This window comes from Microbacterium radiodurans (genome assembly GCF_008710705.1).
Taxonomy (GTDB): domain Bacteria; phylum Actinomycetota; class Actinomycetes; order Actinomycetales; family Microbacteriaceae; genus Microbacterium; species Microbacterium radiodurans.
Genome location: NZ_VYRZ01000001.1, coordinates 966,501 through 1,021,372 on the forward strand (window position 1 = coordinate 966,501; position 54,872 = coordinate 1,021,372).

At 71.9% G+C, this 54,872-nt stretch carries 57 protein-coding genes and 1 tRNA gene (2 of these 58 cut by a window edge); 39 read left to right on the top strand and 19 right to left on the bottom strand.

Going from position 1 to position 54,872, the window contains the following annotated elements; genetic code table 11:
- Together F6B42_RS04445 and F6B42_RS04450 are read left to right on the top strand one after the other, a co-directional pair.
- Positions 1-2,476: the 3' portion of a cytochrome P450 gene (locus F6B42_RS04445; protein WP_150418349.1), read on the top strand. Its footprint begins 533 nt before the window's first position; the window shows 2,476 of its 3,009 coding nt (coding positions 534-3,009); its start codon lies off the left edge, out of view; it ends in the stop codon at positions 2,474-2,476.
- Positions 2,477-2,727: 251 nt separating this feature from the next.
- Positions 2,728-3,918, top strand: coding sequence for an HNH endonuclease signature motif containing protein (locus F6B42_RS04450; protein ID WP_223878337.1), 1,191 nt, complete (start codon positions 2,728-2,730; stop codon positions 3,916-3,918).
- 62 nt (positions 3,919-3,980) lie between these two features.
- On the opposite strand, the gene F6B42_RS04455 is transcribed toward F6B42_RS04450, so the two are convergent.
- The gene (locus F6B42_RS04455) at positions 3,981-4,697 is read right to left on the bottom strand and encodes an IclR family transcriptional regulator (RefSeq protein WP_150418350.1); all 717 of its coding nucleotides are present in this window, start codon (positions 4,695-4,697) and stop codon (positions 3,981-3,983) included.
- A gap of 142 nt (positions 4,698-4,839) precedes the next feature.
- Here F6B42_RS04455 and F6B42_RS04460 point away from each other — a divergent pair, with 142 nt between their 5' ends.
- Positions 4,840-6,753 (top strand): FAD-dependent monooxygenase, encoded by a 1,914-nt coding sequence (locus F6B42_RS04460; RefSeq protein ID WP_150418351.1) that lies wholly within the window; start codon positions 4,840-4,842, stop codon positions 6,751-6,753.
- Here the strand turns inward: F6B42_RS04460 and F6B42_RS04465 are convergent.
- Positions 6,725-8,407, bottom strand: a complete 1,683-nt coding sequence (locus tag F6B42_RS04465; protein ID WP_150418352.1) for a thiamine pyrophosphate-binding protein — start codon at positions 8,405-8,407, stop codon at positions 6,725-6,727. The genes F6B42_RS04460 and F6B42_RS04465 overlap by 29 nt on opposite strands.
- Before the next feature lie 170 nt (positions 8,408-8,577).
- Positions 8,578-8,943 carry a DUF7882 family protein gene (locus tag F6B42_RS04470; RefSeq protein ID WP_223878338.1) on the bottom strand — a complete coding sequence of 122 codons (366 nt, stop codon included), beginning with the start codon at positions 8,941-8,943 and terminating at the stop codon, positions 8,578-8,580.
- A gap of 180 nt (positions 8,944-9,123) precedes the next feature.
- On the opposite strand from F6B42_RS04470, the gene F6B42_RS04475 reads away from it, so the two are divergent.
- Positions 9,124-9,636 carry a MarR family winged helix-turn-helix transcriptional regulator gene (locus F6B42_RS04475; protein ID WP_150418353.1) on the top strand — a complete coding sequence of 171 codons (513 nt, stop codon included), beginning with the start codon at positions 9,124-9,126 and terminating at the stop codon, positions 9,634-9,636.
- Between the two features lie 9 nt (positions 9,637-9,645).
- On the opposite strand, the gene F6B42_RS15050 is transcribed toward F6B42_RS04475, so the two are convergent.
- Entirely contained in the window at positions 9,646-9,780 is a 135-nt protein-coding gene (locus F6B42_RS15050) for a hypothetical protein (RefSeq protein ID WP_263405850.1), read from the bottom strand.
- Between the two features lie 118 nt (positions 9,781-9,898).
- Between F6B42_RS15050 and F6B42_RS04480 the strand changes: the two genes are divergently transcribed.
- From F6B42_RS04480 to F6B42_RS04500, 5 genes are all read left to right on the top strand, one after another.
- A complete protein-coding gene (locus F6B42_RS04480) occupies positions 9,899-10,117 on the top strand; it encodes a multidrug transporter (RefSeq protein ID WP_150418354.1) in 219 nt (72 codons plus the stop codon).
- Positions 10,114-11,289 carry a zinc-dependent alcohol dehydrogenase gene (locus F6B42_RS04485; RefSeq protein WP_150418355.1) on the top strand — a complete coding sequence of 392 codons (1,176 nt, stop codon included), beginning with the start codon at positions 10,114-10,116 and terminating at the stop codon, positions 11,287-11,289. Before F6B42_RS04480 ends, F6B42_RS04485 begins: the two co-directional genes overlap by 4 nt.
- A gap of 12 nt (positions 11,290-11,301) precedes the next feature.
- Positions 11,302-11,742 (top strand): SRPBCC family protein, encoded by a 441-nt coding sequence (locus F6B42_RS04490; RefSeq protein ID WP_150418356.1) that lies wholly within the window; start codon positions 11,302-11,304, stop codon positions 11,740-11,742.
- A complete protein-coding gene (locus tag F6B42_RS04495) occupies positions 11,739-13,193 on the top strand; it encodes a phytoene desaturase family protein (protein ID WP_150418357.1) in 1,455 nt (484 codons plus the stop codon). The genes F6B42_RS04490 and F6B42_RS04495 overlap by 4 nt, the downstream gene beginning before the upstream one ends.
- A 90-nt stretch (positions 13,194-13,283) precedes the next feature.
- Positions 13,284-13,730, top strand: a complete 447-nt coding sequence (locus F6B42_RS04500) for a MarR family winged helix-turn-helix transcriptional regulator (RefSeq protein ID WP_150418358.1) — start codon at positions 13,284-13,286, stop codon at positions 13,728-13,730.
- Between the two features lie 25 nt (positions 13,731-13,755).
- Here the strand turns inward: F6B42_RS04500 and F6B42_RS04505 are convergent, their stop codons facing one another.
- The gene (locus tag F6B42_RS04505) at positions 13,756-14,055 is read right to left on the bottom strand and encodes a DUF7882 family protein (protein WP_150418359.1); all 300 of its coding nucleotides are present in this window, start codon (positions 14,053-14,055) and stop codon (positions 13,756-13,758) included.
- Positions 14,056-14,219: 164 nt separating this feature from the next.
- Here F6B42_RS04505 and F6B42_RS04510 point away from each other — a divergent pair, with 164 nt between their 5' ends.
- The 3 genes from F6B42_RS04510 to F6B42_RS04520 all read left to right on the top strand — a co-directional run bounded on the left by F6B42_RS04510 (position 14,220) and on the right by F6B42_RS04520 (position 15,913).
- The gene (locus tag F6B42_RS04510) at positions 14,220-14,531 is read left to right on the top strand and encodes a hypothetical protein (RefSeq protein ID WP_191089258.1); all 312 of its coding nucleotides are present in this window, start codon (positions 14,220-14,222) and stop codon (positions 14,529-14,531) included.
- A 39-nt stretch (positions 14,532-14,570) separates the two neighbouring features.
- A complete protein-coding gene (locus F6B42_RS04515) occupies positions 14,571-15,548 on the top strand; it encodes a Gfo/Idh/MocA family protein (protein WP_150418360.1) in 978 nt (325 codons plus the stop codon).
- A gap of 71 nt (positions 15,549-15,619) precedes the next feature.
- A complete protein-coding gene (locus F6B42_RS04520; RefSeq protein ID WP_150418361.1) occupies positions 15,620-15,913 on the top strand; it encodes a hypothetical protein in 294 nt (97 codons plus the stop codon).
- Positions 15,914-15,953: 40 nt separating this feature from the next.
- On the opposite strand, the gene F6B42_RS04525 is transcribed toward F6B42_RS04520, so the two are convergent.
- Positions 15,954-16,415: a CinA family protein gene (locus F6B42_RS04525; RefSeq protein WP_223878339.1), complete on the bottom strand. Its 462-nt coding sequence runs from the start codon at positions 16,413-16,415 to the stop codon at positions 15,954-15,956.
- A gap of 198 nt (positions 16,416-16,613) precedes the next feature.
- Here F6B42_RS04525 and F6B42_RS04530 point away from each other — a divergent pair, with 198 nt between their 5' ends.
- On the top strand, positions 16,614-17,204 hold the full coding sequence (locus F6B42_RS04530) for a DoxX family protein (protein WP_150418363.1): 591 nt from the start codon (positions 16,614-16,616) through the stop codon (positions 17,202-17,204).
- Between the two features lie 48 nt (positions 17,205-17,252).
- Here the strand turns inward: F6B42_RS04530 and F6B42_RS04535 are convergent, their stop codons facing one another.
- Positions 17,253-17,906 (bottom strand): response regulator transcription factor, encoded by a 654-nt coding sequence (locus F6B42_RS04535; protein ID WP_150418364.1) that lies wholly within the window; start codon positions 17,904-17,906, stop codon positions 17,253-17,255.
- Positions 17,907-17,962: 56 nt separating this feature from the next.
- Between F6B42_RS04535 and F6B42_RS04540 the strand changes: the two genes are divergently transcribed.
- Together F6B42_RS04540 and F6B42_RS04545 are read left to right on the top strand one after the other, a co-directional pair.
- Positions 17,963-18,526 (top strand): TetR/AcrR family transcriptional regulator, encoded by a 564-nt coding sequence (locus tag F6B42_RS04540; RefSeq protein WP_150418365.1) that lies wholly within the window; start codon positions 17,963-17,965, stop codon positions 18,524-18,526.
- 55 nt (positions 18,527-18,581) lie between these two features.
- Positions 18,582-21,068: an MMPL family transporter gene (locus F6B42_RS04545; RefSeq protein WP_150418366.1), complete on the top strand. Its 2,487-nt coding sequence runs from the start codon at positions 18,582-18,584 to the stop codon at positions 21,066-21,068.
- 114 nt (positions 21,069-21,182) lie between these two features.
- Here the strand turns inward: F6B42_RS04545 and F6B42_RS04550 are convergent, their stop codons facing one another.
- Positions 21,183-22,508, bottom strand: a complete 1,326-nt coding sequence (locus F6B42_RS04550) for an NtaA/DmoA family FMN-dependent monooxygenase (protein WP_150418367.1) — start codon at positions 22,506-22,508, stop codon at positions 21,183-21,185.
- On the bottom strand, positions 22,505-23,866 hold the full coding sequence (locus F6B42_RS04555; protein ID WP_150418368.1) for an O-acetylhomoserine aminocarboxypropyltransferase/cysteine synthase family protein: 1,362 nt from the start codon (positions 23,864-23,866) through the stop codon (positions 22,505-22,507). Before F6B42_RS04555 ends, F6B42_RS04550 begins: the two co-directional genes overlap by 4 nt.
- A 161-nt stretch (positions 23,867-24,027) precedes the next feature.
- Between F6B42_RS04555 and F6B42_RS04560 the strand changes: the two genes are divergently transcribed.
- Entirely contained in the window at positions 24,028-24,885 is an 858-nt protein-coding gene (locus F6B42_RS04560) for a sulfurtransferase (protein WP_150418369.1), read from the top strand.
- Between the two features lie 26 nt (positions 24,886-24,911).
- Here F6B42_RS04560 and F6B42_RS04565 read toward each other — a convergent pair whose 3' ends face one another.
- Both F6B42_RS04565 and F6B42_RS04570 read right to left on the bottom strand, forming a co-directional pair.
- A complete protein-coding gene (locus tag F6B42_RS04565; protein WP_150418370.1) occupies positions 24,912-25,478 on the bottom strand; it encodes a flavin reductase family protein in 567 nt (188 codons plus the stop codon).
- Positions 25,479-25,560: 82 nt separating this feature from the next.
- Positions 25,561-26,880 (bottom strand): O-acetylhomoserine aminocarboxypropyltransferase/cysteine synthase family protein, encoded by a 1,320-nt coding sequence (locus F6B42_RS04570; RefSeq protein ID WP_150418675.1) that lies wholly within the window; start codon positions 26,878-26,880, stop codon positions 25,561-25,563.
- Positions 26,881-26,996: 116 nt separating this feature from the next.
- Between F6B42_RS04570 and F6B42_RS04575 the strand changes: the two genes are divergently transcribed.
- From F6B42_RS04575 to F6B42_RS04585, 3 genes are all read left to right on the top strand, one after another.
- Positions 26,997-27,806 (top strand): NADPH-dependent oxidoreductase, encoded by an 810-nt coding sequence (locus tag F6B42_RS04575; protein WP_150418371.1) that lies wholly within the window; start codon positions 26,997-26,999, stop codon positions 27,804-27,806.
- Between the two features lie 142 nt (positions 27,807-27,948).
- Positions 27,949-28,962, top strand: coding sequence for a pyridoxal-phosphate dependent enzyme (locus F6B42_RS04580; protein ID WP_150418372.1), 1,014 nt, complete (start codon positions 27,949-27,951; stop codon positions 28,960-28,962).
- Complete coding sequence (locus F6B42_RS04585) at positions 28,959-30,113, top strand: cystathionine gamma-synthase (protein ID WP_150418373.1); 1,155 nt, start codon at positions 28,959-28,961, stop codon at positions 30,111-30,113. The genes F6B42_RS04580 and F6B42_RS04585 overlap by 4 nt, the downstream gene beginning before the upstream one ends.
- 118 nt (positions 30,114-30,231) lie before the next feature.
- On the opposite strand, the gene F6B42_RS04590 is transcribed toward F6B42_RS04585, so the two are convergent.
- On the bottom strand, positions 30,232-30,723 hold the full coding sequence (locus F6B42_RS04590) for a DUF1992 domain-containing protein (RefSeq protein ID WP_396652451.1): 492 nt from the start codon (positions 30,721-30,723) through the stop codon (positions 30,232-30,234).
- Positions 30,724-30,823: 100 nt separating this feature from the next.
- On the opposite strand from F6B42_RS04590, the gene F6B42_RS04595 reads away from it, so the two are divergent.
- From F6B42_RS04595 to F6B42_RS04625, 7 genes are all read left to right on the top strand, one after another.
- Positions 30,824-31,912 carry an FUSC family protein gene (locus tag F6B42_RS04595; protein WP_191089259.1) on the top strand — a complete coding sequence of 363 codons (1,089 nt, stop codon included), beginning with the start codon at positions 30,824-30,826 and terminating at the stop codon, positions 31,910-31,912.
- A 64-nt stretch (positions 31,913-31,976) separates the two neighbouring features.
- A complete protein-coding gene (locus tag F6B42_RS04600) occupies positions 31,977-32,576 on the top strand; it encodes a PadR family transcriptional regulator (protein WP_150418376.1) in 600 nt (199 codons plus the stop codon).
- Positions 32,577-32,851: 275 nt separating this feature from the next.
- Positions 32,852-33,523: a hypothetical protein gene (locus tag F6B42_RS04605; protein WP_150418377.1), complete on the top strand. Its 672-nt coding sequence runs from the start codon at positions 32,852-32,854 to the stop codon at positions 33,521-33,523.
- A 199-nt stretch (positions 33,524-33,722) separates the two neighbouring features.
- On the top strand, positions 33,723-34,739 hold the full coding sequence (locus tag F6B42_RS04610) for a LacI family DNA-binding transcriptional regulator (RefSeq protein WP_223878340.1): 1,017 nt from the start codon (positions 33,723-33,725) through the stop codon (positions 34,737-34,739).
- Positions 34,740-34,811: 72 nt separating this feature from the next.
- Positions 34,812-36,422, top strand: coding sequence for a xylulokinase (locus F6B42_RS04615; protein WP_396652445.1), 1,611 nt, complete (start codon positions 34,812-34,814; stop codon positions 36,420-36,422).
- Positions 36,423-36,473: 51 nt separating this feature from the next.
- The gene (gene araA / locus F6B42_RS04620; RefSeq protein WP_150418379.1) at positions 36,474-37,976 is read left to right on the top strand and encodes an L-arabinose isomerase; all 1,503 of its coding nucleotides are present in this window, start codon (positions 36,474-36,476) and stop codon (positions 37,974-37,976) included.
- Between the two features lie 32 nt (positions 37,977-38,008).
- Complete coding sequence (locus tag F6B42_RS04625; protein ID WP_223878341.1) at positions 38,009-38,944, top strand: aldose 1-epimerase family protein; 936 nt, start codon at positions 38,009-38,011, stop codon at positions 38,942-38,944.
- Between the two features lie 30 nt (positions 38,945-38,974).
- Here the strand turns inward: F6B42_RS04625 and F6B42_RS04630 are convergent, their stop codons facing one another.
- Both F6B42_RS04630 and F6B42_RS04635 read right to left on the bottom strand, forming a co-directional pair.
- Positions 38,975-39,523 carry a hypothetical protein gene (locus F6B42_RS04630; RefSeq protein WP_150418381.1) on the bottom strand — a complete coding sequence of 183 codons (549 nt, stop codon included), beginning with the start codon at positions 39,521-39,523 and terminating at the stop codon, positions 38,975-38,977.
- Positions 39,523-39,933: a DUF4383 domain-containing protein gene (locus F6B42_RS04635; protein ID WP_150418382.1), complete on the bottom strand. Its 411-nt coding sequence runs from the start codon at positions 39,931-39,933 to the stop codon at positions 39,523-39,525. The genes F6B42_RS04630 and F6B42_RS04635 overlap by 1 nt, the downstream gene beginning before the upstream one ends.
- 227 nt (positions 39,934-40,160) lie before the next feature.
- Here F6B42_RS04635 and F6B42_RS04640 point away from each other — a divergent pair, with 227 nt between their 5' ends.
- The 4 genes from F6B42_RS04640 to F6B42_RS04655 all read left to right on the top strand — a co-directional run bounded on the left by F6B42_RS04640 (position 40,161) and on the right by F6B42_RS04655 (position 42,735).
- On the top strand, positions 40,161-40,592 hold the full coding sequence (locus tag F6B42_RS04640) for a DUF1905 domain-containing protein (protein ID WP_223878342.1): 432 nt from the start codon (positions 40,161-40,163) through the stop codon (positions 40,590-40,592).
- A 65-nt stretch (positions 40,593-40,657) separates the two neighbouring features.
- Positions 40,658-41,257, top strand: coding sequence for an asparagine synthase (locus F6B42_RS04645; protein ID WP_150418383.1), 600 nt, complete (start codon positions 40,658-40,660; stop codon positions 41,255-41,257).
- Positions 41,258-41,338: 81 nt separating this feature from the next.
- Positions 41,339-41,411 (top strand) — tRNA-Arg (locus F6B42_RS04650).
- Positions 41,412-41,490: 79 nt separating this feature from the next.
- The gene (locus F6B42_RS04655; protein WP_150418384.1) at positions 41,491-42,735 is read left to right on the top strand and encodes an FAD-binding protein; all 1,245 of its coding nucleotides are present in this window, start codon (positions 41,491-41,493) and stop codon (positions 42,733-42,735) included.
- Between the two features lie 42 nt (positions 42,736-42,777).
- Here F6B42_RS04655 and F6B42_RS04660 read toward each other — a convergent pair whose 3' ends face one another.
- Positions 42,778-43,851, bottom strand: coding sequence for an FUSC family protein (locus F6B42_RS04660; RefSeq protein WP_150418385.1), 1,074 nt, complete (start codon positions 43,849-43,851; stop codon positions 42,778-42,780).
- Positions 43,852-43,956: 105 nt separating this feature from the next.
- Between F6B42_RS04660 and F6B42_RS04665 the strand changes: the two genes are divergently transcribed.
- Both F6B42_RS04665 and F6B42_RS04670 read left to right on the top strand, forming a co-directional pair.
- Entirely contained in the window at positions 43,957-45,348 is a 1,392-nt protein-coding gene (locus tag F6B42_RS04665) for an L-serine ammonia-lyase (protein ID WP_150418386.1), read from the top strand.
- Positions 45,349-45,463: 115 nt separating this feature from the next.
- The gene (locus F6B42_RS04670; protein ID WP_150418387.1) at positions 45,464-45,889 is read left to right on the top strand and encodes an Hsp20/alpha crystallin family protein; all 426 of its coding nucleotides are present in this window, start codon (positions 45,464-45,466) and stop codon (positions 45,887-45,889) included.
- Positions 45,890-45,916: 27 nt separating this feature from the next.
- Here the strand turns inward: F6B42_RS04670 and F6B42_RS04675 are convergent, their stop codons facing one another.
- On the bottom strand, positions 45,917-46,348 hold the full coding sequence (locus F6B42_RS04675) for a MarR family winged helix-turn-helix transcriptional regulator (protein WP_150418388.1): 432 nt from the start codon (positions 46,346-46,348) through the stop codon (positions 45,917-45,919).
- 35 nt (positions 46,349-46,383) lie between these two features.
- Here F6B42_RS04675 and F6B42_RS04680 point away from each other — a divergent pair, with 35 nt between their 5' ends.
- Both F6B42_RS04680 and F6B42_RS04685 read left to right on the top strand, forming a co-directional pair.
- On the top strand, positions 46,384-48,186 hold the full coding sequence (locus F6B42_RS04680) for a DUF2207 domain-containing protein (protein ID WP_150418389.1): 1,803 nt from the start codon (positions 46,384-46,386) through the stop codon (positions 48,184-48,186).
- Positions 48,187-48,523: 337 nt separating this feature from the next.
- Positions 48,524-48,865, top strand: coding sequence for a hypothetical protein (locus F6B42_RS04685; protein WP_396652446.1), 342 nt, complete (start codon positions 48,524-48,526; stop codon positions 48,863-48,865).
- Between the two features lie 28 nt (positions 48,866-48,893).
- Here the strand turns inward: F6B42_RS04685 and F6B42_RS04690 are convergent, their stop codons facing one another.
- Together F6B42_RS04690 and F6B42_RS04695 are read right to left on the bottom strand one after the other, a co-directional pair.
- Entirely contained in the window at positions 48,894-49,958 is a 1,065-nt protein-coding gene (locus F6B42_RS04690; protein ID WP_150418391.1) for a sodium:calcium antiporter, read from the bottom strand.
- A 62-nt stretch (positions 49,959-50,020) separates the two neighbouring features.
- Positions 50,021-50,455 carry a VOC family protein gene (locus F6B42_RS04695; protein WP_150418392.1) on the bottom strand — a complete coding sequence of 145 codons (435 nt, stop codon included), beginning with the start codon at positions 50,453-50,455 and terminating at the stop codon, positions 50,021-50,023.
- Between the two features lie 102 nt (positions 50,456-50,557).
- Between F6B42_RS04695 and F6B42_RS04700 the strand changes: the two genes are divergently transcribed.
- Complete coding sequence (locus F6B42_RS04700) at positions 50,558-50,740, top strand: hypothetical protein (RefSeq protein WP_150418393.1); 183 nt, start codon at positions 50,558-50,560, stop codon at positions 50,738-50,740.
- A gap of 81 nt (positions 50,741-50,821) precedes the next feature.
- Here the strand turns inward: F6B42_RS04700 and F6B42_RS04705 are convergent, their stop codons facing one another.
- The gene (locus F6B42_RS04705; protein ID WP_191089260.1) at positions 50,822-51,820 is read right to left on the bottom strand and encodes an aggregation-promoting factor C-terminal-like domain-containing protein; all 999 of its coding nucleotides are present in this window, start codon (positions 51,818-51,820) and stop codon (positions 50,822-50,824) included.
- A 227-nt stretch (positions 51,821-52,047) separates the two neighbouring features.
- Here F6B42_RS04705 and F6B42_RS04710 point away from each other — a divergent pair, with 227 nt between their 5' ends.
- The 4 genes from F6B42_RS04710 to F6B42_RS04725 form a co-directional block, all read left to right on the top strand.
- On the top strand, positions 52,048-52,521 hold the full coding sequence (locus tag F6B42_RS04710) for an S-ribosylhomocysteine lyase (RefSeq protein ID WP_150418394.1): 474 nt from the start codon (positions 52,048-52,050) through the stop codon (positions 52,519-52,521).
- 21 nt (positions 52,522-52,542) lie between these two features.
- Positions 52,543-53,187 (top strand): hypothetical protein, encoded by a 645-nt coding sequence (locus F6B42_RS04715; protein ID WP_150418395.1) that lies wholly within the window; start codon positions 52,543-52,545, stop codon positions 53,185-53,187.
- A gap of 80 nt (positions 53,188-53,267) precedes the next feature.
- A complete protein-coding gene (locus F6B42_RS04720; protein WP_150418396.1) occupies positions 53,268-54,734 on the top strand; it encodes a PepSY-associated TM helix domain-containing protein in 1,467 nt (488 codons plus the stop codon).
- A 93-nt stretch (positions 54,735-54,827) separates the two neighbouring features.
- Positions 54,828-54,872, top strand: partial view of a glucose PTS transporter subunit IIA gene (locus F6B42_RS04725; RefSeq protein WP_150418397.1) — the beginning only. Its footprint extends 2,049 nt past the window's final position; 45 of the gene's 2,094 nt are visible here — the first part of the coding sequence; its start codon is at positions 54,828-54,830; the stop codon falls past the right edge of the window.

The following is a 54,872-nucleotide window of genomic DNA, read 5'->3' on the forward strand; positions in this document are numbered from 1 at the left end:
TGCGGACGACCCGGAGGTCTGGGAGCGCGGTGCCCGCTCGTTCGACGAGGTCGACACGGCGCTCGACGAGATGCTGGCGTGGCACCGCCGGCATCCGGACCATTCGCTGATCTCGTCGCTCCTGGCCATCCCCGGCGAGATGATGCCGATCGAGAAGATCCGGGCGAACGTGAAGATGACCATCGGCGGCGGGCTCAACGAGCCCCGCGATGCGCTCGGGGTCGCGGCGTGGGCACTCCTCGACCACCCGGAGCAGCGGCGGGCCGTCGAGGCCGACCCGAGTCTGTGGGGCACCGTCTTCGACGAGACCATCCGCTGGATCGCGCCGATCGGTCTGTACTCCCGGCAGACCACGCGCGACGTCGTCCTGACCGGCGTGCGGCTGCCGGCGCACGCGAAGCTCGGCATCTGCATCCTGTCGGCGAACCGGGACGAGCGCGTGTGGCCCGAGGCCGACCGCTTCGACATCCGCCGCGAGGTCAAGCCGCACCTCGCCTTCAGCAAGGGCGTCCACGTGTGCCTCGGAGCCTGGGTGGCGCGCGCCGAGGTCGCGGACGTCGGACTCCCGCGCCTGTTCGAGCGGATGCGCGGCCTCGACCTGGTGCCCGATCGGCCGGCGGTGATCGGCGGGTGGGTCTTCCGCGGGATGCTGGCGCTTCCGGCGCGCTGGGATGCGGATGCCGGCTCGGGGTCCGGTGCCGATGCCGCCACCCGGGTGCCGGGTGGTGCCGGATCCGCGGACGACGGCACCCCCGCGCCCCGGATCGCGATCGTCGGGTCGGGGCCGGCCGGCTGCTTCAGCGCCCAGGCGCTCCGCCGCAGCTTTCCCGCCGCCGAGATCGACGTCGTCGACGCGCTCCCGACGCCCTTCGGGCTGCTGCGCTACGGCGTCGCCGCCGATCATCAGGGCACGAAATCGGTCGCGCGCCAGTTCGAGCGACTCTTCACCGCCGACGGGGTGCGCTTCCACGGCGGCGTGCGGCTGGGCGGCGAGGTGTCGCTCGAGACCCTGCGAGCGAGCTTCGACGTCGTCGTGCTGGCCACCGGCCTGCGTGCCGACGCGTCGCTCGGCATCCCGATCGACGCTGCGGCGCGAGTGCACGGCGCCGGTGTCATGACGCGGGTGCTCAACGGTCATCCCGACGAGACGGAGGTCCCCGAGCTCGGGCGCGAGGTCGTCATCGTCGGGCACGGCAACGTCGCCCTCGATGTCGCGCGGCTGATCGTGCGAGCCGCCGAGGACTTCCATGGCAGCGACATCGACGATGAGGTCCGCGACCGCGTCGCCGGCCGGGTGCGCAGGGTCCACCTGGTGGGGCGCAGCGCGCCCGAGGGTGCGAAGTTCGACCCGGTGATGGTGCGCGAGCTGGCGGACATCGCGGGGGTCGAGCACGTCGTGCACGGCGCCGACGACCTCGCGGCCGCGGGCAAGGATGCACGGGCCGACGCGGTGCGGTTGCTGCGCGAGAGCTCCGTCCGCGGGGACGGCGAGCCGCGGGTGCGTGTGGACTGGTGGTTCGGTTGCGCCCCGGTCCGCGTCGAGGCCGAAGCGCTGGTCGTGCGCGATTCCGCGGGCGATGAGCATCGGATCGCCGCGGACGACGTCGTGAGCGCAATCGGATTCGCCTCGGACGAGACGGTGCCGGTGGCCGCGGGGGAGTACCCCGACGGGCGCGTCGAGCCCGGGCTCTATGTCGCGGGATGGCTGCGGCGCGGGCCACGCGGAACCATCCCCGATCAGCGGACCGATGCGCGGACGCTCGCCCGGGCGGTCGAGGAGGACATCCGAGCGGGAGTCATCGGCCTCGGCAGCTCCGGATGGTCGCCGGACACCGCCGTCGATTTCACCGGCTGGAGACGGATCGATCTGCGCGAGCGGCTGGGTGCTGCGCCCGGACGCGAGCGGGCGAAGCTGCGTTCGCGGGAGGAGATGCTGGCCGCGGCACGCGACGAGGGTCTGGTACCCGCGCCGACCGCGAGCGCCGACGAGGCGCTGACCGCGGACGTCCCGGTGACGATCCTCTTCGGCACCGAATCGGGCGGCGCGGAGCTCGTCGCGGGGGAGTTGGCCGCCGCTCTCGGCGAGGACGCCGACGTCGTCGTGCACGACCTGGCCGACATCCGTCCGCGCGACCTCGCCCCGGGGCGTCTCCACCTCGTCGTGTGCTCGACCTACGGGGACGGCGAGGTCCCGACGGCGGCGCGAGACTTCCACCGCGCTCTCGTCGACGGCGAGGCGGAGCTGACCGGCATCCGCTACGCGGTCTTCGGCATGGGCGATCGCAGCTACACGCGCACCTACTCGCGCGGGAGCGAACTCGTCGACGAAGCCCTCGCGCGCTGCGGTGCGCTCCGCGTGGGCGAGTACGGCCGCCACGATGCCGGCGGCGAGACGCCGGCGACGGAACTGGCGTGCGATTGGCTCCGCGGAGTGCTGGAGGTGGCGGGGCGACCGCTGGCGAGCCCCGTGGCGTGACGCCCGCGGCGATTCCTGCACAGTTTCGTCACCGAGTGAGTTGCCCCCAAGTCGAAGCTGTGTTCTAGACTCGCATCGGTGCCGCATGGCATCATATCGTTCATGGGGACGAGTCGATCAGCGAGCGACGAGGAGTCGTGGGTGCGCATCCGCGCCGAGCTCGACGGCGTGCTCGATGTGGTTCGGGCTCAGGATGCTGCCGATATCGCCCGGTTGCGCAAACTGGCGTCCTCGGCCGTGAGGCTCTGTCGATGTCGCGCCGAAACGGGCTGCTGGGCCGGGAAACCGACATGCAGCTGCGAGCGGTGGCGGCGGAGTTCGCCGCAATCGCGCGGTGCGGGGATCGGCGGGTGCAGAACGAGATCGGCCGTGCGCTGGAGATCGTCGAGGGGAACCCGCTCGTTCTGGCCGCGTGGGAGGACGGCCGGCTCACGGCCAAGCACGTCGACGACGTGGTGAAGCTGGGCCGGAACCTCCCGGACGAGAACCACGAGGAGTGGCAGGAAGCCGCGATCGCTGTCGCCGAACGGGACGTGCCCGCGCGGGTTCACGGCGCGTTGGAGTCGTTGGCGCAGCACTTCACCGCCCGCACCTTCGCAGAACGGCACAGAGCGGCCGTCGCGGACCGGGGCGTGTTCCTGCGTGACCTGGGTGACGGGATGTCGGAGCTGACCTTGCGGGGTGCGACGACGCTGCTGGTGGCGATCGATGACCGGCTCAACCAGATGGCCGTGTCGACGATCGATATCGCCAAGGAGGTCGCGGCGGAAGCCCGTGCGGCCGGTGAGGAGCACGAGGCCGACACGCGCACCCGCCAGCAAGTGCGAGCGGACGTGCTCTGCGACCTCGGCTTGACCGGCGGGCCCGCGATCGACCCGACGCACGATGTCGACGGGAAGACCTCGCTCGGCGCGATCCGCGCCCGGGTGCAGCTGGTTGTGACGGCCGACACCCTCGCCGGGAAGGACGACCGTGCCGCCGAGCTGGTCGGCGCCGGCCTGATCGACGCGGACACCGCCCGGACCCTGGCCGGGGATGCCGCCCTGTGGGACCGGGTCTCCCTCGACGCGACCACGAAGACGGTGACGCGTGTCGATCAGTACCGACCACCCGCGGCGTTGCGGAGGATGCTGCAGGCGCGGGATCGACACTGCCGGTGGCCGGGATGCCGCCGGCCCGCCATCCGCTGCGAACTGGACCACACCATCGACCACGCCCTCGGCGGGCCGACGTGCGAATCGAACTTGTGCAACCTGTGTCAGCGACATCATTCGATGAAGCAGTTCACCGACTGGCTCGTCCTCCAACTCGGCGCCGGCATCATCCAATGGACCTCACCCACCGGGAGGGTCTACCGGGAAGACCTCCCGGTCCCCTCGGTCTGCTTCACTCCCGAGTTCGTCGCCGAACGGCCCCCACCCGAACCGGCGCCCCCGTTCTGACACCGCCCCGTCTGAGCGAGCACAGCGAGACGGAACCGCAATCCCGGGAGCGCCGAGCGGTGTCAGCCGTGCAGGGCCGCGCGGATCACGGAGGCGGAGCGCTGCAGCCGTTCGGCGACGGCATCCGGATCGTCGGCGCGTGCGACGTGCACGACCGCGATCGCCGCCGGCCGATGGGGCGAACCGAGCCGAAGCGGCACCGCGATCGCCTGCACGGTGGGGATCACCTCGTCGTGGCTCGTCGCATACCCGCGCTCGGCCGCCACGGCGACGTCCGCGCGCAGGGAGTCGGGCGCATCCACCGGCCACTCGTGGGGGTCGAGCGTCGACAGAATCGCCTTGCTCGGCGCCCCGACCGACACCGAATGACGAGCACCCGGCCGCTGCGCGACCGAAGCGACGGCGTGCCGCGGCTCGACGCTCGCGAGCGTGATGCACTCGTCGCCGTCGAGGACGGCGAGGAAGCACGTCATTCCCAGGTCGTTCGCGACGGCGGTCAACTCCGGCAGCGCCTCGGCCTGCAGATCGTGCGCGACCCCCGCGGCGAGAGCGGCCAACCGCGCCCCGAGCGCCACCCGTCCGGCCGCGTCGCGCGCGACCACGCGATGCGACTCGAGCGTCCGCACCAGTCGATACGCGATCGAGCGATGGACGCCCAGCTCGCGCGCGATCTCGTCGATCGATCGCGCCTCGCGCGCGTCGGCCAGGATCTCGAGCACCCGGATGCCGCGGCTGAGCGTCTGCGAGGGCGCTGCATCCCGGTCACTACGGTCCGTCACGGGCACCCCTCTCGCGCGCACCCTTGTCGGCGCATCGACGGTCGTATACGATCTGTTCCATAGTAGAACGTCGCGTTCGAATATAGAACACGCCGCCTCCGCCGAGCAACCCGACACAGCTGTCGGGAAAGGACCGACGACGATGCAGTTCCACCACCACGGCTACGTGTCTCACGACCCGCGCGTCCTCCCGGCCGCGCAGACGGGTCTCGATCGACCCGCCGACCTGCCCGACGAGACCGACGTGCTCATCGTCGGCTCCGGGCCCGCCGGGATGCTGCTCGCGGCCCAGCTGTCGCAGTTCCCGGGCGTCACGACCCGGCTCATCGAACGGCGCGAGGGGCGCCTCGTCCTCGGTCAGGCCGATGGGATCCAGCCGCGCAGCGTCGAGACCTTCCAGGCCTTCGGCTTCGCCGAGCGCATCGTCGCGGAGGCCTACAACATCGCCTACATGAACTTCTGGGCTCCCGATCCGGCCGACCCGTCGCGCATCATCCGAACGGCGCGCACCGAGGACTACGCGCTGCAGATCAGCGAGTTCCCGCACCTCATCGTCAATCAGGCGCGCGTCCTCGACTACTTCGCCGAGGCTGCCGCAGCCGGCCCCGCCCGGATCGCTCCGGACTACGGCGTCGAGTTCCTCGGTCTCGAGGTGACGGGCGAAGGCGATCACCCGGTCGCCGTGCGGCTTCGCCACGTCTCCGGCGATCGCGCGGGGGAGGAGCGCACCATCCGTGCGAAATACGTCGCCGGCTGCGACGGCGCGCGCAGCCGCGTGCGCGATGCGATCGGCCGCGTCCACGTCGGGGGCATCTCGGCGCACGCCTGGGGCGTCATGGACGTCCTCGTCAACACCGACTTCCCCGACTGGCGCACGAAGTGCGCGATCAACTCCTCGGCGGGGAACATCCTCCACATCCCGCGCGAGGGCGGGTACCTCAGCCGGATGTACATCGACCTCGGCGAGGTCGCCGCGGACGACGACCACCGCGTGCGGCAGACGCCGATCGAGGAGATCATCGCGCGGGCGAACGCGATCCTGCATCCGTACTCCATCGACGTGCGCGAAGTGGCGTGGCACAGCGTCTACGAGGTGGGTCACCGCGTGACCGACGGATTCGACGATGTGACGCCGGGCTCGGACGCGTCGCCGCGCGTGTTCCTCACCGGCGACGCCTGCCACACTCACAGCGCCAAGGCGGGGCAGGGGATGAACGTCTCGATGCAGGACGGGTTCAACCTCGGTTGGAAGCTCGGTCACGTCCTCACCGGGCTCGCTGAGCCCGACCTCCTGCGCACCTATTCGAGCGAGCGTCGGCCGGTCGCGCAGCAGCTCATCGACTTCGACAAGGAATGGTCGGCGCTCATGGCGCGCAAACCCGAGGAGATCACCGACCCGCAGGATCTCGCGACCTACTACCTGGCCACGGCCGAGTTCCCCTCGGGGTTCATGACCCAGTACGGGGCATCCGCCGTCGTCGCGCCGGACCGTCACCAGGACCTCGCGACGGGTTACCCGATCGGCAAGCGCTTCGCGTCCGTCGAGGTGGCGCGCGTGTCGGACGGGAACGTCGTCCACCTCGGCCACCATGCGCGTGCCGACGGTCGCTGGCGCATCTACGCCTTCGCCGACTCGGCGGAGGCCGGGCAGCCGTCGGCGCTGTCGCAATGGGCTGATTGGATGGCTGGACCGCAGTCGCCGGTCACCGTCCACACGCCCGCCGACGCCGACCCCGACGCCGTGTTCGACGTCAAGGCGATCTATCAGCAGCGCTACGACGAGATCGAGTTCCCCGCGGTGCCCGAGGTCTTCCGCCCCCGCTCGGGGCCGCTCGGCCTCACCGACTGGGAGAAGGTCTTCGGCGCAGCGCCCAGCGCGTGGCACGACAGCGACATCTTCGACGAGCGCGGCCTCTCGCGCGACGGCGTCGTCGTCGTCGTACGTCCCGACCAGTACGTCGCCGGCGTCTTCCCGCTGGCGGCGACCGACGAGCTCGCCGCGTTCTTCGCGGGCGCCCTGCGGACGGTCAGCTCCGCCGGGCGGCCGGCGTATTGATCCGCAGGATCTCCTCCTGATACGGCGCACGCACGTCCGCTGAGATGCGCAGGTCGAGCAGAAGGAACGGCCGTTCCGCGACCGGCTGATCTCGCCACCGGGCCAGCACGTCGAGGTCGTCGAGCGTTCGCACGACGACGGCCTCGGCGCCCACGGCCCGGGCGAGCCCCGCGAAATCGACCTCGGGGATCAGCATCGGCTCGGGGGCGAGACCCTGCACGCCGTACAGATGGATCTCGGCGCCGTAGGCGCGGTCGTTCCAGATGACGGCGAGACCCCGCCCGCGGGCGACCCGCACGGCCGATTCGAGGTCGGCGAGGGCCATCAGCCCGCCGCCGTCGCCCGAGGTGAGCACGACCGTGGACTCGGGTCGGGCGAGCGCGGCGCCCGGCACCGAGGGGAAGCCGAGGCCGATCGACTGGTAGGCCGTTCCGATCATGATCATGCGCTCGGGCGATGCGACCGGCCAGTACATGTTCGCCCAGCCGATGAAGTGCCCGCCGTCGGAGACGACCACCCGGTCGTCGGGGAGAAGCTCGGCGATGCGGATCGCGGCGCTTCGCGGGTCGAGTCGCCCGTCCGGTGCCCGATCGTCACCGGAGGCGCGCCGGTGCGCCGCCGCGACATCGACGCTCTCACGCCAGCCGCGGGGTGAGGCGTCCTGAGTGATGGCCGGCGCGACCACCTCGGCGAGGATCGCCTCGGCGGCCACGGCCGCATCCGCCCGCAGGAAGCGCCCGACGTGCGGGTGGGTCGCCGCGGGCGCGGTGTCGACCTGCACGATCGTCGACCCCGGTGCGAAGAGCTCGCCGAAGCGCATCGTGAACTGGTTCAACGATGCGCCGAAGACCACGGCCACGTCGGCCTGTCGGACGAGCTCCATGGCCCCGTCGGCACCGAACCCGCCCGCCACTCCGAGGTCGTACTCGGTGCGCGGGAACAGCCCGCGCCCGAGCGCCGTGGTGACCGTGAGTGCTCCGGTCGCATCGGCCAGGCGCCCGAGGGCGTCGCCCGCTCCGGCGAGCCACGCGCCGCGCCCGGCCAGCAGAAGCGGACGCTGCGCCGCCGCGAGCGCCGCGGCGATCTCGCTGACGGTCGCGGCGGCGAACGCCGAGGCGGGGTGCAGGGGTCCCGCCGCCGCTGTCGCGATCGGCGAAGGGATCGGCCCGGCGTCCCGCGATCCGACGTCGTACGGGATCGCGAGGACGACCGGAACCGAGAACGACAGCGCGTGCTCGATGGCGATGGCCGTGGTGGCCGCCGCGTCGGCCCGGCCGACCGTGTAGGTGCGTGCACCGACAGCGGAGGCGAGGGCGATCTGATCGACATCCCACGGACGCGGTCCCGACGTCGGTTCGTCGCCGACCACGAGCACGAGCGGCACGCGCGCCTGAGCGGCCTCGGCGAGCGCGGTCAGGGTGTTGGTGAATCCGGCGCCGTAGGTAGCCGTCGCCGCGGCGATTCCGCCGCCCGCTCGATAGTGGGCGTCGGCGGCCACGACGCCGCCTGCCTCGTGCCGCATGGCGGTGAAGGTGACATCGCCCCCGCGCTCGATCGCGTCGAGAAGGTGGGCGTTGCCGTTGCCCATCACGCCGAAGACGTGACGGATGTGGGGGGAGAGGGACGCGGCGACGTGCGCGGAGACGGAAGCCATGACGGTGCTTTCGAGATGGAACGGATGCGGGCCGTATGTGTCTCGCGCGCTGCGCTCTCGCGCCCTGCCGCTTCGTACTCATTTTTCGAGCACCGACGACAACGCCGCCGTCGGACGCTCCGATTATAGGAGCGGCCGGCGGCGGCGTGGAAGTCGTGCGGGGTGCGCGGTCAGGCGGGCACCTTCAGGCGCGGCGTGCTCGCGGTGACCGGCCGGATCTCGCGCTGCGGCGCGGCGGGGATGTCCTGGTCGAGGTCCACGATGAGCCCGGCGGACGACGTGGCCGCGTTGGCCATGTCGCGGACGGTTTGGGGGTTCAGGACCTCCATGTCGGCCGTGTCGAACACGAAGCGAAGGGGGATCGCGGGCTGCAGCCAGATGGAGGAGCGTCCGGCGGGCTCCGACCCTCCGGTCCACGACATCATGAAGCTCTCGTTCCGACGGAGCTTCGTCGCGACGACCACCTTCAGGTGGGCGAGCAGGCGGTCCGGAACGTCGACGGACGTGGTGGCGTTCCCGTAGTAGAGCTGACCCATGCTGTCCTCCAGATCTTGACGTTGAGCGGAGAGCCCGAGTGCTGCCCTCGATTAAGTATCTAGCCAGACAAGACACTTTCTGTCAATTCGTTGAGGTATGTATCTCACATGGTGTGAAAGTTCTCATCTGTCATTGAGAGCTAGCGATTGCCCTATGCTTTCCGGAGCGAGGAGGTCCCCATGCCGCAGAACGTGGTCAGACACGAAGGGCTGCACCTGTACGCCGATCAACCGCGTGACGAGGTCGGTCAGCGTCTGAGTGACGCCATCCTCCGGCTTCGACGCGCCGAGCAGGTGCAGGCCGGTCTCGCCGTGCGCGCATCGGAGCTCTCGGCGATCGACCTCACCGCGCTCCGCTACCTGGTTCAGGGGCATCGCGACGGGCGTGATCTCGGGCCCAAAGACCTCATCATCATGCTCGCCACGTCGAGCGCGACAGTGACCAACGTCGTGGAGCGGCTGGCGACTCGCGGATACATCGAGCGCGTGCAGCATCCGTCGGATCGGCGCGCCCACTACCTCGTGCCGACCGAGGAGGCGATCGCCCGCGTCGACGACGCGTTCGCGCAGCACCACTCCGCGATCGTCTCGGTGATCGACGAACTCGACGAGGAGCGGGCGGTGATCGCCGCCGATGTCATCGCGCGTATCGCCGACGCTCTCGACGCCGTCGCCGCCCGCTCCGGAGCCTGACCGGGTCGGTCAGGCGTCTTCGCCCTCCGCCTGCGAGGGGTGGCCCGTCTCCTCTTCGGGAGCCTCGCCGGTACCGGGGTGATCCGGATCGGCGCCTTCGGCCTGGCTGGGCTTCGCGTCGTCTCGTGTCAGATCGTTCGACATGGGCCCCTCCTTCTCTCCGGGCGTCATCGCGCCCGATCGGACTCGCCCTGGCTATCACGGCGTCGCTCCTCCCGCCATCCCCTCGCCGCCTGTTCGCGGACGTGCCTACCGTCGGGCTATGGCAGACGCATCCGACGCAACGACCGACGAGGACCGCCGCGAAGAACTTCTGAGGGCCGGCGGCTCCACCGAAGCGGACGCCGCGCCCCGCATCACGACGAGCGAGCACGACGGCAACACCCGCATCGACATCGCCGACACGGCAGCCGTGCGACCGGGCCCGGGACCGGGAACGCCCGAGGCCGACGGCGACGACCGGAACGGGGGCGCGCGATGAAGGCCCTCACGTGGCAGGGGCGCCGCAACGTCTCGGTCGAGACCGTCCCGGACCCCGAGATCCTCGAACCCACCGACGCGATCGTCAAGATCACCTCGACCGCGATCTGCGGCTCCGACCTCCACCTCTACGAGATCTTCGGCCCGTTCATCGACAGCGGCGACGTCCTCGGCCACGAGCCCATGGGCGTGGTCGTCGAGGTCGGCTCCGCCGTCACCACCCTGGCGGTGGGCGACCGCGTCGTCGTTCCCTTCAACATCTCCTGCGGGCACTGCTTCATGTGCCGGCGCGGGCTGCAGTCGCAGTGCGAGACGACCCAGGTCACCGAGTACGGCAGCGGCGCCTCGCTCTTCGGGTACACCAAGCTCTACGGGCAGGTGCCGGGTGGGCAGGCGGAGTACCTCCGCGTTCCCCTCGCCGACTACAACCACATCCGGGTCGGCACCGACCTCCCGGACGACCGGTACCTGTTCCTCAGCGACATCCTGCCCACGGCCTGGCAGGGCGTCGAGTACGCGGACGTTCCCGAGGGCGGCACCCTCGCCGTCATGGGGCTCGGCCCGGTCGGGCAGTTCGTCGCGCGCATCGGCATCCACCGCGGCTACCGCGTCCTCGCGGTCGACCCGGTGGCCGAGCGCCGCGCGATGGCGGAGCGGCACGGGGCCGACGCCTTCGATCTCACCGACACCGTCGTGGACGAGCTGCGCGACCTCACCGAGGGTCGCGGGGCCGATGCCGTCGTCGACGCCGTCGGGATGGAGGCCCACGGGAATCCCGGGGTCGCCGCCGTCCACAAGGCGATGGGACTCCTGCCGGACGGGCTCGCGCAGAAGCTCATGGAGACCGGCGGCCTCGACCGGCTGGCGGCCCTCCACGCCTCCATCGACACGGTGCGCCGCGGCGGAACCGTCTCGCTCAGCGGCGTCTACGCGGGCGAGGCCGACGTGCTGCCGATGAAGACCATGTTCGACAAGCAGCTGAGCCTGCGGATGGGGCAGTGCAACGTCAAGCGCTGGGTCGATGACCTGCTCCCGCTCGTCGAGGATGCCGCCGATCCGCTGGGCGTCATGGACCTGACGACCCACCGGGTGCCGCTCGACGACGCCCCCGCCCTGTACGAGACGTTCCAGAAGAAGGAGGACGGCTGCATCAAGGTGGTGCTGCAGCCGTGAGGGAGGTCCGTCGTGGCTCGTAACGTCAAACGGATGCAGTGCGCCCCCGAGGCGGTCTTCGCCGTGTTGGCCGACGGCTGGCTCTTCCCCTCCTGGGTCGTCGGCGCGTCGCGCATGCGCGACGTCGCCGAGGAGTGGCCGCGTACCGGTTCGCGGCTGCATCATTCCTTCGGGGTCTGGCCCGCACTCCTCGATGACAGCACCTCGGTGCTCGAGTACGACCCGCCGCGGCGGATGGTGCTGCAGGCGCGGGGCTGGCCGATCGGCGAGGCGCGTATCGTGATCGACGTCAAACCGCGCGGGGAGGGGTGCGTCGTGCGTCTCCAGGAGGTCGCCGCCGAGGGGCCCGGGTCCCTCGTGCCACAACCGCTGCTCGACATCCCGCTGCGCCTGCGCAACGCCGAGACGCTCCACCGTCTCGCGTACCTGGCCGAGGGCGGCGCCGGCCGGTGAGGGGCGAGTACGACGCCGTCATCGTCGGCTCGGGGCCCAATGGGCTCGCGGCGGCGGTCACCCTCGCGCGTTCGGGGCTGTCGGTCGCGGTGTTCGAGGGACAGGACCATCTCGGCGGCGGGGCCGCCTCGTTGGAACTGACGGAGCCGGGGTTCGTCCACGATGCCTGCTCCGCGGTCCACCCCCTCGCGTTCGAATCCCGATTCTTCCGCGAGTTCGGTCTGCGCAGACGCGTCGAGTTCGCCGTTCCCGACGTCTCGTTCGCGCATCCTCTCGAAGGTGGCGCCGCGCTCGCCTACCGCGATCTGGAGCGGACGGCAGACGGTCTCGGCGCGGATGGCCGAGCGTACGCACGGCTCATGCGCCCCCTCGTCGATCGCGTGCGCGGCGTCGCCGACTTCACGGGCGGCTCGCTGCTGCGCGTGCCGGGGGATCCGATCGCGGCGGCCTGGTTCGCCGTCCGGAGCCTCGAGCAGGGCACCGGCGTCTGGAACCGACGGTTCCGGGGCGATGCCGCGCCCGCGCTGCTGACCGGAGTGGCGGCTCACACCATCCTCGGGCTGCCGAGCCTGGCCGCGGCCGGCGCCGGGCTGGCCCTCGGGACTTATGGTCACGCGCGAGGCTGGCCCATCCCGATCGGCGGAACCGGCGCGATCGCGGCGGCGATGGTCGATGACATCCGCGCGCACGGCGGCGAGCTCTTCACGGATCATCCGGTGCGGTCGCTCGACGACCTGCCGTCGGCCCGCGCCGTTCTGCTCGATGTGACCCCGCGCGCCTTCGTCGCGATGGCGGGGGAGCGGATGCCGGCGGGCTACCGTCGCGCGCTGTCGCGGTTCCGCTACGGCGCCGCCGTGGCCAAGGTCGACTTCGCCCTGTCGGCGCCGGTGCCGTGGAGCGACCCCGCCGTCGCCGCAGCGGGCACCGTGCACGTCGGCGGCACGCGCGCCGAGATCGCGGCATCCGAGAACGCCGTCGGGGCCGGGAGTCTCCCCGACAGCCCGTACGTGCTCGCGGCGCAGCCGACGCTCTTCGACCCGTCGCGCGCCCCGGCGGGGTCGCACATCCTGTGGGCTTACACGCACGTGCCCGCCGGCAGCTCGGCGGACCGGACCGAGGCGATCACGCGTCAGATCGAGCGGTTCGCGCCGGGCTTCCGCGACACGATCATCGCGACCTCGTCGCGGACGGCGCAGCGGCTCTCGACGCTGAATCCCAACTATCCCGACGGCGACATCGCCGCCGGCCTGCCGTCGGTCGGGCAGCTGCTGGCGCGACCCGTGCTGCGGCCGGACCCGTGGCGGACGGCGGTGCCCGGGGTCTACCTCTGCTCCGCATCGACCAGCCCCGGGCCCGGCGTGCACGGGCTGGCCGGATGGTGGGCGTCGCTCAGTGCGCTGCGTCACGAGTTCGGGATCCGCACCCTCCCCGACCTCGCGCCCGGAGTGTGACCCGCCATCGATGCGGCGTCAAGCCGAAGACGCGGATCCCGGCGCGCTCCTACACTGGCGGGCACCATCGCCGTCCCGGAGGTCCGCGCCGTGTCCGATCCCAGTGAACCCCGCTCCGTCGCGCGCGCGGTGGAACGGCTTCGCCTCGCCGAGTCGAGCCTCTCGCGTCGACGCCAGACCGATTGCGGCCCGAGCGAAACGGCGCGTGCGGCGATGCGCATCGTCTACGACAGTGCCGACGCCGGCAAGCGGGTCACGCCGACCGACATCGCGTCAGCGCTGGGCATCTCGACACCGACCGTGACGACGATCCTCCGCCGACTGCATGACGGCGGGCTCGTGACTTTCGAGCGCAATCCGGACGACGGCCGGAGCAAGTACGTCGCGCCGATCGATCGGAACGCCGACATCACCGGTCTCGACCCGATCACCGCGCGTGTGCGCGATCTCGCGAGGACACTCGACGACGACACCGCGGGCGAGGTGACCCGACTTCTGGATGCGATCGCCGACGCGGTCGACGCGGAGTGCCGCTGAGGAATCGCAGCCCGGTCGGAACGGATCAGACGTCGGCCGATGCCGGCTCGGGGATCACGCGCAGGCCGTTCGCACCACCGGCCTCGATCATGAGCGTCTCGACCCACTGCCGGTTGATGGTCGGCGGTCGGCTGCCGCTGAACTGGAACACGATCGGAACGGCGGGATGCACCCACACGCTGTACGTGCCGGCGTCGGCCGCGCGATGGAACATGAACGGTTCGTTGCGCCGCAGCTTGTTCATGAAGACGACCCGCAGATGGGCGAGCAGCCGATCCTCGATGTCGAAGGTCCGGCCCTGACTCCCATAAACGAGAACACCCACGCGCGAAAGGGTACGCCCGGCATCCCGACTAACTAATTGCGGTTAGTTCGACGAACTAGTTTTCCGCCTGATCGAGGGCCTAGGCGGTCGCCGGTCGGTTGTCAACCCGGTGGGGTTTCCGGGGGTGGCGGAAGACACTGGGCACAAGGCGTAAGGAGCAGATCATGGTCATGGAGATGTCGCCGCTCGCGCGGGGCCGCACCGCAGCCCGGATCGCCGCCGCCGACACCCTCCGCGAGCTGCCGAAACGTCGGCCGCAGGCCGCCGCCGAACCCACCGCGGAGGTGATCTGGGAGCTCGTCGACGTCGATCGCTACGAGATCCGCGAAGCCGCCGTCGTCCTGGGGTACGTCGACGTCGTGGGCGCCGTGTTCGTCGCACTGTCGGGCCCCTGGTACGCCAGCGCCGTCGAGGTGCGCCAGACGCTCCGCTTCGAGGAAGCCGTGGACGTCCTCCGCAGCGCGCACCGCCGGTGAGTGCAGCCTGCTGAAGGCCGCCCTGCTTAGGCTGGGTGGATGATCCGCATCGCGACCGTCGGCACCAGCGTCATCACCGAGGCATTCGTCGGGGCCGCGCAGCGGACGCCCGGCATCGAGGTCGTGGCCGTCTCGTCCCGCGACGGGGACCGCGCCCGCGCGTACGCCGACCGCCTCGGCGTCTCCGGTTCGTTCGGCAGCCTCGACGCGCTCCTGGATTCATCCGAGGTCGACGCGGTCTACATCGGTTCACCCAATGCGGCTCACCGCGAGCAGGTCGCCCGCTCTCTTGCGGCCGGCAAGCACGTCCTGGTCGAGAAGCCCGCCGTCGCGACCGCTGCCGAATGGAACGACCTCGTCGCGCAGTCCCATGCCTCGGGTCGCGTCCTCCTGGAGGCCATGCGCACCGCCTACGACCCGGGGATCGCCGCGGTGCGCGATGAGCTGGCCCGCCTCGGCGTGATCCGGCGCGCGTCGCTTCACTACCAGAAGCGATCGTCCCGGTACGACGACGTGCTCGCGGGCGGAACGCCGAACATCTTCGACCCCGCGATGGGCGGGGGCGCGCTGGCCGATCTCGGCGTCTACGCGGTGCACGCGGCTGTCCTGCTGTTCGGGGAGCCCGTCACCATCAGTGCGGCGCGCGTCGAGATCGCCACCGGTGTCGACGGTGCCGGCATCGCGCTGCTCGGATATCCCGGCATGGTCGTCGACGTCTCGTTCTCGAAGATCACCTCGAGCGTCCGCCCGAGCGAGATCCAGGGTGAGGACGCGACGCTGGAGATCGACCACCTGGCGAGCCCGCGCCGCCTGCGGACGATCCCGCGGGGCGCCGACGCGACCGAGCGCGACGTCGCCGGCGAGACCGAGGCCGGCGTCGACGCGCTGGACGCCGAGGTGGCGCGATTCGTCGAGCTGGTCTCGGCCGGGGGAGTGGCTGCGGCCGCGGTCGACAACGCGCGGACCGCGGCGACGTTGCGCACGATCGAGCGCATCCGCGCGACCTTTCCGAACTGACCCGGCGGGCATCTTCATCCGGGCCTGTCAAGGGCCTGGGATTTCGAAGCGACCCGGCGCAGTCTCGAACCATGCACCACACCGGACTCCGCTGGGACGAGATCGCCGAGGACGCCTGGCGCGTGCGCGATCCGCAGCGTCCGCAGACGGATGCCGACGCCGTGGTCGCCTACGTCGAGCGTCGCCGCGACGGCGACTACGAGGTGGTCTGGCTCTGCGGCACCGCGGGGACGGCCGCGTTCGCGTCGCTCGACGATGCCGACCGGGCCATCACCGCGCGCTACGCCGCCCATCGCCGGAACGGTTCGCCGACCGCGACCAAGCCGCGTCCCATCGCGCATCGCCCGCCCCTCTCTCCCGCCTGAACGGCGACCCTCTCCCGCCGGAACGGCGATGCGACGGGACTCAGGACGCCGGACCGAGTCGGCTCAGCAGGATCCGCACGGCGGCCGCGACGCTCTCCTCGATGATCTCGGCGGGGCCGCCGTCGAATTGCAGCAGGGCGCTCCCCGCGCCCGACGCGTCGCTCCAGCCGATGTAGACGGTGCCCGGGGCATGCCCGTCCTGGATGTCGGGACCGCCCACGCCGGTCGTCGACACGGCGAGGTCGGCCCCGGTGAGGGCCCGCGTCGCAACGGCCATCTGCTCGGCGCATGCCGAGGAGCACGGGTCGGTTCCCGGGGCGAGGTCGAGGACCCGCTCCTTCGTCGCGGTCCGATAGGCGATGACGCCCCCCGCGAACCAGTCGCTCGCACCCCCGGCCGCCCCGACGGCGGCGGCGAGGTTGCCCGAGGTCAGCGACTCCGCGACGGCGATCGTCGTCCCCGTGCGTCGGGCGCGGTCGGCGAGATCTTCGATGTCGGTCACGCTTCCTCCTCCTGCGACGGTGTCGACCATCGTCGCGTCCTGGGGATGGTAGGGATGCCGCGCGGGTGTGATCACCGGGATTGCCCCCCGTGCGACGCAGGTGATACGCGTCTCGCGTCTGCCGGGACTTAGGTCCCTTTCATGACGGGCTCGATCGCGAGATGGTTATGTGGTCAGACCGCACCGGAGGAGAAGATCATGACCACGCACGCGGTCCCCGTCACCATCGCCCGCACGCCGGCTCGGACCCGTCCCGTCGCGCTGGCCCGTCAGGACGACGTCGTCACGTCGGCCGTCGGCCGTCGCACGCTCGCGGTCCTCCGCCTCGCGACCGGTTTCATCTTCCTGTGGGCCTTCCTCGACAAGCTCCTCGGTCTCGGCTTCTCGACGCCGTTCGAGCGCGCGTGGATCAACGGGGGGACGCCCGCCCAGGGCTTTCTCATGAGCCCGGCGGTGACCGGCCCGCTGCAGCCCTGGTTCCAGGCCATGGCCAGCCCGCTCGCCGATGTGCTGTTCATGATCGGGATGCTGGCGATCGGCGTCGCGGTGATGTCCGGCGTCGGCCTCCGCGTCGCCGCGGGGGCGGGGAGCGCCGTGATGCTCCTCATGTACCTCGCCGAGTGGCCGTTCGCGTGGGGCGCCGCATCCACGAACCCCCTCGTCGACTACCACGTCGTCTACGCCGTCGCCCTCATCGCGATCGCGGCGCTCCACGCCGGCGACACCTGGGGCCTCGGCGGCGCCTGGAAGCGACTGCCGATCGTGCAGCGGTTCCCCTGGCTCGCCTGACGACGCCGGTCGCGCCGGGCGCGGATCCTCTCGGGTCCGGGCCCGGCCTCATGCGCGCCGCGTCGCCTCCGTGCGCGCCGCGAGGACGACGATCTGCGTCCTCCGCCGCAGCGCGAGGGTGCGCAGGAGCGCGGTCACGTGGTTCTTCACGGTCTTCTCGGCCACGCCGAGCCGGTCGGCGATCTCACGGTTCGACAGGCCGCGGGCCACGAGCGCGAACACCTCGCGCTGTCTCGGCGGGAGCACGGCGGCCGGGTCGACGCGGGCCGGCGCTGCCGCGTCCGCGCCGGACGCGCTGCCGGTGTCGGAGTGTCCGCGCAGCGTCGCGGTCATCCGGTGACCGGACGCGACGCGGCGCACGGCCTCGACGAGCTCAGCGGCCCGGATGTCCTTCAGGAGGAAGCCCGCGGCTCCGGCCGCGGCGCTCGCCGCGCGGGCGTCGTCGTCGTCGAAGGCGGTGAGGATGAGGCAGGGGAGATCGGGATGCCGCGCCCGCAGCGCGGCGCAGGCCTGGGCGCCCGTCCCGTCGGGGAGCCGGTAGTCGAGCACCGCGACGTCGGGGGCGACGAGGGCCGCCCGGGCCGTGCTCTGCCGCACCGTCGCCGCCTCGGCGATGACGGTGATACCGGGTGCGGCGCCCAGGACGTCCACGATGCCCCGACGCACGAGATCGTGATCGTCGAGGACGAGGACGGTCGGCATGAGCCCACGCTATCCGCCGGCCGCGCGCGGCCGTGCGTCGTGGCTACGGTGGAGGGATGGACGAGCACCGGACGGGGCCGAGGCGCAGCGAGCAGGCGCGTCTCGCCGTGCTCGGTGCGGCAGCGGAACTCCTCGCGCGCACCGGCTATGAGAATCTCACGATCGAGGCGATCGCTCGCCAGGCCGGGGTCGGGAAGCAGACGATCTACCGATGGTGGCCCTCGAGAGGCGCCATCCTGGCCGAAGCGCTGCTCGAGGGACTGATCTTCCGGCAGGAGCTCGCCGTCGGCGACACCGGCGATCTGCGCCGCGATCTCACCGACTGGGTCGAGCGCGTGCACGCCGTGCTCGCGACCGATCAGGGGCGCGCGCTGTTCCGCGCGCTTCTGGCGGCGGCGGCCGAGAATCCCGAGCTCGGCGAGCTCCTGCGCGTGCAGCTGGGTGCCGACGGCGGGGTCCGCGCGCGTCTCGCGGCATCGGGCGAGGCGGGGCCGGCCGCGGGCGTCGCTGACGAGGTCGCCGACGCGATCGCCGGCGTCATCATCCTGCGCGCCCTCAGCGGCCAGGCTCCCGCCGCGGGCAGCGCCGCGGCGCTCATCGCATCCCTTCTGCCGGGTTAGGCTTGTCGAGACGCTGCGTCTCGTCAAACCCGAGACCCGACGGAAGGTGCCCCGAATGGCCGAACTGCTGTATCGCCTCGCGAAGGGCGCCGCCCGTCGTGCCTGGGTCGTCGTGGGGGCGTGGATCGCCGTCCTGGCCATCGTCGGCGCCGTCTTCGCCGTGGGCTTCCAGGGGCTCTCGTCGAGCTTCGACATCCCCGGCACGGCATCCTCGAAGGTCACCGACCGTCTCGCCGACGAGCTCCCCGACTTCGCGGGCGCCGCCGGAACCGTCGTCTTCCACGCCGAGGACGGCGCCCTGACCGACGCGCAGCGCTCCGAGATCGCGGATCTCGTCTCGACGGCATCCGACCTCCCCGACGTCGCGACCGTCACCGACCCCTTCGCCGCCGAGGCCGAGCGGGCCTCGCAGGCGCAGCAGCTCGCCGACGGTCGCACCCAGCTCGACGCCGCGCGCGACCAGCTCGATGCCGGCCAGGCGCAGCTCGACGCGGGGACCGCGGAGCTCGAGGCGGGGCAGGCCCAGCTCGATGCAGCGCGCGCGCAGGCCGAGGCCGCCGGGCTGCCGGCCGCGCAGCTCGCGCCGCTCGACGCTCAGCAGGCCCAGCTCGACGCCGGTCGCGACGAGCTCGCGCGGCAGCAGGCGACACTCGACGACGGCCGGGCCCAGCTCGAGCAGCAGGGTGAGACGGCCGACCTCGGCGCCCGCCTGCTCGAGCTCGCCGACGGCATCCGACTCGTCTCGGCCGACGGATCCACCGCGACGGTCAACGTCGGCTTCACCGTGCCGCGCCTGGAGCTGCCCGAGGAGTCGAAGCAGGCTGTCGTCGAGCACTTCACCGCCGAGCCGATCGACGGCGTCGAAGTCGGGTTCTCGACCGAGATCTCGCAGGGCGTCCCCAAGATCCTCGGTATCGGTGAGGCGATCGGCGTCGGTGTCGCGGCCATCGTGCTGCTCGTGATGCTCGGCAGCGTCATCGCCGCCGCGCTCCCGCTCGTCACGGCGATCGTGGGCGTCGCCGCGGGTGTGCTCGGCGTCCTCTCGCTCTCGGGCGTCGTGCAGATGGCGTCGGTGACGCCCGTCCTCGGCGTCATGCTCGGACTCGCGGTGGGCATCGACTACGCCCTGTTCGTGCTCAACCGCCACCGCAAGCAGCTGCTCCGCGGCGTCGAATTGCGGGAGTCGATCGGTCTCGCCGGCGGCACCGCCGGCAACGCCGTCGTCTTCGCGGGATCGACGGTCGTCGTCGCGCTCCTCGCGCTGAACGTCACGGGCATCCCGTTCCTCGGTCTCATGGGCACCGCCGGCGCGATCTGCGTCGCCATCGCGGTGCTGATCGCGATCACCCTGCTTCCGGCGCTCCTCTCCCTGCTCGGTCTGCGCGTGCTCGGTCGCCGCGCTCGGGCGCGGATCGGGCAGGCGGATGCCGTCGCGACGCCCACCCGCGCCATGCCGACCTGGCGGGCCGTCGTCACGACCGTCGTGTCGGTCGGGCTGCTGCTCGTGCTCGCGATCCCGGCCCTGTCGATGCGGGTCGGCCTCCCCGACGGCGCGTCGGAGCCGGAGGGCTCGTACGGCCAGCGCGCGTACGAACTGACCGAGGACGCCTTCGGTCCCGGCGCGAACTCGCCGCTGCTCGTGACCGCGGACCTGCCGGGCGGGCTCGACGACGCGGCGCAGCTGCGCGCGCAGGTCGATGTGGCCGAGACGCTCGCCGGTCGCGAGCACGTCGCCGCCGTGGCGCCGATCGCGGTGTCGGACAGCGGCGAAGTCGCCGCGTTCCAGGTCATCCCGACCGAAGGGCCGAGCAGCGTCGCGACCGAGGACCTGGTGCGCGACCTGCGATCGATGCCGCCGATCGACGGGGAGTACGCGCTCGGCGTGGCGGGTCAGGCGGCGATCAACATCGACATCTCCGAGGGGCTCGTCGGCATCCTGCCGATCTACCTCGCCGTCGTCGTGGGGCTCTCGCTCATCATCATGATCGTCGTGTTCCGCTCACTCGTCGTGCCGCTGATCGCCACCGGCGGCTTCATCCTGTCGCTGTTCGCGACGTACGGCGCCGTCGTCGCGGTGTTCCAGTGGGGCTGGGGAGCGGAGCTCATCGGCCTCCACACCACCGGGCCCATCCTGAACTTCCTGCCGGTGATCCTCGTCGGCATCCTGTTCGGCCTCGCGATGGACTATCAGCTCTTCCTCGCCTCGGGTATGCGCGAGGCGTTCGTGCACGGGTCCGAAGCGCGCCTGGCGGTGATGCAGGGCTTCCGCGCGGGACGCTCGGTCGTCATCGCCGCGGCGCTCATCATGGTGTCGGTGTTCGGCGGGTTCATCTTCGCCGAGGCGACGATCATCCGGTCGATGGGCTTCGGCCTGGCCTTCGGCATCCTCGTCGACGCCCTGGTGGTGCGGATGCTGCTGATGCCCGCGCTCATGCACCTCATCGGCCGCGGCGCGTGGTGGCTTCCCCGCTGGCTCGACCGGATCCTGCCCGACGTGGACGTCGAGGGCGCGAAGCTCGAGCGCACCCACCCCCACGTCTGACCCATCCCGTCCCAGCACCCGAGAATCGGTGCCTGCGGTGGGAATCGGCCTCAGGTGTCGATTCTCACCGCAGAGGCTGATTCTCGGCGGGTGCCCGCGCGCGGCGGCGCGGGGTCAGAAGGCGGACAGGTCGGCGCGCAGGCCCTGGCCGGTGTAGTCGGTGCGCAGGATGCCGCGGTGACGCAGCACCGGGACGAGCTCGTCGAGCGCGCGGTGCAGCGTGACGGGATGCAGGTCGCCCGAGAAGATGAGGCCGTCGTTGTCGGCGTCGTCGCCGAGCGCCTGGATGACGTCGGCGATCTCCTCGGCCGTGCCGACCGTGCCACCGGCGCCGTCCGTCACGCGTCCGAGAGCCGCCTTGCCGGCGAGGACTTCGCGCAGCGTCGCGTCGGAGAAGTCTCCGAACCGCCCGAGCAGACCCTTGATCGTGCCCTTCGAGACGTGGTCTCCGAAGATCGCGGGGTCGAGTGGCCGGTCGAGATCGAGCGTCGTGAGGTCGGTCTCGAGGTCGCTCGACCACGCTTCGGCGACCTCGACGAGCGTCGCCTCGTCGGGATCCCGTGAAGCCTCGACGATGCGTTCCGCCTCGTCGACGGAACCCGTCACGATCGGCTTGAACACGAAGAAGGTCTTGATCGCGTCGGCGTCGCGTCCCGCCGCGACCGCCGCCTCGCGCACGCGCGCCCGGTAGGCGCGTATGCTCGCCGGGTCGAGGTTCGAGAGGGCCAGCTGGATCTCGGAGTTCGCTCCGGCGAAGCCGATGCCGCGCGGCGATCCGCCGGGAGAGGCGACGATCGGATCGCCCGACGGCAGCGGCTCGGCGTTGAGCGGTCCATCGAACGAGAAGTACTCGCCGCGATGCTGCACGGCGTGGATCTTCGAGCCGTCGGCATAGATCCGGGTGTCGGGGTCGGCGATCAGCGCGTCGTCGTCCCAGCTGTGCCAGAGCAGGCGCAGGGCGTCGAGCCATTCCTGGGCGCGGTCGTAGGCTGCGTCGTGGCCGAGCCGTTCGCCGCCGAAGTGGTGCGCCGAGCCGACGTCGGTGACGACGTTCAGGCCGAGCCGGCTGCCGCTCAGATGCTGCAACGAGGCGAACTGGCGCGCGGCCAGGTACGGCGGCCAGGCCGCCGGGTTCACCGTCGGGATGACGCCGAGGTGCTGCGTCGCGGCGAAGAGATAGGGCGCGAGGGTCCACGGGTCGTGCTTCGGACCGCCGTAGGCCTTCCGCACCCGCAGGCCGAGGGTCTCGGGCGTGATGCCGACCGAGAGGGCGTCCTCGATGAGGACGAAGTCGAACCCGGCCTGCTCGAGCTCGCGCGCCGAGTGCTGGTAGAGATCGGGCTTCTGCCACGCCCAGTTCCACCGCTGGTAGGGCCGGGCCCAACCGTGCGGACCGAAGCCGCGCGAGAGGAACCAGCCAAAGTGCTGCGTGCGGGTCATGCCGACACCGCTTCGAGAGGAGCCGCCACCGGCGTCACGGCGGCGGCGGTCGTCGTGGCAGCCGCCGCCGCGAGACCGCGTTCGAGGTCGGCGACGAGGTCGGCGGCGTCCTCGAGTCCGACCGAGAGGCGCAGCAGGCCCGGACCGACGCCGATGAGCTCGAGATCGGCGTCGGAGCGATGCGCGTGGGTCGTCGTCGCCGGATGCAGCACGAGCGAGCGCACGTCGCCGAGGTGGGTCATCGGGGTGAACAGGCGCACGGCCGTGGTGAGGGCCTCGGCGGCGGCGCGCCCGCCCGCGAGCGTGAACGCGAAGAGCGCGCCCCGGCCGGCGGGGAGCAGGCGCTCGGCGAGGTCGTGGTCGGGGTGCGAGGCGAGTCCGCTGTAGTCGACGCTCGCGACCTCGGGTCGGGCCTCGAGCCACGACGCCAGCGTCGCTGCGGTCTGCGACTGGCGCTCGACCCGCAGCGACAGGGTCTCGACGCCCTGCAGCAGCAGGAACGCGTTCAGCGGCGACGGCGACGGCCCGAACCGCATCGCGACGCGGCGCGCGGCATCCAGGAACGCACGCTCGCCCGAGCGCTCGACGAACGTGCGACCGTCGGGGCCGGTCTCGCCGGCGATCTGACGGAAGCGGCCGGGAACCGCGTCCCAGGCGAAGCGGCCGGCGTCGACGATGATGCCGCCGAGGGCCGTGCCGTGGCCGGAGAGGAACTTCGACGCCGAATGGACGACGATGTCGGCGCCGAGCTCGAGCGGCCGCAGCAGATAGGGCGTTGCGAGCGTGGAGTCGACGATGAGCGGGATGCCGTGGCGGTGGGCGATCTCGGCGACGACCGGGATGTCGAGGACACCACCGCGCGGGTTGGCGATCGACTCCGCGACGAGGGCGCGGGTGTCGGGCCCGATCGCCGCCTCCCACGCGGCGGGGTCGCGGGGATCGTCGACGAAGTCGGTGGTGATGCCGAGGCGCCCGAGATCGGAGCGCAGCAGCTCGCGCGTGCCTTCGTAGATGGCGGAGGCCGCCACGATGTGGTCGCCCGCCTCGAGGATCGTCAGCAGCGCGGTCGAGGTCGCCGCTTGGCCGCTGCCGACCAGCAGCGCTCCGACGCCGCCCTCGAGGTCGGCGATGCGGCGCTCGGCCGCGGCGGCGGTCGGGTTGCCCACGCGGGTGTAGCTGAAGCCGGTGTCGGGGTCGGCGAACCGCGATTCGCCGTCGGCGAGGTCGTCGAACTCGAATCCCGCCGTGAGGTAGATCGGGGTCGCGCGAGCGCCGTGGGAATCGAAGCCGCGCGCGCCGGCGTGCAGCTGGCGCGTCGCGAAGGCGAGCGGTGCGGGGGAGGATTCGAGTCCGGGCATGGCGGCAACTGTAGGCGTGGTCGTCGCCCCGCGCCGCTCGCCTGTCACGGGGGGTCACGCTCGACGGCCGGGACCACCGAGTGTGACCGCGTGTGTGCTTGCGTGTCGGACTGTTGCACGGCGCCGCGACGCGACGCCGCCCGCCTCGCGAGCATGGGGTCATGTCCCCCCTGGTGAGTGTCGACGACCTCGCCGCCGAGATCGAGCGGGGCGCTCCGGTGCGCCTGCTCGACGTGCGGTGGCGCCTCGATCGCGCCGAAGGGCGGCCGGACTACCTCACCGGCCACCTTCCGGGTGCCGTATACGTCGATCTGGAGCGCGAACTCGCGCGCCCGGGCGTTCCCGAGCACGGCCGGCACCCGCTCCCGGAGCGCGCCGATCTCGAGGCCGCGGCGCGCCGGTGGGGGCTCCGCTCCGGCGACCGCCTCGTCGCCTACGACGACAACGACGGCGTCGCGGCCGCTCGCGCCTGGTGGCTGCTGCGGCGGCACGGGCTCGACGTCCGCGTGCTCGACGGCGGATTCCGCGCCTGGGTGGGGTCCGGTCGACGGCTCGAGCGCAGCGACCGCGCCGCGCGAACGGGCGACATCGAGCTCATCGAACCGGCAGGCGGTGTCGTCGAGATCGACCGTGCCGCCGTCGCCCCGCGCCTCGGCGTCCTCCTCGACGTGCGTGCGCCGCAGCACTATCGCGGTCAGGTCGCCGGAACCGACCCGGTCTCGGGCCACATACCGGGGGCCGTGAACCTCCCGACCGTCGCCCACATCGCGCCGAGCGGCCTGCTGCGGAGCCCGGACGAGATCCGCGCCGCGCTCGCCGCGGTCGGGATCGGACCCGAGACCGACGTCGTCCTCACCTGCAGCTCGGGCATCCCGTCGGCGCACACCGCACTGGCGTTCGCGGTGGCGGGCCTTCCCGACCCGGCGATCTTCGTCGGGTCGTGGAGCCAGTGGTCTCGGGATGCCGGGCGTCCGATCGCGACGGGGGCGACCCCGGCCGCGGCGATCGGCGTCGTCTGACGCGAGCGCGAGCCGAGCGCGAGCCGTCAGTCGATGACCGACGCGTCGCTCAGCCGGTACCAGGTGCGGTTGTGGAAGACGAGCGCGTCGGCGGGGCTGCCCGGCTCGACGTCGCGCTCGACGTGCGACTGCAGCGCGTGGCCGGCGATGACGATCGAGCCGCCGGCATCCATCCGCGAGACCACGGCGCAGCGGACCCACGCGCGGACGCCGCGGTAGACCGGCTCGCCCGTCGTCAGTCGCGACCAGCTGTCGGCGTCGGCGAAGCGGTCGACGCCGCTCGTGGCGCCGAGCTTGGCGAGGTCGAGGTCGTGGGCGTCGAGCAGGTGCACGACGACCGTCTCGGCGCTCGAGAGGACGACCGAGGCCGAGGAGAGGGCCGAGACCGAGAACACCAGCAGGGGCGGGTCGGCGCTCACCGACGACACCGATGTCGCGGTCATCGCGACGGGCCCGTCGCCCGCGTCGGCGGTGATGACGGCCACACCGCCCGGGTGTCCGCGGAAGAGCGTCTTGAAGTCGTCGGCCGACAGCGACGCCCCCAGGTGACGCGAGGGGTGCTGAGCTGAGGGGTCGGGATGCGGCTGCGACATGATCACGACGCTAGTAACATCGGCGGGCTTTCACATGTTCCGTGAGCCCGGATAACGCCGGAAGTCCGATTGTGACGCGGCGTCAGCCCTGCGCGAGGTCGACGACCACGCCCAGGGCGCTGTCGAGATCGGCGATGATGTCGGCCGCCGTCTCGATGCCGATCGAGAGCCGGATGAGGCCGTCGCCGATCCCCAGGCGAGCGCGTTCCCCGGCCGAGAACGACACATGGGTGGTCGTGGCGGGGTGCAGCGCCATCGAGCGGACGTCGCCGATGTTCGTCATGCGGCTGATCAGACGGAGCGAGTCGAAGAAGGCCGCCGCCGCCTCGCGGCCGCCGCGCACGGTGAACGCGAACACCGAGCCGGCGTGGCCGCCGTAGCGCCGCACGGCGATGTCGTTGTAGGGATTGCCCGGCAGCCCCGCGAAGTCGACGCTCTCGACCGCGGGGTGCGCGTCGAGCCACGCGGCGACCGCGGCGGCGTTGGCGAGGTGGCGCTCCATGCGCAGCGACAGCGTTTCGATGCCCTGCTGCAGCAAGAAGGAGTTCACCGGCGACAGGGCCGCGCCCAGATCGTTGACGATGCCGAAGCGGAGGTACGCCTCGAGGGCGCGCGGTCCGTACGCGTCGACGAACGACGGCTTGCCGTGGCCGATGGGAGCGGTCAGACCGGGGAACGAGCGGGGCGAGCCGGCCCAGTCGAAGCGGCCGCCGTCCACGATCGCGCCCGAGAGCGCCGCGCCGTGGCCCGAGAGGAACTTCGTCGAGGAGTGGATGACGATGTCGGCGCCCTGCTCGAGCGGACGGACGAGGTACGGCGTCGCGACGGTGTTGTCGACGATGAGCGGGATGCCGTGCCGCCGGGCGATCGCGGCGATCGCCGGCACGTCGACGAGGTCGTTCTTGGGATTGGGGATCGTCTCGACGAAGATCGCCTTCGTGTCGGGACCGATCACCGCGTCCCATTCGGCCTCGTCGCGAGGCTCGCGGACGTAGTCGCTCGCGACCCCCAGCCGCGCGAACGTGCGGTCGAACAGGATGCGCGTGCCGCTGTAGATGCTCGCGGTCGACACGATGCGCTCGCCGCTGCCGGCGAGGCCGAGCAGCACCGCCGTGATGGCCGCCTGTCCCGAGCCGACGACGATCGCACCCGACCCGCCCTCGAGGGCCGCGATGCGGCGCTCGGCGACCTGATGCGTCGGGTTGAGGTTCCGCGAGTACAGCTGCCCTTCGTCGGCTCCCGTGAAGCGGGCCTCGGCCTGCGCGAACGAATCGAAGCGGTACGCGGCGCTGAGATAGATCGGGGCGATGCGGGCGCCGTGCGCCGGTTCGTCGATCTCGCCGGCGTGCACCTGCCGGGTGTCGAATCCGAAACCGTCCCAGTCGTACCGCGGCGGGAGCACCTCGTGGTCGGGGAAGGCGCTGTCGTCGCGAGGTGAGGTCACCGTGTCAGGCTAGGGGGCGACGGCCACCGCGGCCGGTCATGCCGTCACACGGCGACAGAATGCGAGGAGCCGACATGACGCACCAGTCGTGGTGGACGCGGCGCTACGGCACCGCGGCGCCCGAGATCGAGCTCCCGACCAACGACGTGCTCGATCTGCTCTACCGGCACCGATCGGTGCGCGCCTTCGCGTCCGGCGAGGTGAGCGACGCGGCGGTGACCGCGATCGTCGGCGCCGCCCAGTCCGCCTCGACGAGCTCCAACCTCCAGGCGTGGTCGGTCATCGAGGTGCGGGATGCGGACCGGCTCGCCGAGCTGGCACGTCTCGCGGGGGATCAGGAGTTCATCCGCCGTGGCGCGGTCCTCCTCGTCTTCGTCGCCGATTGGGCGCGGACGTCCGAGCTCGCACGGCGGCAGGGGGAGCCGGCGGGGGCGGTCGACTACATCGAGAGCACGATCGTGGCCTTCGTCGATGCGGCGCTCGCCGCGCAGAACGCCGTGGTCGCCGCGGAGTCGCTGGGCCTCGGCGCCGTCTACGTCGGCGCGGTGCGGAACCATCCGGAGGAGATCGCCGAGCTCCTCGAGCTGCCGCCGGGCGCGTTCCCCACGTTCGGGGTCGTGCTGGGGCATCCCGATCCCGCCGATCGCGCGGGCGTCAAGCCGCGGCTGCCGCAGGCCGTCGTGCGCCACCGCGAGCGCTACCGCCTTCCGGATGACGGCGAGATCGCCGACTACGACGAGGCCGTGAAGCGCTACTACCGATCGCAGGGGGCGGAGCGCGGCTGGCTGCGGGCCGCGATCGCACGGGTGCGCGACGCGGCGAGCCTGCACGGCCGTCACACGATGCGCTCGTCGCTCGAGCGCCGCGGACTGTCGTCGCGGTGATCGGTCGACACCGGCGGGGAGCTCGCCTAGGCTGAGGGGGTGCAGACCTGTCGCTGTTGTCGCTGAGTGCCCCCGGCACCCCTTCGACGACCCCGACAGCATCCCGCGCTTCTGAACGCGCGGACTCTCCGAGGACACCCTCATGCGTTACGCAGAACACATCGCCGAACTGGTCGGCGGCACGCCGCTCGTGCGGCTGAACTCCGTCACCGACGGGCTCACGACGCCCGTGCTCGCCAAGATCGAGTACGTCAACCCGGGCGGATCGTCGAAGGACCGCATCGCCGCGCGCATCGTCGAGGCCGCCGAGCGCGACGGTCTGCTCCGACCGGGCGGCACGATCGTCGAGCCGACGAGCGGCAACACCGGCGTCGGTCTCGCGCTGGTCGCGCTCCAGCGCGGCTACCGCATGGTCTTCGTCGTGCCCGACAAGTTCGCCGGCGAGAAGGTCGCCGTGCTGAAGGCGTACGGTGCCGAGGTCGTCATGACTCCGACCCACGTCCCGCCCGAGCACCCCGATTCCTACTACAGCGTCTCCGATCGTCTCGCCCGGGAGATCCCGGGCGCGTTCAAGCCGAACCAGTTCGCGAACGCGAACGGCCCGCGCGCGCACTTCGAGACGACCGGTCCCGAGATCTGGAACGACACCGACGGCCGCATCACGCACTTCGTCGCTGGCGTCGGCACGGGCGGTACGATCACGGGCGCGGGGCGCTTCCTCCGCGAGGCGTCGTCGGACGGCGTCACCATCGTCGGTGCCGATCCCGACGGGTCGATCTACAGCGGCGAGGTCGGCTCGTACCTCGTCGAGGGCGTCGGCGAGGACTTCTGGCCCGCGACGTTCGACCCGACCGTCGTCGACCGCTACGAGCGCGTCGGCGACCGCGAATCGTTCGCGATGACGCGCCGGCTCGCCCGCGAGGAGGGACTGCTCGTCGGCGGTTCGTCCGGGATGGCGGTCGTCGCCGCGCTCCGCACCGCACGCGGGCTCGGCCCCGACGACCTCGTCGTCGTGCTGCTCCCCGACCACGGCCGCGGCTACCTCTCGAAGATCTACGACGACGGGTGGATGCGGGCGCACGGTTTCGCCGACCTGGTCGACGCGCCCGCGGCATCCCCCCTCACCTCGAACACGGACAGCAGGAACGACGCATGAGCACACACGATTCAGCCCGCGGCCTCGCGAGCCTGGCGGTCCACGCGGGGCAGGAGTTCGACCCGACGACCGGCGCCGTCATCCCGCCCGTGCACTTCTCGACGACGTTCGCGCAGGACGGCATCGGCGGGCTCCGCGGCGGCTACGAGTACGGCCGCTCGGGCAACCCGACGCGGACCGCGCTGCAGACCCAGATCGCGGCTCTCGAGGGAGGCGCGCACGGCTTATCGTTCGCCTCCGGGCTCGCCGCCGAGGACGTCCTGCTCCGCGCGGCGCTGCAGCCGGGCGATGAGGTGCTGCTCGGCAACGACGTCTACGGCGGCACGCACCGCCTGCTCGCCCGGGTTCTCGCGCCGTGGGGCGTGAAGCTCCGCGTGGTCGATATGAGCGACCTCGACGCCGTGCGCGCGGCTGTGGCCGAGCGCGCGCCGCAGGTGCTCTGGGTCGAGACGCCGTCGAACCCGCTGCTGCGCATCACCGACATCGCCGGGCTCGCCGCGATCGGACACGACGCCGGGGCTCTCGTCGTCGTCGACAACACGTTCGCGACGCCGGCGCTGCAGCGGCCGCTCGCGCTCGGCGCGGACGTCGTCGTCCACTCGACGACGAAGTACCTCGGCGGGCACTCCGACGTCGTCGGCGGTGCGCTCGTCCTCGACGACGATGCGCTCGCCGAGAAGATCGGCTTCCTCCAGTACGCGGCCGGTGCGGTCTCGGGCCCGATGGACGCCTGGCTCACCACGCGCGGCATCAAGACCCTCGACGTCCGGATGCAGCGGCACAGCGAGAACGCCGGTGCGATCGCAGCGTTCCTCGAGTCCCACGACCGCGTCTCGCGCGTCTTCTATCCCGGGCTCGCCTCGCACCCGGGGCACGAGCTCGCGGCGCGCCAGATGAGGCGCTTCGGGGGGATGCTCTCGCTCGCCCTGGAATCGGGCGCCGAGGCCCGACGCTTCGCGGAGTCGACGCGGCTGTTCCAGCTCGCCGAATCGCTCGGCGGTGTGGAGTCGCTCGTGAACTACCCCGACGCGATGACGCACGCATCCGTCCGCGGCACCGAGGCGGCGGTGCCGGTCGAGGTCGTGCGGCTCTCGGTCGGCATCGAGTCGATCGACGACTTGCTCGCCGACGTGGAGCAGGCGCTGGGCTGACCCGGCGGGGGCGGGGAATCGCGGGGCAGCACAGAAGGCGGCGCTTGTGGCGGCTATGCCCGTGGGGATGCCGTGTTGCGCGCCACCTTCGCTCGGAAACAGGGCTCGGCCGCCCGCGTCAGGGGCGTCCGAAGAGGCGGCGTCGGCGGGGCGGGGGAGGCGGTGAGGATGCCGCGGCATCCGACCGTCGCCAGGACCACGCCGCGACCTCGACCTCGACATCGCGTGTCGGGGTCACCACCGGCGGTCCGCCCAGCAGCTGCCGACGCGCCTCGATCACCCGCCGGTTGAAGTCCGAGACGTAGTCGCGGACGTCCGATTCGCGCGCGAGCGCGTCGAGGCGGGCGTCGAACTCGGCGTGTTCGATGCGCAGCATGAGCGCGGGCGGCCCGAGGCCGGTGAGCTGCTCGTCGCGGATCTTCCGGCGGATCCACCAGTCCGGGTCGTCGTGCCCGCCGAGACCGTCGATCGGCTTGCCCGCCCCCGGCAGGTCGTCGAAGTCGCCGCGTCGGATCGCCTGCTGAATGGCGGTCTCGATGTAGGCGGCGCGCTCGCGCGGGCCGGGCGGGGTGTCGGGGGGATCGTCGCTCATGTCGTGCTCCGCTTCCAGGCTAGAACGGTCCGGATGCCGGTGGGCCGTCGTCGACCTCGCGATCGGGACGCGCTCGGAACGCGCTCGGGACGCGCTCGCGACGCGAGACAATGGGGGAATGCCCGCCGATTCCGCTCCCGAGCCGGCGCGTCCGGTGCGGTGGCGGCGCGAGGCCGGTGAGATCGGCCGCAGCCTCGCGCGCTTCGGGCCGTCGCCCGGTCCGCGATGGCACCTCGGCCTGCAGGCCGCCGTCGCGATGACCGTGCCGGTGGGAACGCTGTCGCTCCTCGGACACGAGAGCATCGCGCTGCTCGCGGCCACCGGCGCCTTCGCGACCCTCTACGGCGGGCGGCTGGCTCCCCGCGAGCGCGCGGTCTTCGTCCCGCTCGTCGCGGCCGCGCTGTGGCTCTGCGCGGCGGCCGGGGTCGCTCTCGCCCTTCTCGGCCCGGTCGCGGTCTCGCTCGGGCTCGTCGTGGTCGCGACGGTGGTGTCGCTGCTCATGTTCGGGCGGTCCGTGGGTCCGCCGGGGCCGCTGTTCCCCGTGCTGATCTTCGGGCTCTCCGCGCATGTCATCGCGCCGCGCGCCGGGCATCCCTCGATCGATCCGCTCCTGTACCTCGGGGTCCTCGCAGGGTCTTTCGCGTTCGCGTGGCTCGTGACGCTCGCGCCGCTGGCCCGGGAGGCCGTGCGCCGTCGTCCGGTGGCGGCCCCGCGGCGCCTGCGCGATCTGTTCCCGGCGGGCCACCGCGATGCCACCACCCGCACACTTGTGGCCCGCGCCGCCGCGATCGCCGTCGTCGGCACCATCGCGGCTCTCGTGGTCGATCCGGAGCGCGCGTACTGGATCGTCGGCGCGGGGATCGCCGTGCTGGGCGTGAGCGCGGGCCGCCGTGTGGCCCTCAGTCGCGGCATCCATCGCGCGCTCGGAACGGCGGCAGGGGCCGCGGTGTACCTCGCGCTCGCCTTCGTGCCGCTGCCGGGCGTCGCGCTCGCGCTGGTCCTCGGGGTGCTGCAGTTCGTCATCGAGCTGGTGGTGGTCCGCCACTACGCCCTCGCGCTCGTGTTCATCACGCCACTCGTGCTGCTGATCCTGAGCGCCGCCGGAGCCGGCGGCCCGGAGCTGGCCGTCGAGCGCGTGGTGGACACGGCCGTCGGGGCCGTGCTCGGCATCCTGAGCGGTCTGATCGTCCTCCGGCCGCGGCGTTAGCATCGACCGATACCCGGTATGTATATACTCGCAAACTACATACCCGGTATGCGGAAGGACGATCATGTCGGTGCGACTCAGCCTCCTGGCGATCCTCGACCAGGGCCCGTGCTACGGCTACCAGCTGCGCGCGGAGTTCGACCGCCGCACCGGGTCGACGTGGCCGCTCAACGTCGGCCAGATCTACAACACCCTCGACCGGCTCGAGCGCGACGGCCTCGTGGAGAAGGGAGCGGTCGACCCTCAGGGTCACGTCTACTGGCGGATCACGGATGCCGGTCGCTCCGAGGTCGCGACGTGGCTCCGATCGCCGGTGGAACGATCGGCGGGCACGCGCGATGAGCTCGCGATCAAGCTCGCCGTGGCCGCAACGCTTCCCGGGGTGGACGTCGGCGAGGTCATCCAGTCGCAGCGCCGTGCGTCGCTCGCTCAGCTCCAGGCCCTGAACCGCGCGAAGTACGCCGGAGCGAGCCCCGACGGCCCCGAGGAGCTCGCGTGGTCGCTCGTGGTGGACTCGATGATCTTCACCGCGGAGGCCGAGGTGCGATGGCTCGATCACACCGAGCAGCGCCTGGCGCAGCATCCGCAGCATGCGATGGCGCTGGAGCTCTCGACCGAGAAGCCCAAGCGCGGCCGGCCCGCGAAGACCGAGGCGACGGCATGAGCGAGCCGCCGCTGCGACGGTCGACTCGCCACGATCTGCGGATGCGCGACGGGCGGGATCCGCGATCGTTGGCGAGTCGACTCTCTGCCCGGCCCGGATCCCGTTCTCAGGTTTCTGCCAGGAAACCATCGAGATCCGCATCCTGACGCGGATCGCCGCGGTCTCACATTCGGATATCCGCACGTTCTCCGACATCGCGTCCAATCCGCATCCGGCCTCGTCCCGGATAGCCCCACGTGCAGCAGAAAGCGCACCGACGGAAGGAAAAGACACACATGCGTACGAACCTGAAGCGAGCAGCAATCTTCGGCACGGCTGGCCTCGGCGCCGCCGCGATCGCCACGGCGGGCTTCGCCCTCCCGGCATCGGCTGACGACACCAACGTCGACTCCTCGACGACCGACACGAACACCTCGACCGAGACGAACACGTCCTTCGACGCGCTGTCGACCTGGCTCGACGATGTGCTGAACGCCAGCGGCGGCAACGGCAACGGCATCGGCGGCGGAGTGGGCGACAACGCCAACCTCGGCAACCTCGGCCTCGACGGTGGTGTGATCAACGGACCGCTCATCAGCGACGTGGGCAACGGCGCGCTGCTCTCGGGCAACGACACCCCGATCGGATCGGGCAACCAGGCCGACGCTCCCATCGGCTCGGGCAACGAGACCGACGTCGACGCTCCGATCGGATCGGGCAACGAGGTCGGCAACAACAACGGCAACGGCAACGAGGTCGGCTCCGGCAACGAGACCGGCAGCGGCAACGAGGTCGGCTCGGGCAACCAGGCCGACACGAACGTCGGCAACGGCACCGACGTGGGAGTGGGCGACATCGGAGCCGAGGTCGGCGACGCCACGAGCAACATCGGCACCGAGGTCGGCAACGTCGTCGGCGACATCTCCTCGGACGTCGACGACCTCGTCGGCGGCATCCTGGGTCGCTGACCCGGATCATCCGGTCGCACCGACCTGATCACACCGCGATGGGCGGCACCTGCTTCGGCGGGTGCCGCCCATCGGCGTTCCGCGGGCAGATGGGGATGCCGGGTGGAGAAGTCGTCGCGTGGTGCTGTTTCCGGGGGCCGGTGGGCGCAGGTGGCGCCGACTTCGCGGGCGGGCGGAGATGCCGGGCTACCCTGACGTGGTGAGCGAAGCGGTGCCCGGGCAGACGACGATGCGGGCCCGGGTGGGCGTGCGCGAGGTCGCCGCGGCAGCGGGGGTGTCGACGCAGACGGTCTCTCGCGTCATCAACGATCATCCTCACATCCGGCCCGAGACCCGCGGTCGCGTGCTGGCGGCGATGGCGAGTCTCGGCTACCGCGTCAACAACGCCGCCCGCGCGCTCGGCACCGCGACGACACGCACGATCGGCGTGCTCGCCACCGACACCGACCTGTTCGGACCCGCCGCGGGCATCGCCGCCCTCGAGCGCGCCGCGCGCTCGGCCGGGCGATGGATCGCGACGGCGTACGCCGACGGCACGGATGCGGCGAGCGTGACCGCCGCATCCGAGCACCTGCTCGCGCAGGGTGTCGACGGCATCGTCGTCGTGGCGCCGCACATGACCGCGCTCGCCGCCCTCGCCTCGGCGGAGCTCGGCGTACCCGTGTCGCCGCTGCACGCCGGCGGGGGAGCGGCGCGGCAGCGGGACGGGGCTGCGCTCGCCGTCGACCACCTCGTCGATCGGGGGCATCGCCGGATCGCGCGGCTGTCGGGCCCGGCGGAGTGGCTCGAGGCCGTCGCTCGCGACAGCGGCATCGACGCCGCGCTGAGCCGGCACGGCCTGACCGGCGCCGCGCAGTGGCGGGGCGACTGGTCTGCGGCCTCGGGCGCCGCGCTCGCCGGTGAGATGACGGCCGCGCTCCGCGCCGCTGAGCCCCCGACGGCCGTCGTCGTGGCGAACGATCAGATGGCCCTCGGTCTCATGGCCGGTCTGGCGGCCACCGGTGTCACCGTGCCGGACGACGTCAGCGTTGTGGGGTTCGACGACAATCCGGATGCCGCCTACTACCGTCCCGCGCTGACGACCGTGCGACTCGACATCGCCGGCGAGGCCCGGCGCTGCATCGCGGAGCTCGTGGATGCGACGGGCGAGATTCCCGATACCGCGGTCCCGGGACCGCCCCGGCTGATCGAGAGGTCGTCGGTGCGATCGCGGTGAATCGCGTTCTCGCATTTCTCCTCTGTTACCGGTAACATCGCATCATCCCGCGGTCTACCAATGGAGGCACCCGTGACCCGCAGCGCCCACGCCGTCGACGCCGCCCGCGACGACATCCTCGCCGGCCGGACGAGTCTCGGCATCGAGCTCGGCTCGACGCGCATCAAGGCGTGCCTCGTGGGGTCCGACCCCGCCCACGTGATCGCGACCGGATCGCACGCGTGGGAGAACAGCTTCGAGGACCGCCGCTGGACCTACCCGCTCGCGGAGGTCTGGTCGGGTCTCCAGGCCGCCTTCGCGAACCTCGTCGCGGAGGTGCGCGAGCGCTACGACGTCGCCCTCGACACGGTCGGCGCCCTGGGCGTCTCGGCGATGATGCACGGCTACCTCGCCTTCGACGCCGGCGACGAACTGCTCGTGCCGTTCCGCACCTGGCGCAACACCAGCACCGGCCCCGCCGCCGCCGAGCTCAGCGATCTGCTCGACATCAACATCCCGCTCCGGTGGTCGATCGCGCACCTGCACCAGGCGGTGCTCGATGAGGAGCCTCATGTCGGCCGCATCAGCCACGTCACGACCCTCGCGGGGTATGTTCATGCGCGTCTGACCGGCGAGCGGGTGCTGGGCGTCGGCGACGCGTCGGGGATGTTCCCGATCGACCCCGACACGCGCGACTACGACCAGCGACGCGTCGACCTCTTCGACGCGCACGCCGCCGGACGCCTGCCCGCGGACCTGCGGTCACTGCTGCCGCAGGTGCGCGTCGCCGGTCAGGCGGCCGGACGCCTCACCCCCGAGGGTGCCGCGCTGCTCGATCCGACGGGCGCGCTGCGGCCGGGAGCGATGTTCTGCCCGCCCGAGGGCGACGCCGGCACCGGGATGGTCGCCACCGCGGCCGTCGCGCCGCGCTCCGGCAACGTCAGCGCCGGCACCAGCATCTTCGCGATGGTCGTGCTCGAGCGTCCGCTGCAGAGCCGGCACCACGAGATCGACGTCGTGACGACGCCGGCCGGCGATCTCGTCGCGATGGTTCACTGCAACAACGGCGCGAGCGAGCTGGCCGCCTGGGTCGGCATGTTCGAGCGGTTCGCCGCGGCATCCGGCTCGCCGCTGCCCGCCGACGGCGTGTACGACGTGCTCTTCCGTGAGGCGCTCTCGGGCGATCCGGATGCCGGCGGCCTGCTCGCCTACAACCACCTCGCCGGTGAGCCGATCGCGGGCACCGACGAGGGCCGTCCGCTGTTCGTGCGGACGCCCGACAGTCGGTTCTCGCTCGGCAACGCGATCCGCGCGCAGCTCTACGGCGTCTTCGGCACCCTCGCCCTCGGCATGCGGGTGCTCGATGCCGAGGGCGTCGAGCTCGATCGCATGTTCGCCCACGGCGGCATGTTCCGCACCGCCGGCGTCGCGCAGCGCTTCCTCGCCGCCGCGCTCGGCGCGCCCGTCGCGGTGGGGGAGACCGCGTCGGAGGGCGGGGCCTGGGGCATCGCGGTGCTCGCGGACTACCTCGCGCACAGCGACGGACTCGACCTCGACGCATACCTCCGCGAGCGCGTGTTCGCCGCAGCATCCGTCGACGTCGCCGAACCGGACGCCGCGGATGCCGCCGGCTTCGCCGCCTACCTCGAGCGCTACGACGCCGGCCTCGCGATCGAGCGCGCCGCCGTCGCCGCGCTCTCCTGACCCGCCCCGCCCCGACCCGTCCCCGCCCGTCTCGACCCGGAAGAAGCCGACATGACCCTCGCCACCACCCTCGACAACTACACCGTCTGGTTCGTCACCGGCAGCCAGAACCTCTACGGCGAGGACACGCTGCGCCAGGTGGCCGAACAGTCGCAGGCGGTCGTCGCCGGCCTCACCGGCCTGCCGGTGCGCGTGGAGTGGAAGCCCGTCCTGAAGGACGCCGACTCCATCCGCCGCCTCGCGCTCGAGGCGAACGCCGACGACTCCGTCATCGGCGTGATGGCGTGGATGCACACCTTCAGCCCCGCCAAGATGTGGATCACCGGTCTCGACGCGCTCCGCAAACCGCTGCTGCACCTGCACACGCAGGCGAACGTGGAGCTGCCCTGGGCCGACATCGACTTCGACTTCATGAACCTGAACCAGGCCGCGCACGGCGACCGCGAGTTCGGATACATCCAGACGCGCCTGGGCGTCGCACGCAAGACCGTCGTCGGGCACGTCTCGAACCCTGTCGTGCGCCACCAGATCGAGGACTGGCAGCGGGCGGCCGCCGGCTGGCAGGCCGTCCGCACCCTCAAGCTCGCGCGCTTCGGCGACAACATGCGCTACGTCGCCGTCACGGAGGGCGACAAGACCGAGGCCGAGCTGCAGTTCGGCGTGCAGGTCAACACGTGGGGTGTCAACGAGCTCGCGGATGCCGTGGCCGCGGCATCCGACGCCGACGTCGACGCGCTCGTCGAGATCTACGTCGCCCAGTACGACGTCGCCGACGAGCTGCTCCCCGGGGGAGAGCGCCACCAGTCGCTGCGCGACGGCGCCGCCATCGAGATCGGGCTCCGCTCGTTCCTCGAGGCCGGCGGTTTCGGTGCGTTCACGACGTCGTTCGAAGACCTGGGCGCGCTGAAGCAGCTGCCCGGTCTCGCCGTCCAGCGCCTCATGGCCGAGGGGTACGGCTTCGGTGCGGAGGGTGACTGGAAGACCGCGATCCTCGTCCGCGTCGCGAACGTCATGGGCGTCGGCCTGCCCGGCGGGGCGAGCCTCATGGAGGACTACACCTACGACCTCGTGCCCGGCTCCGAGCGCATCCTCGGCGCGCACATGCTCGAGGTCTCGCCCTCGCTCACGACCGCGAAGCCGCGGCTGGAGATCCACCCCCTCGGCATCGGCGGCAAGGACGACCCGGTGCGCCTCGTCTTCACCGCCGACCCCGGCCCCGCTCTCGTGGTCGCACTCAGCGACATGCGCGACCGGTTCCGCCTCACGGCGAACGTCGTCGAGAACGTCGAGGCCCCCGACCTGCCGAAGCTCCCGGTGGGCCGGGCGATCTGGAAGCCCGCGCCCGACTTCGCGACCTCGGCGGCCTGCTGGCTCGCCGCCGGCGCCGCGCACCACACGGTGATGACGACCGCCGTCGGCATCGAAGTCTTCCGCGACTTCGCCGAGATCGCCGGCACCGAGCTCGTCGTCATCGACGACGACACGACGGTGCGAGGATTCCAGAAGGAGCTCCGCTGGAACCAGGCGTACTACCGCCTGGCCCGCGGCCTGTGAGCTCCGACCACCAGAACCGAGAGGGGACGCCCGTGGCGGCATCCGGAACGTCATATGTCCTGCGATTCGGGGATGCCGAGGCGATCGTCGCGAGCATAGGCGCGTCGCTGCGCTCGTATCGCGTCGGCGGACGCGACCTCGTGCTGTCCTACGGTGAGGACGAGATCCGCCCCGGATACCGCGGCGCGACGCTCGTGCCCTGGCCGAACCGCGTCGTCGACGGCACCTACGAGGTCGACGGGACGCAGTACCGGCTGGCGCTGACCGAGCCCGAGCGCCATCACGCGCTGCACGGCCTGGTGGCCTGGCTCGACTTCGCGCCCACCGTCGTCGCCGCCGACCACGTGACCCTCGCCACGACGGTCGTCGCGCAGACGGCCTACCCGTGGACGTTGCGCGTCGAGACCACGTATCGCCTCGGCGCCGACGGTCTCACGCAGTCGGTCCGCGTCGTCAACGACAGCGACAGCCCGGCGCCGTTCGGGACGGGTCCGCACCCGTACCTCGTGGCCGGCCCGGCGCCGCTGGACGAGTGGACGCTCGAACTGCCGGCCGACCGCGTCCTCGAGGTGACCGAGGACCGGCTGTCGCCGATCGCGCTCCGGGACGTCGACGACGTCGCGGAGTTCGACTTCCGGACGGCCCGCGTCCTCGGCGCCGTCGAGATCGACCACGCGTTCACGGGCGTCGGGCGGGATGCCGCGGGCCGCGCCGCGGTGCGCATCACCGACCCATCGGGGTCGGGGGTCGAGATGAGCTGGGACGCTGCATGCACGTGGGTCCAGGTCTATACGGGAGACCTCCCGGGTGGCCCGGCGCAGGACGGGCACCGCGCGGGAGTCGCGGTCGAGCCGATGACCTGCGCTCCGGACGCGTTCAACGACGCGCGTTACGACTACGACACCGGGCTGCGGTTCATCGCGCCGGGGGCGTCGGACGAGGCGTCGTGGCGGATCAGCCCGCTGTGAGCGTCTGAGGCCCGGGCGCGCCCCCGATCGTCAGTGCCCGTGTCCGGGGACGACGATCGGGTTGCCGCTGTCGTCGACGTAGCTGCCGGCCTCGGCGGCGCTGAGCGCGGGGGTGACGAGGATCGCGACCGCGAGTGCGCCCACGATGATGCCGGCGACGCCGGCGGCGGGGGCGGGGCCGGACGGGCGTGCCTGCGCGTCGTCGGCGGACGACCGGCGGGACCGCCGGCGCAGGAGCACGGCGGACGCGACACCGAGCGCGAGCCAGAGGGCCACCGCGACGGCGACGGCGTGGACGCTCACGCGGACCGGATCGACGAAGAGGGCGACACCGGCTGAGAGGGTGCCGAGGAGGGCGATGGCCATCGCCACTCCGGGTGCGACGAGGCGACCGCGCGCGAGGGCGATGATGCCCCACACGAGCGCGGTCGCCCCGACGGTGGCCAGCACGAGGCCGACGCCGCGTGACGCGACGTCGACCCCGCGGGTGACCATGCCGCCGCCGAGCCCGAGCTGGACGAGCCCGGCGCCCCAGGCGGCGAGCGAAGGCCAGGAACGGGTCAGGGCGGCGAGGTTCATCAGACGGCCGAGCGGGGCGCGACGGCGCGGTCGGTGCCGAAGCCGACGCCGAGCAGGATCAGCGCGCTGCCGAGGTGGAGGATGTGGTCGGCGGTGTTCAGGGCGAGGATGTTGAGCGAGCCGCCCTCGATGAAGAAGCCGACGATACCCAGCAGCAGGTAGGCGAGGCCGACGACGATGTTGACGCCCTTGGCCGCGCGGACGCCGGAGAGGCCGCCGATCAGGAGAGCAGCGCCGATGAGGAGGTGCGCGATGTTGTGCAGCGGGTTCACCTCGAAGATGCCGAGGAGCAGGCCACCGTCGGTGGCGATGAAGTCGACGCCCGCGGTGACGGTGAAGCCCAGCAGGCCGACGAGGATGTAGACCGCGCCGAAGATGGTGGCGACGAGGCGGTTCGGTGAATTACGCATGAGGGTTCCCTCCCTGTGGTGCGACGGATGCCGCGGTGCTTCGGTTGTTCGGTGTGCGGTGCGGATCGGTTTGCGCCCGGAACGGGCCGACCAGCCGAGCGGTGATGCGCGAAAGGGCCCCGGTGTCTGTGCCGAGGCCCTTCCCGTGCTCGTGGGTCCGACAGTAGAGTCAGCGAGTTCACGGTTCGAAGGCCTTGCGGGTCGTCCCCTCGAGGTGGTAGCGCAGGATGATGCGCTTCGAGACGACGATGTCCCAGTTCGGCAACAACACCGGGATCGAGGTGCCGCCCGACGTTCTCGACCAGCTCGGCGGCGGCAAGCGCCCCGCGGTCGTCGTGACCGTGAACGGGTACGAGTACCGCACCACCGTCGGCACGATGGCCGGCAGGCACCTCCTGCCCTTCGCAGCCGAGCGTCGGCGCGAGAGCGGGATCGCCGGGGGTGACGCCCTCGTCGTCGACATCGAGCTCGACACGGTCCCCCGTGACACCGCGGTGCCGGCCGATCTCGCGACGGCGCTGGCGGATGCCGGCATCCGCGACGCCTTCGATGGCCTGTCGCCGAGCGCGCGCAAGGCGCACGTCGTCTCGGTCGAGTCGGCGAAAGCCGACGCGACGCGGGCGCGACGGGTCGCGGCGGTCGTCGCGAAGCTCTCGTGATGCTCGCTCCCCGGGGACGGGCGGAGCCCGCCCGGTAGGATTGGTGCGAGGGGGAGGAGGCGACGATGGCGACCCGACAAGCGCGGATCAAGAGTTCGGAGATCGTGGCCGAAGGGCTGTACATCGCCTCCGCGGCGACGCGCCTCGCCCTGAAGAACGCGATCCTCGTCGCGCTCCTCGCCCACGGGCAGGACTTCGAGGTCGATGCCTTCCTCGCCGACGCGCGCGACGCGCTGCTGGCGCTGGCCGCCGAGGCCGAGGCCGACGCCGAGCGGGCGCACCGCGAGCGCAAGGCTGCGAGCGGCCGGTACAGCGACTCGGACGGAACCCACGACTACCGCAGCCGCGACGTCGGCAATCTGCGGCGCCGGCGCAAGCAGTCCCTGAAGATCGCGAAGGAGCTCCGCGAGCGCGCCGGCGACGAGGACGAGCTGCGCAAGCTCATCGCCGACGCCCGCGAGGCGGCGTGGGGCGAGGTGGCCGGCAACATCGACCGCACCCTCCGCATCGAGGCGGCCAGGCCCGATCTCGAGCCGGACTACGAGCGCATGCGCAACGCGCGGATGCAGGCCCTCCGGATGGTCGATCTGCCCAAGCTCCGGTCGCAGCGCCGCGGCGCGGCGGCGTCGGCCGCGGCTCCCGATGACGCCGACGCGCCCGGGTGACCGGATTCCCGGCGTCGATTCGCGTCGCCTCACGGAGTGGGCTATTCTGGACGCTGGCCCGCGAGAGATCGCCTGGGCCGGGCGCCCGTAGCTCAATGGATAGAGCATCTGACTACGGATCAGAAGGTTAGGGGTTCGAGTCCCTTCGGGCGCACACTGTGTTGAGACAGTGAGTCAACGGCCTCCGCTTCGGCGGGGGCCGTTTTCGCGTCCCGGCCGGTAACGTGGCGCGCGTGACCGAACGCACCTGGGCCGGGACCCACACCTTCGCCGCGGCCGAGGTGCTGCGACCGACGACGATCGACGAGGCGAGGCGGTTGGTTTCCCGGCATCGCCGCATCCGTTCCGTCGGCACCCGGCACTCCTTCAACGACCTGGCCGACACGGCCGGAGCGCTGCTGGATCTCACCGGGGTCGATCCCGACATCGTCGTCGACGAGAGCGGTCGCACGGTGACGGTGGGCGCCGGCACCCGCTACGCCGTCGTCGCGCGCCACCTCGCCGATCGTGGCTGGGCGCTCCACAACATGGGCTCGCTGCCCCACATCTCCGTCGGCGGAGCCACGGCGACGTCGACCCACGGATCGGGCGACCGCAACGGCTCGCTCGCGACGGCGGTCCGCGCGCTGGAGTTCATCGCGCCGGACGGCTCGCTGCGCCGCGTCGCCGCCGGCGACCCGGACTTCGCCGGCAGCGTCGTCCACCTGGGCGCGCTCGGCCCGGTGACGCGGGTGACCCTGGCGATCGAACCGACCTATCGCGTGCGGCAGGACACCTACGTCGGGCTGACCTGGGACGACCTCCTCGGCCGGTTCGAGGAGGTCACGGCGGCCGGCTACAGCGTCAGCGTCTTCACCCGCTGGAACACCGACGACGTGGGCGAGCTCTGGGTCAAGGAGCGGCTCGGACCCGATTCGCCGTCCGAGATGCCGGAGCGGGTGCTCAGCGCCCGGCGTGTGCGGACGAAGGCGGACTCGCCGGCGGCCGACGGCGTCGACAACACCACCGAGCAGGGCGGCGTCCCCGGCGACTGGTGCGATCGGCTGCCGCACTTCCGCATCGACGCGACGCCGTCCAACGGCGACGAGATCCAGACCGAGTACTGGGTGGCACGTGCGTCGGCCGTCGAGGCGGTCGCGGCGGTGCGGACGATCGCGGAGCGCGTCGAGCCGGCCCTCCTCGTCTCCGAGCTGCGCACCGTGGCGGCGGACGAGCTGTGGCTCTCACCGGGCTGCGGACGCGACAGCGTCTGCATCCATTTCACCTGGAAGAACGAACCGGATGCCGTCGCCGCCGCGATCCGGGCGGTCGAAGAGGCGATCGCCCCCTTCGACCCCCGGCCGCACTGGGGCAAGGTCTTCTCTATGCCGATCGGACGGTCGCTGCCGCGCCTCGACGACGTCCGCGGACTTGTCGCCCGCACCGACCCGGACGGGAAGTTCACCGGTCCGTACCTGGAGCGCGTGCTCGGCATCTGAGGTGCGCGCACGCGGGGCGCGGGCGGGGCCCGGGCGCCGCGATCAGGTGAACGGGCGCGAGGCGTCGATGATGCGGCCGAGGTCGACGGCGGTCCGCGTCCACGGTGAGATGCGGTCGTCGGTGCGCGCCGGGACCGCGGCGACCACGCGCTCGAGCGCCCTCTCGGCCTCGTCGATCGTGTCGGCGGCGGCCGGGTCGTCGACGGGCCGCGAGACCGCGCGCCCGGTGGCCCGGATCGCCTCGGCCAGGAGCCGCCGCTGCTCGCCGGCATCGGCGCTCAACGGCAGCCCCTCGATGCCCGAGGTGAGTTCCAGGGTCTGCCGGACGATCGTCTCGAGAGCGCGCATGCGTCGATCGTTCTCGTTCTCGACACCGATCCGTCGGCGCCCGAGCGGGTGGGCCTTACGGCTGCGCGCCGCCTCGCGGACGTCGGCGGAGACCGCGTCAAGGATCTCGCTCAGGTGTCCCTGCCCGGCGGTGTCGGGAGTGCTCGCGGTGCTGACGGCATGCGCGAGCATGTCGAGCCGGTCGGCGACCGCGTCGCGCAGCTGCGTGAGGCGCGCCGACGCCTTGCGGAGGTAGAGGGGCGGAACGATGAGCAGGTTCACGACGACGCCCACCAGGACGCCGAACGCCATCGTCGCCAGGTACGAGACGGAGAATCCCTCGGCGTCGCCGGCCCCGAGCAGCAGGACGAAGAGCGCGGCGATCGCGATCCAGTCGCGTCCCGGTCCCAGGGCGCGGATGCCGCCGAGTGCCACGCCCACGGCGACCACGATCGCGACGCCGACGATCCGCGGGCTCGGGCCCGAGACGATCCACAGGCCGCCGAGACCGATCGCGATGCCGATCGCCAGGCCGGCGACCGCCTGCAGTCCCGCCCGGGCGGAATCGGCGATCGTCGGATACATGCTCACGAGCACGCCGAGCGGCGCGTAGTACGAGTACTCGTCGTGCGCGAACGGCACGAGGGGTGCGAGGTACCAGGCGATCGCCGCAGCGATCGCGGTCTTCGCCGCCAGCAGCAGGCGCGACGTCGCGAACGCCTGGCCGCCGGCCGTCCGTGCGGCGGTGGCGAGAGCGTTGGCGGTGCGAGTGCGGTGTGCCGAGACCATCGGGGGAACCCTATGAGCGCGGCGACACGGTCCCCAGCGGCTTGACGGGCCGGTGCGCCTGTCGTAGGCCGGGCGGGTATCGAGACGCGGGGGTAGCCTGGCCGGGTGAGCGCTTACGTCTCGGCGTTCGAGTTGTTCTCCATCGGAGTAGGACCCTCGAGCTCCCACACCGTCGGTCCGATGCGGGCCGCGGCATCCTTCGTCGAGCGTCTGAGCGCCGCGGCGGCGCTGGACCGGGTCGCCGGGGTCGGCTGCGTGCTCTATGGGTCGCTCGGAGCCACGGGCATCGGCCACGGCACCCCGGACGCGGTCGTCGCGGGCTTGCGGGGCCACGCGCCCGAGACCGTCGATCCCGCCGAGGTGCGGGGTGCCTGGACGCACGGGATCGAGGATGGACCGCTCCTGCTCGGCGGCCGCCATCCCGTTCGGTTCCGCCGAGAGGACATCGCGCTCGAGCCGCGCACGCGGCTGCCCGGGCATCCCAATGCGCTGACGTTCACGGCGACGGATGCCGCCGGCGCCGTCCTCGCGTCCGAGACCTACTACTCCGTCGGCGGCGGCTTCATCCGCCGGGACGGCGACGACGCGGACGCCGGCGGCGGGTACGCGTGGCCCTATCGCTACGGCAGCGCCGCGGAGCTGCTCGACCTGTGCGCGCGAGAGGAGCTCTCGATCGCCGGTCTCGCTCGGCGGAACGAGGAGGCGCTTCGGCCCGAGGCCGACGTCGGGGCCGGGCTCGACGCCATCTGGGACGCGATGAGCGCGTGCGTCGACGCGGGGCTGCATGCCGAGGGCACCCTCCCCGGAATGCTGCGGGTGCGCCGACGAGCCGGCGCGATGCGCGCTCAGCTCGATGCGGCGGAGGCCGCCGGTGGGCGCGAGCTCCCGGGGGAGTGGCTCGGCGCCTTCGCCCTCGCCGTCAACGAGGAGAACGCGTCCGGGGGACGGGTCGTCACGGCGCCCACGAACGGGGCCGCCGGCATCCTGCCGGCCGTCGCCATGTACTGGTGGCGCTTCGCCGCCGACTCGCTCCTGGCCGCCGAGGATCTCGAGCGACGCCGCGGCATCCGGCGGTTTCTGCTGACGGCGACCGCGCTCGGTTCGCTCTTCCGCGCGAACGCGTCGATCTCGGGGGCCGAGGGTGGCTGTCAAGCCGAGGTCGGCTCGGCGTGCGCGATGGCCGCCGGAGGGCTCACCGCCGTCATGGGCGGCTCGAACGCCCAGATCGAGAACGCCGCCGAGATCGCCATGGAGCATCACCTCGGGCTCACCTGCGACCCCGTGGGCGGACTCGTGCAGATCCCGTGCATCGAGCGCAACGCGATCGCCGCCTCGACGGCCGTCACGGCCGCTCGGCTGGCGCTGCGCGGCGACGGGCGGCACTACGTCTCCCTCGACGCCGTGGTCGAGACGATGCGGCAGACGGGCATGGACATGTCGCACACGTACAAGGAGACGAGCGAGGGCGGACTCGCCGTCAACGTCGTCGAGTGCTGACGTTCGCCCTGCGCGAACCGTTAGCACTCGATGGGGTCGAGTGCTAATCTGATTGCAGTTGAGCCAGAACGACTCAACTTTCAGATCTCAACACAATAGTCCGAAGGAGAGAATGATGGCTTCCCACGACCCGTTCCGCGACCTCGACCGTCTCGCCTCGAGCCTGCTCGACACCCGCCGCGGCCCGCGCCGGATGCCGATGGACCTCTACCGAGACGGCGACCACTACGTCATGACCGCCGACCTGCCCGGCATCGACCCCGGTTCGGTCGACATCGACGTCGACGGTCAGCTCCTGACGATCCGTGCCGAGCGCACGCTCGCCAGCGGCGACGGCGTGAAGTGGATCACCCGCGAGCGCGAGGCCGCCAGCTTCCTGCGCCAGCTGAACCTCGGTCAGGGAGTGGACACCGAGGGCATCGCGGCGACCTACAGCAACGGCGTCCTGACCGTCACGATCCCGGTGAGCGAGAAGGCGAAGCCGCGGAAGGTCCAGGTCACGTCCGATCAGGCCGCCCCGGTCGTCCCGATCGAGAACTGACGCGACTCGCGAAGCTCCGTCGCCCGCTCAGCGCGGGCGGCGGAGCTTCGTCGTGAGGTGCTCGAGCTGCGCGAGCTCGTCGTCGGAGAGCACCGCCATCCGCTCGGCGATCGACCGGCCGTGCGCCGAGGCGAGGCGGCGGAAGACCGACAGGCCCTGCGGCGTGGCGGTCACCATCGACCCGCGCCCGTCCTCAGGGTCGCCGCACTTGGTGACGAGGCCCCGGCCGACCATCCGGTCGACCAGGCGCGAGACGCTCGGCTGGCTGATGAGCATGTTGGCGGTGATGTCGCGTAACCGCGCCTTGTTCGTCTCGCAGCGCGTCACCGTCAGGAGCACGTCGTACTCGGCCTGGCTGAGCTCGTCGCCCTCGAAGTCGCTGCTGATGTCGTCGAAGACCTCGTACTGCGCTCGGAAAAGGCTCTCCCAAGCGGCCACAGCGCGGCGACGATCCGTCATGGCGACAACTTTAGTGCCCGCCTAGGCTGGTCGGCATGGTGCGGCGCGGGCGGGCGGGGGTCGCGTTCGTCGCGACGGTGATGATCGGTCTCGTCCTCGCGGCGTGCGGGTCGAACGGCTCTCGAGACGAGGACGAAGCCGTCGATCTCGACGACTTCGCCTTCACGTCGCTCGACGTCGACTACACCCTCACCCGCGCCGAGGACGGGACGAGTCGGATGCGGGTCGTCGAGGAGTTCGTGGCCGAGTTCCCGGGCGCCGACCAGAACCGCGGCATGCGCCGGCTCGTTCCCGACAGCTATAACAACCAGCCCACGCGGCCGACGCTCGTCTCGGTGACCGACGAGAACGGCGAGCCGCGACCGGCCGAAACCGACACCGGCGACGGCACCTACGGCATCCTCAGCCGCGGAGAGGACTACCTGCACGGCCGCCAGACGTTCGTGTTCACCTACGACCTCGAGAACGTCGCGTGGGACTTCGACGACACGGGACTTGAGGTGAACTGGGACGTCAACGGCACGGACTGGGCGCAGTCGTTCGGCTCGGTGACGGCGCGCCTGCACCTGGACGACGAGCTCGCCGCCGCGGCGACCGGCGACCGCTACTGTTACGCGGGCCCGGACGGCGCGACGGACTCGTGCGACGACATCGTCGCTCAGGACGGTGGGCGGACGATCGTCGCGACCGCGACCGACCTCGGTCCGCACGAGACGCTCACGCTGGCGGTCGGGTTCGACGACGGCACGTTCGCGCTCTTCGACGACGGGTACTTCGCGTCACCGTTCGGCTGGCTGCAAGCGGGGTCGGCGCTCGTCCTCGTCGGCGTCACGGTGTGGGCCGTCATGGTTCGCCGCCGGCGTCTGCGCTCGGAGCCGGGCCGACCCGTCATCGTGGCCGAGTTCTCGCCTCCGGCGGGCATCGACGCGCTCGAATCGGCCGTGCTCCTCGGCAGGACGTCCGCCGCGATCCCCGCCGAGGTGCTCGAGCAGGCGGTCGTCGGATCCATCCGCATCGTCGAGGGGTCGAAGCCTCGCTGGGGAGCGGCGAAGCTGCGCGCCGAGCTCGTCGACCCCGCCCTCGCCGACGGCGACGGACGGATGCTGCTCGACGGACTCTTCCCCGGCGGCGAACCCGGTGCCGTCTACGAGTTCGGGTCCTCCGACACGAGGCTCTCGACCGCGGCGCAGAAGATCCTGAAGTCCGCTGGGAAGGATCTTCGCGATCGCGGGATGTATCGCGTCGTGGCGCCCGGCACCCGGGCTCTCCCGGCGACGGCCTGGGTTCTCGCCGCGGCGGCCGTCGTCGTCTTCGGGGTGCTCGCGCTCAGCGCTTCGGTCGCCCCGGTGGTGCCGGCGGTGCTCATCGGGGTCGCCTGCGCCTCGTTCTTCGTCGTGCTGTTCGCGCTCGCGGTCGTGCCGCTCTCGGCACGGGGGGCAGAGGTGCGCGACCATCTCGCCGGGCTCAAGACGTTCATCGCCTGGGCGGAGGAGGACCGCATCCGGATGCTGCAATCGCCCGAGGGTGCGGAGCGGGTGCGCGTCGACACCGGTGACCCGCGAGACATGTTGCGCCTCTACGAGCGGCTGCTGCCCTACGCCGTCGTCTTCGGGCAGGAGAAGGAGTGGGCGAAGCATCTGACGGTGCTCTATGCCGCCGTCGGCGTCGCGGCGCCGGTCTGGTACGCCGGATCGAGCGGCTTCGATGCGTCGTCCTTCGCGGCCGGCATCGGGTCGCTGTCGGCCACGGCCTCGGCGTCGTCGTCGACGTCGGGCGGTTCGGGCGGCGGCGGCTCGGCCGGAGGCGGAGGCGGGGGAGGCGGCGGCGGCGGGGCCTGACAGCCTGGCGGGATTCCCCTCAGACGCAGTTGAGGGTCCGACCGAAGAGGCATTCGGTCGGACCCTCGTCCCTTTGCACCAAGAGTGTCCTGCAATCACATGTCGGCAGCTGCCACAGCAAAACAGCTGCCGTGCGAGCACTCTATAACGGCCAGATAACGGCGGGCAAGAGGTCTCGTTATCTTTTCGTAATGAGATCCCGATGCGCCCCAGAGCCGGCGCAACGCCCGCGCGGCCGGTCCGCCGAGTTCATCGGCGTCGATGTCTCGTCGCTCGGTCGGCTCGCGACACGCTCCGCCGCTGAGATCCGCCCGCGCACCGGGGGATGCCGCGCACAATGGATGCCGTGAGCACCACTCCCCGTGACGCCGCGAGCGGCGCGTTCGTCGTGACCCTCGTCGTGAACCTGCCGATCGCCAAGCCCGACGCGCTCGACGTGATCGCGTTCGTCTCCGACGGCGAGATCGACGGGGCGGGGACGGCCCACCCGCGCGTCGGGCTCGGCGCCGGCGTCTGGGCCGAGGTGCAGATCCCGAAGTTCGCCGATCCGCCGCCCCTCGCCGTCGACGTCTGCTCGGACGTCTCGCTCGCCGTCGCACGCGAGCACGCCGACCGGCTGAGCGCCGCGCTCGTGCGCGTCGGCTGGGTCGTGCGCCCCGCCCGTCGCGACGAGGCCTGACCGCCTCGCGGGCTCGAGAGGGGCCGGGTCAGGCGGCGACGGCGAACAGGCCGGCGATTCCGACGGCGTAGAGCATCAGCACCACGAGCGAGTCGACCCCGATGCCGAGAACCCGACGCGCCGGCCGGAAGAGCAGACCGACGACGTAGACCAGGGTGAGCAGCGCCGCGAGCGCGGTGAGGTAGATGTCGGTGCCGTTCGCGCGGGGGAGCACCGACTGCCCCGAGATGACGGTCGCGACGAGGAAGAGCACCGGCAGGAACGCGTTGCCGCCGAAGATGTCGCTCATCGCCAGGTTGTCGTCGCCCTGCCGGATCGCCTGCAGGCCCGTCGAGATCTCCGGCAGGGCCGTGGCGAGTGCGAGGATCGTCGCGCCGAAGAGCACGCCCGACAAGCCCATCTCCGCCGCGATCGCATCGCCGGCGCGCTCGAGCACGACGCCGGCGCCGAGCGTCGCGAGCGCCGACACCGAGAAGATCGTCACGACCAGGCCGGTCGACATGCGCCGATGCGGATGCTGCGGCTCGGCTCGCCGGTGTCCCGAGCGGTGCGGGCTGCCATCGGGCGACGCGCCGCCGCTGTGCCAGGGGAGGTGCCGGCCGGCGCGCTGCACGAGCAGCAGGCCGCCGATCCACAGGGCGGTGATGAGCACGACATCGGGCGTGAGGCGTGCGATGACGAGATCCTGCGGCAGCTGGCTGCCCGCGACCACCACGGCGAGCACGGCGACCACGACGAGCGCCTCGAGGACGAGGACGAGCGAGGCGGCGCGGTAGGTGAGCGGTCGCGCCCCGCGTCCGCGCCGACCGAACGCGTCGAGGATCACGAGCACGACGGTCTGCAGGGCGATGCCGCCGAGGATGTTCCCGACCGCGACATCGAGATTGCCCGACGCCGCCGCGCTGACCGTGATCGCGATCTCGGGAAGGTTCGTGGCGATCGCCAGGATGATGAGCCCGCCGAACGCACTGCCGATGCGCCACCGCGTGTCGAGCACGTCGGTCGTCTTCGACAGCTGGATGCCGGCGGTCCACACGACCGCGGCGGCCGCGGCGAAGACAAGCACGAGCAGCCAGAACGGGAGCGACGACATCGCCCCAGTGCACACCCGCCGCTCGCCTTCCGAGAAGGGCTTGCGGTCTGTCGCTCAGGGGGTCACTGCAGACAGAACTCGTTCCCCTCCGGATCCTGCATCTGCCAGTAGCGCTCGGGCCACGCGCCCCACTGCTGCTCGATGAGGCGAACGGCCGTGGCCCCGAGCGCGACGAGCCGGTCCTTCTCGGCGTCGATCGCGGCGGCCGAGGCCCGGTGCTCGCCCTCGGCGGGCGCGACGCTGACATCGACGTGCAGTCGGTTGCGACCGCTCTTGCGCCCGTCGGCGCGATGGAAGTACAGACGAGGACCGCGTCCCTCGGGATCCTCCGCGAGGCCGCGCGTGTCGAGGTCCTCGTCGGTGAGCCCGGCGGCGAGCTGCTGCTGCCGCATGTCGTCGGGCCACTCCAGACGGGGATAGCCGAACACGTCGGCCCAGAAGTGCGAGAGGGAGCGCGGGTCGTCCGCGTAGAACGTGATGTTGCCGAGTCTGTTCATGGAACACCCGTACACCGGGGCGGCGACATCGGCAACAGGGGGCGCCGCGGCATCCGCACCGCCTACCGTGGGGCACCCACGCGAACGGAAGGATGACCGACCATGAGCCTGAACAACAATCTGCCGATCGTTCCCCCCGGAGTCTTCGCCGCTGCGGGCCAGGGCGACGAGCCGGAGGCTGCCACGCGAGATGTCGACGGCGACGAGGTCCTCGACGATGAGGTCGACCCCGCGCAGGTGTCGAGCATCGACGCGGACCGGCTGGCGACGCAGTCCGACGATTGACGCCGAACGCGCCCGAGCGCACGGTCTCCGCTGGTGCGGACCGTGCGCTCGGGCGCGTCGAGGTGCGGGTGCGGGTGCGGCTCAGTACCAGCCCGTGGACTGCGAGTGGCCCCATGCGCCGCACGGAGTCCCGTAGCGGCCGGAGATGTAGCCGAGGCCCCAACTGATCTGGGTCGCGGCGCTCGTCTGCCAGTCGCCGCCGGCGCTGGCCATCTTGCTGCCGGGCAGGGCCTGCGGAATGCCGAAGGCGCCGCTGCCGCTGTTGTACGCCTGGTAGTTCCAGCCGGACTCCTTGTTCCACAGCGACTCGAGGCAGCTGAACTGGTCGTCGCCCCAGCCGTATCCGCCCAGCATCGAGCGTGCGGTCGACTTCGCTCCGGCGGGCGAGTTGTCGCCGGATGCCGCGGGCGCACCGCTCGAGACGGGTGCCGACGACGACGCGGACGAGCCGGACGAACGCTGAGCGGCGCGCTCCTCGGCCGCACGCTCGGCGGCGGCCGCCTCCTCGGCTGCGGCGGCTTCGGCGGCGGCGGCCTCCTCGGCGGCGATGCGCGCCGCCTCCTCTTCGGCGGCCTTCTGCGCCTGCGCGGCCTCGAGGCGACCGCGCAGGTCACCCGTCGCCGCACGGACGTTCTCGGTCTCGTCGGCGAGGCGCTCGGTCAGGTCGGGCAGCAGCAGCGTCGGGATGACGTCCGTGTCGTCGAGTCCGGCGATGCGACTCCGGAGCGCAGTGGTGTCGACGCGGGTCTCGCCGTCGATGGGGAGCGCGGACGCCGAGACGTCCGCGGTCGTGGTCGCGGCGTCGGTGACGACGTTCTGCGCGTCTGCGACGGCATCGGTGGCGGCCTGCTCGATCGAGCTGAGCGGCTGCGCGCCGGAGGATGCGGCGGCCGACACGAACGCGGCGCGCTGCATGACGGGAGCCGCCGTGGGCACGACCGCCGAGGCCGTCGTCCCCACCATCGCGGCGAGACCGAGAGCGACTCCGAGCGTGACCGCCGCGGGCCGGACGACGCGGCGCGCCGTGGATGAGGTGCGCCGGAGATCGCGGCGTGTGGGCAGGGAAGACGGAGAAGTCATACGAGCAGGGGCGGTCCTTCGCTGATACTGCACCGCGAAAGGCGGCGGGCGTCTCGGGCAGACGCACAAAACTCCCCGAGTCTGCGTCCTCAATCTGGACGACACCCGGGCGTGTCCTGGACGCTTCCTGAGAGCGACCGCGCGCCGCACCCCCGCCGGACCCCGCTAACCTGGCGAGGACGACGGCGCCCGAGCGGCGCCTCCCCACCCGTTCCGCGGAGGTTCGCATGGCCGAGATCGAGAGCTTCACCCTGGACCACACGGCGGTTCTCGCGCCCTACGTGCGCCGTATCGGCATCGAGCACGGCCCGGGCGGCGGCACCATCACGAACTTCGACGTGCGCTTCGTGCAGCCCAACGCGGGCGAGATCCCGACCGCCGGCATCCACACGCTCGAGCACATGCTCGCGGGACTCCTGCGCGACCGCATCGACGGTGTCATCGACATCTCTCCGTTCGGATGCCGCACGGGCTTCCATCTGCTGATGTGGGGCGAGCCGGCGGTCGCCGACGTCGTGGTCGCGCTCACCGGGAGCCTGCGATTCATCGCCGACGAGGCCGTCGAGTCCGACGTGCCCGCCGTGTCGGCGCGGGAGTGCGGCAACTACCGCGACCACTCGCTGCACTCCGCCCGTGAGTGGGCGAAGACCGTGCTCGCGGACGGGATCAGCCGGGACGCCTTCGCCCGCGTCGGTGTCTGAGATCCGCATCGCACCCCTCCCATGACCCAGGCCCGGCAGCATCGCGCGCTCCGTGCGAGCGCCGCGGCGACCCTGGCGACCTTCGTCGCTTTGATGTCGCACGTCGCCGCCGGGGGCGATCCGCCCGCGGTGCTCGGGGTCGTCCTGCCGTGGTCGCTGTCGCTCCTCGCCAGCCTCCTGCTCGTCGGACGCCGTCTCTCGCTCGTCCGGCTGAGCGCGGCCGTCGTCGCCGCGCAGGCGCTCTTCCATGTGGTCTTCGCTCTCGGCATCATGCCCGCAGCTCCTGCTGTCGGAGCGGCGGCGGGAGACGCCCCCGCCGCCGGCGGAGGGCATGCGGGCCATATGTCGTTCCCGGCATCTCTCGGATCGGATGCGTCTGCGCTGCCCGCACACCTCGCGCCGGATCTCGCCATGGTGCTCGCGCACGCCGCCGCTGCCGTGATCACCATCGCCGCCCTGCACCGGGCGGAACGCCTGGTGAGCGCCCTTCTCGCCGTGGCCCGCCGCATCGCCGTCCGGTTGCGCGCCGTCCTCGGGGGCATCATCTCGCGGCCGATGCCGCCGGCACCGGCACGGCCGCGCTCCGGCGGTCGCGTCGCCCGGCATCCGCGGCCGCTCATCGCCGCGCCCGCTCTCCGCGGTCCGCCGGCGCTGTTCGCTTCCTGACGCCCCGGCGCCCGTCGGGGTGCCCGGTCGTGCGCGCGGATCCTCCAGCGCGCGGCCCCCTCGACGAATCCGGAGACGACATGTCCCTCACCCGCCCACGCCCGACGCCGCCGCCCACCGCCGCTGAGCATGCACCACCGCCCGCCCGGCGGTGGTTCGTTCCGCTGCTGCTGCGCATCCACTTCTTCGCCGGCATCCTCGTCGGTCCGTTCATCCTCGTCGCCGCCGTCAGCGGCGCGCTGTACGTCATCACCCCGCAGCTCGAGCGCGTGGTCTACGCGCACGAGCTCAGCGCTCCCGTTCCCGATCGCACGATCCCGCTCGGTGATCAGGTCCGGGTCGCCGAGGAGTACATCGGCGACGAGGCGGCGCTGGCCGCCGTCCGTCCCGCGCCGGCGCCGGGCGACACGACCCGCGTCATGTTCGCGCAGGACGGCCTCGGGCCGAGTCAGACCCGGGCCGTGTTCGTCGACCCCGGAACCGGTGAGATCCGCGGAGACCTCACCGTGTACGGCACGAGCGGCGCGCTTCCGCTGCGCACGTGGGTGAGCGACCTGCACCGCAACCTCAACCTCGGCGAGCCGGGCCGCCTGTACAGCGAGCTCGCGGCATCCTGGCTCGGGGTCGTGGTGCTCGTCGGGCTCGGCCTATGGATCTCGCGCCTGCGTACGGCCCGCGTCAAGCGCGACCTCGTCCGCCCCCGGCGCGGGGCGACCGGGTATCGGCGCCTGTTCGGCTGGCACACCTCGCTCGGTGTGTGGCTCGTGCTCGGGGCGCTGTTCCTGTCGGCGTCGGGCATCACCTGGTCGACGTACGGCGGCGCGAACGTGTCGGCGTTGCGGAGTGCGCTGTCGTGGCAGGCACCGTCGCTCGAGACGACCGTCGGAGGGGATGCCGGCGGCGCCGACCCCCATGCCGACCACGGCGTCGTGTCGGCGCCGACCGCGGCGGTGTCGCCCGATGCCTTCGACGAGGTGCTCGCCGTCGCGCAGACCGAGAACGTCAACGTCGGGCTCATCGAGATCCGTCCTCCCGCGAGCGCGGGCCAGGCCTGGGTCGTGCAGGAGATCCAGCGGAGCTTCCCGACGGAGGTCGACGCGGTCGCGATCGACGGCGACACCCTCGCCGTCGTGGATCGCGTCGACTTCGCCGAGCACCCGTTCATGGCGAAGCTCGCCCGGTGGGCCATCGACATCCATATGGGGTCGATGTTCGGGGTCGTCAATCAGATCGTGCTCTTCGTCGTCGCCTCGGGCATCGCGGTGATGGTGGTGCTCGGCTACGCGATGTGGATCAGGCGCCGGCCTACCCGCGATCCGTCGCGCCGCGCGGGATCGGCGCCCGCCGAGGCGCTGCCGCAGGCGCCGCTGTGGGGGATCGCCCTCGTCGTCGCCGTGGCGATCGGCATCGGCTTCCTGCTGCCCCTGCTCGGTGCCACGCTCGCCGCGTTCGTCGTGGGCGACGCCGTCGTCCAGGCGGTCCGCGCTCGGCGCGCGTCGCGGCCTGCTCGGACATTCGACGGGGGAGCGGACGGGGACGTGGTCTGACCATCGCCGGTCAACCCCTCGTTCCCGGCGAACTCTCAGAGTAGAGTGCCGGGCGAGCACCCCGGCCACCAGCCGGGGGACAGGAGAAGAGCCATGGCGACCAGCCCCGCAGAATCCATCGTCGACGCCGTCGGCGGC

Coding starts and splice junctions, on each gene's coding strand:
- F6B42_RS04560 (WP_150418369.1), top strand. CDS start 24,028: ATGTCCCCCCTGGTGAGTGTCGACGACCTCGCCGCCGAGATCGAGCGG.
- F6B42_RS04580 (WP_150418372.1), top strand. CDS start 27,949: ATGCGTTACGCAGAACACATCGCCGAACTGGTCGGCGGCACGCCGCTC.
- F6B42_RS04460 (WP_150418351.1), top strand. CDS start 4,840: ATGCAGTTCCACCACCACGGCTACGTGTCTCACGACCCGCGCGTCCTC.
- F6B42_RS04540 (WP_150418365.1), top strand. CDS start 17,963: ATGGACGAGCACCGGACGGGGCCGAGGCGCAGCGAGCAGGCGCGTCTC.
- F6B42_RS04645 (WP_150418383.1), top strand. CDS start 40,658: ATGGCGACCCGACAAGCGCGGATCAAGAGTTCGGAGATCGTGGCCGAA.
- F6B42_RS04550 (WP_150418367.1), bottom strand. CDS start 22,508: ATGACCCGCACGCAGCACTTTGGCTGGTTCCTCTCGCGCGGCTTCGGT.
- F6B42_RS15050 (WP_263405850.1), bottom strand. CDS start 9,780: ATGTCGAACGATCTGACACGAGACGACGCGAAGCCCAGCCAGGCCGAA.
- F6B42_RS04575 (WP_150418371.1), top strand. CDS start 26,997: ATGACGCACCAGTCGTGGTGGACGCGGCGCTACGGCACCGCGGCGCCC.
- F6B42_RS04450 (WP_223878337.1), top strand. CDS start 2,728: ATGTCGCGCCGAAACGGGCTGCTGGGCCGGGAAACCGACATGCAGCTG.
- F6B42_RS04670 (WP_150418387.1), top strand. CDS start 45,464: ATGGCTTCCCACGACCCGTTCCGCGACCTCGACCGTCTCGCCTCGAGC.
- F6B42_RS04660 (WP_150418385.1), bottom strand. CDS start 43,851: ATGGTCTCGGCACACCGCACTCGCACCGCCAACGCTCTCGCCACCGCC.
- F6B42_RS04510 (WP_191089258.1), top strand. CDS start 14,220: ATGGTCATGGAGATGTCGCCGCTCGCGCGGGGCCGCACCGCAGCCCGG.
- F6B42_RS04480 (WP_150418354.1), top strand. CDS start 9,899: ATGGCAGACGCATCCGACGCAACGACCGACGAGGACCGCCGCGAAGAA.
- araA (WP_150418379.1), top strand. CDS start 36,474: ATGACCCTCGCCACCACCCTCGACAACTACACCGTCTGGTTCGTCACC.
- F6B42_RS04545 (WP_150418366.1), top strand. CDS start 18,582: ATGGCCGAACTGCTGTATCGCCTCGCGAAGGGCGCCGCCCGTCGTGCC.
- F6B42_RS04605 (WP_150418377.1), top strand. CDS start 32,852: ATGCGTACGAACCTGAAGCGAGCAGCAATCTTCGGCACGGCTGGCCTC.
- F6B42_RS04700 (WP_150418393.1), top strand. CDS start 50,558: ATGAGCCTGAACAACAATCTGCCGATCGTTCCCCCCGGAGTCTTCGCC.
- F6B42_RS04465 (WP_150418352.1), bottom strand. CDS start 8,407: ATGGCTTCCGTCTCCGCGCACGTCGCCGCGTCCCTCTCCCCCCACATC.
- F6B42_RS04515 (WP_150418360.1), top strand. CDS start 14,571: ATGATCCGCATCGCGACCGTCGGCACCAGCGTCATCACCGAGGCATTC.
- F6B42_RS04715 (WP_150418395.1), top strand. CDS start 52,543: ATGACCCAGGCCCGGCAGCATCGCGCGCTCCGTGCGAGCGCCGCGGCG.
- F6B42_RS04600 (WP_150418376.1), top strand. CDS start 31,977: ATGTCGGTGCGACTCAGCCTCCTGGCGATCCTCGACCAGGGCCCGTGC.
- F6B42_RS04635 (WP_150418382.1), bottom strand. CDS start 39,933: ATGCGTAATTCACCGAACCGCCTCGTCGCCACCATCTTCGGCGCGGTC.
- F6B42_RS04565 (WP_150418370.1), bottom strand. CDS start 25,478: ATGTCGCAGCCGCATCCCGACCCCTCAGCTCAGCACCCCTCGCGTCAC.
- F6B42_RS04485 (WP_150418355.1), top strand. CDS start 10,114: ATGAAGGCCCTCACGTGGCAGGGGCGCCGCAACGTCTCGGTCGAGACC.
- F6B42_RS04680 (WP_150418389.1), top strand. CDS start 46,384: ATGGTGCGGCGCGGGCGGGCGGGGGTCGCGTTCGTCGCGACGGTGATG.
- F6B42_RS04675 (WP_150418388.1), bottom strand. CDS start 46,348: ATGACGGATCGTCGCCGCGCTGTGGCCGCTTGGGAGAGCCTTTTCCGA.
- F6B42_RS04535 (WP_150418364.1), bottom strand. CDS start 17,906: ATGCCGACCGTCCTCGTCCTCGACGATCACGATCTCGTGCGTCGGGGC.
- F6B42_RS04705 (WP_191089260.1), bottom strand. CDS start 51,820: ATGACTTCTCCGTCTTCCCTGCCCACACGCCGCGATCTCCGGCGCACC.
- F6B42_RS04555 (WP_150418368.1), bottom strand. CDS start 23,866: ATGCCCGGACTCGAATCCTCCCCCGCACCGCTCGCCTTCGCGACGCGC.
- F6B42_RS04530 (WP_150418363.1), top strand. CDS start 16,614: ATGACCACGCACGCGGTCCCCGTCACCATCGCCCGCACGCCGGCTCGG.
- F6B42_RS04595 (WP_191089259.1), top strand. CDS start 30,824: ATGCCCGCCGATTCCGCTCCCGAGCCGGCGCGTCCGGTGCGGTGGCGG.
- F6B42_RS04710 (WP_150418394.1), top strand. CDS start 52,048: ATGGCCGAGATCGAGAGCTTCACCCTGGACCACACGGCGGTTCTCGCG.
- F6B42_RS04475 (WP_150418353.1), top strand. CDS start 9,124: ATGCCGCAGAACGTGGTCAGACACGAAGGGCTGCACCTGTACGCCGAT.
- F6B42_RS04585 (WP_150418373.1), top strand. CDS start 28,959: ATGAGCACACACGATTCAGCCCGCGGCCTCGCGAGCCTGGCGGTCCAC.
- F6B42_RS04690 (WP_150418391.1), bottom strand. CDS start 49,958: ATGTCGTCGCTCCCGTTCTGGCTGCTCGTGCTTGTCTTCGCCGCGGCC.
- F6B42_RS04630 (WP_150418381.1), bottom strand. CDS start 39,523: ATGAACCTCGCCGCCCTGACCCGTTCCTGGCCTTCGCTCGCCGCCTGG.
- F6B42_RS04695 (WP_150418392.1), bottom strand. CDS start 50,455: ATGAACAGACTCGGCAACATCACGTTCTACGCGGACGACCCGCGCTCC.
- F6B42_RS04685 (WP_396652446.1), top strand. CDS start 48,524: ATGGATGCCGTGAGCACCACTCCCCGTGACGCCGCGAGCGGCGCGTTC.
- F6B42_RS04720 (WP_150418396.1), top strand. CDS start 53,268: ATGTCCCTCACCCGCCCACGCCCGACGCCGCCGCCCACCGCCGCTGAG.
- F6B42_RS04520 (WP_150418361.1), top strand. CDS start 15,620: ATGCACCACACCGGACTCCGCTGGGACGAGATCGCCGAGGACGCCTGG.
- F6B42_RS04640 (WP_223878342.1), top strand. CDS start 40,161: ATGATGCGCTTCGAGACGACGATGTCCCAGTTCGGCAACAACACCGGG.
- F6B42_RS04470 (WP_223878338.1), bottom strand. CDS start 8,943: ATGGGTCAGCTCTACTACGGGAACGCCACCACGTCCGTCGACGTTCCG.